Annotated in this window: 54 protein-coding genes and 1 pseudogene (1 of these 55 cut by a window edge); 19 read left to right on the forward strand and 36 right to left on the reverse strand. The window is 64.0% G+C overall.

Annotated elements, in window-relative coordinates; genetic code table 11:
* Positions 1-315 precede the first annotated feature (315 nt).
* Genes C8J39_RS17380 through C8J39_RS17390 form a run of 3 tightly spaced genes read right to left on the reverse strand, consistent with a single transcriptional unit; the run spans position 316 to position 1809 of the window.
* Positions 316-780: a nuclear transport factor 2 family protein gene (locus tag C8J39_RS17380; RefSeq protein ID WP_120301601.1), complete on the reverse strand. Its 465-nt coding sequence runs from the start codon at positions 778-780 to the stop codon at positions 316-318.
* A 13-nt stretch (positions 781-793) separates the two neighbouring features.
* Entirely contained in the window at positions 794-1204 is a 411-nt protein-coding gene (locus C8J39_RS17385; protein ID WP_120301602.1) for a VOC family protein, read from the reverse strand.
* Complete coding sequence (locus C8J39_RS17390; RefSeq protein ID WP_056409489.1) at positions 1201-1809, reverse strand: pyridoxamine 5'-phosphate oxidase family protein; 609 nt, start codon at positions 1807-1809, stop codon at positions 1201-1203. The genes C8J39_RS17385 and C8J39_RS17390 overlap by 4 nt, the downstream gene beginning before the upstream one ends.
* Positions 1810-1885: 76 nt before the next feature.
* Between C8J39_RS17390 and C8J39_RS17395 the strand changes: the two genes are divergently transcribed.
* From C8J39_RS17395 to C8J39_RS17425, 7 genes are all read left to right on the forward strand, one after another.
* A complete protein-coding gene (locus tag C8J39_RS17395) occupies positions 1886-2779 on the forward strand; it encodes a LysR family transcriptional regulator (RefSeq protein WP_056025076.1) in 894 nt (297 codons plus the stop codon).
* A 307-nt stretch (positions 2780-3086) separates the two neighbouring features.
* Positions 3087-4175: a nitronate monooxygenase family protein gene (locus C8J39_RS17400; protein ID WP_120301603.1), complete on the forward strand. Its 1089-nt coding sequence runs from the start codon at positions 3087-3089 to the stop codon at positions 4173-4175.
* Between the two features lie 357 nt (positions 4176-4532).
* Positions 4533-4994: a VOC family protein gene (locus C8J39_RS17405; RefSeq protein ID WP_082441320.1), complete on the forward strand. Its 462-nt coding sequence runs from the start codon at positions 4533-4535 to the stop codon at positions 4992-4994.
* Between the two features lie 488 nt (positions 4995-5482).
* A complete protein-coding gene (locus tag C8J39_RS17410; protein ID WP_120301604.1) occupies positions 5483-5755 on the forward strand; it encodes a PadR family transcriptional regulator in 273 nt (90 codons plus the stop codon).
* A gap of 71 nt (positions 5756-5826) precedes the next feature.
* Positions 5827-6390 carry a hypothetical protein gene (locus C8J39_RS17415; protein WP_120301605.1) on the forward strand — a complete coding sequence of 188 codons (564 nt, stop codon included), beginning with the start codon at positions 5827-5829 and terminating at the stop codon, positions 6388-6390.
* Positions 6391-6581: 191 nt separating this feature from the next.
* A complete protein-coding gene (locus C8J39_RS17420) occupies positions 6582-6974 on the forward strand; it encodes a hypothetical protein (protein ID WP_132833920.1) in 393 nt (130 codons plus the stop codon).
* Between the two features lie 158 nt (positions 6975-7132).
* Complete coding sequence (locus C8J39_RS17425; RefSeq protein WP_120301607.1) at positions 7133-8278, forward strand: alpha/beta fold hydrolase; 1146 nt, start codon at positions 7133-7135, stop codon at positions 8276-8278.
* Between the two features lie 412 nt (positions 8279-8690).
* Here the strand turns inward: C8J39_RS17425 and C8J39_RS17430 are convergent, their stop codons facing one another.
* On the reverse strand, positions 8691-9350 hold the full coding sequence (locus tag C8J39_RS17430) for a hypothetical protein (RefSeq protein ID WP_132833921.1): 660 nt from the start codon (positions 9348-9350) through the stop codon (positions 8691-8693).
* A gap of 1 nt (position 9351) precedes the next feature.
* On the reverse strand, positions 9352-9870 hold the full coding sequence (locus C8J39_RS17435; RefSeq protein ID WP_120301609.1) for a hypothetical protein: 519 nt from the start codon (positions 9868-9870) through the stop codon (positions 9352-9354).
* Positions 9871-10008: 138 nt separating this feature from the next.
* Between C8J39_RS17435 and C8J39_RS18885 the strand changes: the two genes are divergently transcribed.
* Entirely contained in the window at positions 10009-10374 is a 366-nt protein-coding gene (locus C8J39_RS18885) for a hypothetical protein (RefSeq protein WP_132833922.1), read from the forward strand.
* Between the two features lie 264 nt (positions 10375-10638).
* On the opposite strand, the gene C8J39_RS17440 is transcribed toward C8J39_RS18885, so the two are convergent.
* The 10 genes from C8J39_RS17440 to C8J39_RS17485 form a co-directional block, all read right to left on the reverse strand.
* Entirely contained in the window at positions 10639-11163 is a 525-nt protein-coding gene (locus tag C8J39_RS17440) for a hypothetical protein (protein WP_183038031.1), read from the reverse strand.
* A gap of 238 nt (positions 11164-11401) precedes the next feature.
* Positions 11402-11671, reverse strand: a complete 270-nt coding sequence (locus tag C8J39_RS17445; protein ID WP_120301610.1) for a hypothetical protein — start codon at positions 11669-11671, stop codon at positions 11402-11404.
* Entirely contained in the window at positions 11668-12261 is a 594-nt protein-coding gene (locus C8J39_RS17450; protein WP_147420685.1) for a hypothetical protein, read from the reverse strand. Before C8J39_RS17450 ends, C8J39_RS17445 begins: the two co-directional genes overlap by 4 nt.
* A 127-nt stretch (positions 12262-12388) precedes the next feature.
* Entirely contained in the window at positions 12389-12907 is a 519-nt protein-coding gene (locus C8J39_RS17455; RefSeq protein WP_120301612.1) for a hypothetical protein, read from the reverse strand.
* A 178-nt stretch (positions 12908-13085) separates the two neighbouring features.
* Positions 13086-13646, reverse strand: coding sequence for a hypothetical protein (locus C8J39_RS17460; protein WP_120301613.1), 561 nt, complete (start codon positions 13644-13646; stop codon positions 13086-13088).
* A 242-nt stretch (positions 13647-13888) separates the two neighbouring features.
* Complete coding sequence (locus C8J39_RS17465) at positions 13889-16918, reverse strand: MobA/MobL family protein (protein ID WP_165895360.1); 3030 nt, start codon at positions 16916-16918, stop codon at positions 13889-13891.
* Between the two features lie 282 nt (positions 16919-17200).
* Positions 17201-17734, reverse strand: a complete 534-nt coding sequence (locus tag C8J39_RS17470) for a hypothetical protein (RefSeq protein ID WP_120301615.1) — start codon at positions 17732-17734, stop codon at positions 17201-17203.
* Entirely contained in the window at positions 17731-18186 is a 456-nt protein-coding gene (locus C8J39_RS17475) for a hypothetical protein (protein WP_120301616.1), read from the reverse strand. Before C8J39_RS17475 ends, C8J39_RS17470 begins: the two co-directional genes overlap by 4 nt.
* Before the next feature lie 12 nt (positions 18187-18198).
* Positions 18199-18831 carry a hypothetical protein gene (locus C8J39_RS17480; protein WP_132833924.1) on the reverse strand — a complete coding sequence of 211 codons (633 nt, stop codon included), beginning with the start codon at positions 18829-18831 and terminating at the stop codon, positions 18199-18201.
* Between the two features lie 142 nt (positions 18832-18973).
* Complete coding sequence (locus tag C8J39_RS17485) at positions 18974-21250, reverse strand: S8 family serine peptidase (protein ID WP_243650284.1); 2277 nt, start codon at positions 21248-21250, stop codon at positions 18974-18976.
* 539 nt (positions 21251-21789) lie between these two features.
* Between C8J39_RS17485 and C8J39_RS17500 the strand changes: the two genes are divergently transcribed.
* Complete coding sequence (locus C8J39_RS17500; RefSeq protein WP_132833925.1) at positions 21790-23235, forward strand: hypothetical protein; 1446 nt, start codon at positions 21790-21792, stop codon at positions 23233-23235.
* 191 nt (positions 23236-23426) lie between these two features.
* Here the strand turns inward: C8J39_RS17500 and C8J39_RS17505 are convergent, their stop codons facing one another.
* Positions 23427-23933 carry a MucR family transcriptional regulator gene (locus C8J39_RS17505; protein ID WP_120301686.1) on the reverse strand — a complete coding sequence of 169 codons (507 nt, stop codon included), beginning with the start codon at positions 23931-23933 and terminating at the stop codon, positions 23427-23429.
* Between the two features lie 474 nt (positions 23934-24407).
* Between C8J39_RS17505 and C8J39_RS17510 the strand changes: the two genes are divergently transcribed.
* The gene (locus C8J39_RS17510) at positions 24408-25838 is read left to right on the forward strand and encodes an IS1182 family transposase (protein ID WP_120301621.1); all 1431 of its coding nucleotides are present in this window, start codon (positions 24408-24410) and stop codon (positions 25836-25838) included.
* Positions 25839-26161: 323 nt separating this feature from the next.
* Here C8J39_RS17510 and C8J39_RS17515 read toward each other — a convergent pair whose 3' ends face one another.
* Genes C8J39_RS17515 through C8J39_RS17525 form a run of 3 tightly spaced genes read right to left on the reverse strand, consistent with a single transcriptional unit; the run spans position 26162 to position 28917 of the window.
* Positions 26162-26698 (reverse strand): VOC family protein, encoded by a 537-nt coding sequence (locus C8J39_RS17515; RefSeq protein ID WP_165895282.1) that lies wholly within the window; start codon positions 26696-26698, stop codon positions 26162-26164.
* The gene (locus tag C8J39_RS17520) at positions 26695-27672 is read right to left on the reverse strand and encodes an alpha/beta fold hydrolase (protein WP_207896992.1); all 978 of its coding nucleotides are present in this window, start codon (positions 27670-27672) and stop codon (positions 26695-26697) included. The genes C8J39_RS17515 and C8J39_RS17520 overlap by 4 nt, the downstream gene beginning before the upstream one ends.
* Before the next feature lie 30 nt (positions 27673-27702).
* Positions 27703-28917, reverse strand: a complete 1215-nt coding sequence (locus C8J39_RS17525) for an MFS transporter (RefSeq protein WP_120301623.1) — start codon at positions 28915-28917, stop codon at positions 27703-27705.
* Positions 28918-29032: 115 nt separating this feature from the next.
* Here C8J39_RS17525 and C8J39_RS17530 point away from each other — a divergent pair, with 115 nt between their 5' ends.
* Positions 29033-29614, forward strand: a complete 582-nt coding sequence (locus C8J39_RS17530; protein WP_120301624.1) for a TetR/AcrR family transcriptional regulator — start codon at positions 29033-29035, stop codon at positions 29612-29614.
* A 572-nt stretch (positions 29615-30186) separates the two neighbouring features.
* Here the strand turns inward: C8J39_RS17530 and C8J39_RS17535 are convergent.
* Together C8J39_RS17535 and C8J39_RS17540 are read right to left on the reverse strand one after the other, a co-directional pair.
* Complete coding sequence (locus tag C8J39_RS17535; RefSeq protein ID WP_120301625.1) at positions 30187-31119, reverse strand: AEC family transporter; 933 nt, start codon at positions 31117-31119, stop codon at positions 30187-30189.
* A complete protein-coding gene (locus C8J39_RS17540; RefSeq protein WP_120301626.1) occupies positions 31116-32609 on the reverse strand; it encodes an FAD/NAD(P)-binding protein in 1494 nt (497 codons plus the stop codon). The genes C8J39_RS17535 and C8J39_RS17540 overlap by 4 nt, the downstream gene beginning before the upstream one ends.
* A gap of 358 nt (positions 32610-32967) precedes the next feature.
* Here C8J39_RS17540 and C8J39_RS17545 point away from each other — a divergent pair, with 358 nt between their 5' ends.
* From C8J39_RS17545 to C8J39_RS17570, 6 genes are all read left to right on the forward strand, one after another.
* Positions 32968-33366, forward strand: a complete 399-nt coding sequence (locus tag C8J39_RS17545) for a cupin domain-containing protein (RefSeq protein WP_120301627.1) — start codon at positions 32968-32970, stop codon at positions 33364-33366.
* Entirely contained in the window at positions 33356-33841 is a 486-nt protein-coding gene (locus C8J39_RS17550; RefSeq protein WP_120301628.1) for a cupin domain-containing protein, read from the forward strand. Before C8J39_RS17545 ends, C8J39_RS17550 begins: the two co-directional genes overlap by 11 nt.
* Before the next feature lie 32 nt (positions 33842-33873).
* Positions 33874-34779 (forward strand): LysR family transcriptional regulator, encoded by a 906-nt coding sequence (locus tag C8J39_RS17555; protein ID WP_120301629.1) that lies wholly within the window; start codon positions 33874-33876, stop codon positions 34777-34779.
* A gap of 149 nt (positions 34780-34928) precedes the next feature.
* A complete protein-coding gene (locus C8J39_RS17560; protein ID WP_120301630.1) occupies positions 34929-35249 on the forward strand; it encodes a carboxymuconolactone decarboxylase family protein in 321 nt (106 codons plus the stop codon).
* 3 nt (positions 35250-35252) lie between these two features.
* Entirely contained in the window at positions 35253-35495 is a 243-nt protein-coding gene (locus tag C8J39_RS17565; protein WP_120301631.1) for a tautomerase family protein, read from the forward strand.
* Between the two features lie 12 nt (positions 35496-35507).
* Entirely contained in the window at positions 35508-36272 is a 765-nt protein-coding gene (locus tag C8J39_RS17570; protein ID WP_120301632.1) for a carboxymuconolactone decarboxylase family protein, read from the forward strand.
* A gap of 66 nt (positions 36273-36338) precedes the next feature.
* Here C8J39_RS17570 and C8J39_RS17575 read toward each other — a convergent pair whose 3' ends face one another.
* The 6 genes from C8J39_RS17575 to moaA all read right to left on the reverse strand — a co-directional run bounded on the left by C8J39_RS17575 (position 36339) and on the right by moaA (position 43519).
* Positions 36339-37106: a glucose 1-dehydrogenase gene (locus C8J39_RS17575; protein WP_120301633.1), complete on the reverse strand. Its 768-nt coding sequence runs from the start codon at positions 37104-37106 to the stop codon at positions 36339-36341.
* Positions 37107-37157: 51 nt separating this feature from the next.
* The gene (locus C8J39_RS17580) at positions 37158-38417 is read right to left on the reverse strand and encodes a multidrug effflux MFS transporter (protein ID WP_259457576.1); all 1260 of its coding nucleotides are present in this window, start codon (positions 38415-38417) and stop codon (positions 37158-37160) included.
* 106 nt (positions 38418-38523) lie between these two features.
* Entirely contained in the window at positions 38524-39432 is a 909-nt protein-coding gene (locus C8J39_RS17585) for a LysR family transcriptional regulator (RefSeq protein WP_120301635.1), read from the reverse strand.
* 48 nt (positions 39433-39480) lie between these two features.
* Positions 39481-41829 (reverse strand): membrane-bound PQQ-dependent dehydrogenase, glucose/quinate/shikimate family, encoded by a 2349-nt coding sequence (locus C8J39_RS17590; RefSeq protein ID WP_259457574.1) that lies wholly within the window; start codon positions 41827-41829, stop codon positions 39481-39483.
* Between the two features lie 155 nt (positions 41830-41984).
* Positions 41985-42503 (reverse strand): cyclophilin-like fold protein, encoded by a 519-nt coding sequence (locus C8J39_RS17595; RefSeq protein ID WP_132833655.1) that lies wholly within the window; start codon positions 42501-42503, stop codon positions 41985-41987.
* Between the two features lie 2 nt (positions 42504-42505).
* Complete coding sequence (gene moaA, locus C8J39_RS17600) at positions 42506-43519, reverse strand: GTP 3',8-cyclase MoaA (RefSeq protein WP_120301638.1); 1014 nt, start codon at positions 43517-43519, stop codon at positions 42506-42508.
* Positions 43520-43771: 252 nt separating this feature from the next.
* Between moaA and C8J39_RS17605 the strand changes: the two genes are divergently transcribed.
* Positions 43772-44968 (forward strand): MFS transporter, encoded by a 1197-nt coding sequence (locus C8J39_RS17605; RefSeq protein WP_120301639.1) that lies wholly within the window; start codon positions 43772-43774, stop codon positions 44966-44968.
* 5 nt (positions 44969-44973) lie between these two features.
* Here C8J39_RS17605 and C8J39_RS17610 read toward each other — a convergent pair whose 3' ends face one another.
* From C8J39_RS17610 to C8J39_RS17650, 9 genes are all read right to left on the reverse strand, one after another.
* Positions 44974-45924: an SMP-30/gluconolactonase/LRE family protein gene (locus C8J39_RS17610; protein ID WP_310793845.1), complete on the reverse strand. Its 951-nt coding sequence runs from the start codon at positions 45922-45924 to the stop codon at positions 44974-44976.
* Positions 45921-48131: an aldehyde oxidoreductase molybdenum-binding subunit PaoC gene (paoC, locus tag C8J39_RS17615; protein ID WP_120301640.1), complete on the reverse strand. Its 2211-nt coding sequence runs from the start codon at positions 48129-48131 to the stop codon at positions 45921-45923. The genes C8J39_RS17610 and paoC (C8J39_RS17615) overlap by 4 nt, the downstream gene beginning before the upstream one ends.
* Positions 48128-48736, reverse strand: a complete 609-nt coding sequence (locus tag C8J39_RS17620) for a cysteine hydrolase family protein (protein WP_120301689.1) — start codon at positions 48734-48736, stop codon at positions 48128-48130. Before C8J39_RS17620 ends, paoC (C8J39_RS17615) begins: the two co-directional genes overlap by 4 nt.
* A gap of 52 nt (positions 48737-48788) precedes the next feature.
* On the reverse strand, positions 48789-51008 hold the full coding sequence (gene paoC / locus C8J39_RS17625; protein ID WP_120301641.1) for an aldehyde oxidoreductase molybdenum-binding subunit PaoC: 2220 nt from the start codon (positions 51006-51008) through the stop codon (positions 48789-48791).
* A gap of 4 nt (positions 51009-51012) precedes the next feature.
* Positions 51013-51963: a xanthine dehydrogenase family protein subunit M gene (locus tag C8J39_RS17630; RefSeq protein WP_120301642.1), complete on the reverse strand. Its 951-nt coding sequence runs from the start codon at positions 51961-51963 to the stop codon at positions 51013-51015.
* Positions 51960-52598 carry an aldehyde dehydrogenase iron-sulfur subunit PaoA gene (gene paoA / locus C8J39_RS17635; RefSeq protein WP_120301643.1) on the reverse strand — a complete coding sequence of 213 codons (639 nt, stop codon included), beginning with the start codon at positions 52596-52598 and terminating at the stop codon, positions 51960-51962. The genes C8J39_RS17630 and paoA overlap by 4 nt, the downstream gene beginning before the upstream one ends.
* Positions 52582-53700, reverse strand: a complete 1119-nt coding sequence (locus C8J39_RS17640) for an XdhC family protein (RefSeq protein ID WP_120301644.1) — start codon at positions 53698-53700, stop codon at positions 52582-52584. The genes paoA and C8J39_RS17640 overlap by 17 nt, the downstream gene beginning before the upstream one ends.
* The gene (locus tag C8J39_RS17645) at positions 53697-54929 is read right to left on the reverse strand and encodes an MFS transporter (RefSeq protein WP_120301645.1); all 1233 of its coding nucleotides are present in this window, start codon (positions 54927-54929) and stop codon (positions 53697-53699) included. The genes C8J39_RS17640 and C8J39_RS17645 overlap by 4 nt, the downstream gene beginning before the upstream one ends.
* Positions 54930-55140: 211 nt before the next feature.
* Entirely contained in the window at positions 55141-55836 is a 696-nt protein-coding gene (locus tag C8J39_RS17650) for a dihydrofolate reductase family protein (protein ID WP_120301646.1), read from the reverse strand.
* Positions 55837-56015: 179 nt separating this feature from the next.
* On the opposite strand from C8J39_RS17650, the pseudogene C8J39_RS17655 reads away from it, so the two are divergent.
* Positions 56016-56320 (forward strand): annotated as a pseudogene (locus C8J39_RS17655) (glucose 1-dehydrogenase) (it continues 477 nt past the right edge of the window).

The following is a 56320-nucleotide window of genomic DNA, read 5'->3' on the forward strand; positions in this document are numbered from 1 at the left end:
AGACGTCCAGACCCACGAAATGCGTCATCGCTCTCACTCCTTCCCTCGATGCACGAGGTCAGGTCGACCCCGATCCAGGCATCGTACGTGAAGGGGCTGCAAATCTCATCTGCTGTCGAAATGCAGCCGCCGCGATACACCATCTTGTGGGTCCTCCCAGCAACTGAGCGGTCGATGACAGCATTATTCAGCGTCAGCGGCTTCCTGACAGGCGCCGCCTTTCAGTTTTCTGTCGGCCTCTCAGCGTCGGGAACCCACCCACACTCTGGCCGACGGCGCATCAACCAAGACCGGTAGGAAAACAACGGCTTGAAGCTACAGCCCAAGTTCCTCCAGCCCCGGATGATCCTCGGGCCGTGGCCCGAGCGGCCAGTGGAACAGTCGCCCCTTTTCGAAAATCGGAACGTCGTTAATGCTCGCCATCCGGCGCGCCATCAGGCCATCGAGCGTGAATTTCCAATTCTCATTGCCGTAGGAGCGATGCCACGCGCCGGCATCGTCATGCCACTCATAGGCGAAGCGCACGGCAATTCGATCGCCGTCATGCGCCCACAGGCCCTTGATAAGCCGATACTCGTGCTCGCGACGCCACTTTGCGGTTAGGAAGGTGACGATAGAATCCCGCCCCCGAAGGAAATCAGACCGGTTTCGCCACTGGCTGTCCTCGGTATAGGCGAGCGCGACCCGCGCTGGATCGCGGCTGTTCCAGCCGTCCTCGGCGGCGCGGACCTTTAGCGACGCAGTCTCATGGGTGAAGGGAGGGAGGGGCAGTCGTGGCATCGAACGGATCCTTTCAGTCAAAGGGCGTGGCAAACTCCAGACGGATCCCGCCCGGAATGAGGATCAGGAAGTGGCGCGCCGTTGATCCGGGACGGATGGCGCCCGGCGCTGCGTCGACCACGACTTCTGGATGCGCCGTCACGGCGGCCCACGCCGCTGCCAGTGCAGCATCGTCGGCGACCGAGAGCGAGAGATGATGGAGACCGATATTGGCGCGCCGGTCAAAGGCGCGGGCCGTCACGGGGTTGGCCGCGCGCCACAAGGTCAGCAGGATTGTGCCGTCCGATACGAAGATAGCAGGATAGTCGGGCACGCCGCCTACTTCATCGAATCCGAGCGTGTCGCAGAAGAAGGCGCGTGCCTGATCGAGGTTGGGCACGGTTAGCCCGACATGGTGGACGCCGCGTGTGAGTTTGCTGGTCATGATGCTGCCCGTTCAAGTTGAGCGATGTGGGCTCGAAGCACCGCAATCTCGTCAATGAGCGGCTGGGAAGTGCGGCGCACTTCCGCCTCGGTGAAACGCGGCGTGATATGCTGTGGGCAGTTCCAGTCGAACCCGACGACATCGATCAGAAAGCCACGCTCCGGCTCGGCCGCGTAGCCGGACGGCATGAGCGCTGCGATGACGGCGGGGTCTTTGCTCACGTGGGCATGGCCGATGATCTTGAGGCGCCGGCGGTTCGGATAGTCCATTAAGAACAGCGCAACCCGGTCGTCGGCCGCAATATGCGCGACGGAGAGATATTGTCGGTTGCCGCGAAAGTCGGCGAACCCGAAACAATTGCCCCCGAGGTGTCGGACGAAGCCGGTTGCCCCGCCGCGATGCTGGACATAGGGCCAGCCATTTTCGGACGTGCTCGCCAGGTAAAAGCTGTCGCGGGCGGCGATGAACGCAAGTTCTTTGGCCGTAATCCGGTCGACCGTCTCCGCGCCGGCTTCCATGCGTGCGTAGGACGCTCGCGACCCCGCTGCTTCTTGCAGCGCGCGAGCGCGTGGTCCGAAAAGGGTGTGGAGATATGCCTGCGCCATGGCCACGAGGATGGCGAGTTGCCCGCGATGTGATAATTCGCAATTACTGATACGGACTATTGCGATACGGGGAATAATGGACCGCTTCGAGAGCCTTTCCGTCTTTGTCGCGGTGGCAGAGCAGCGCGGCTTCGCGGCTGCGGCGCGCGTCCTCAATCTGTCGCCTCCTGCCGTGACCCGTGCGGTCGCGGCGCTGGAGCGGCATCTGGGCGTGACGCTGTTCCACCGCTCGACGCGAGCGGTGTCCCTGACGGACGACGGGGCAAGCCTGCTCGATCGGGCGCGGCGCATACTCGCGGACATTCGCGAGGCGGAGCAGATCGCCATGGGCGGTCGCTCGGTTCCCCGGGGGCAGCTCTACGTAACTGCGCCGGTCATATTCGGGCGGCTGCATGTGTTGCCGGTCATCAGCGCGCTGCTGGCCAGCCACACCGGCCTCAACGCGCGCATGATGCTGCTCGATCGTAATGTCCGCATCGTCGAGGAGGGTGTCGATGTGGCGGTGCGGATCGGGACGCTGGCGGACAGCACGCTGCGCACCGTGACGATCGGTTCGGTCCGTCAGACCATCGTGGCAAGCCCGGGCTATCTTGCCGAACATGGCTTGCCCATCGATCATGGCGATCTGGCCCAGCATCGGTGTATCATGGGTAGCGGTGTGCGCGCCGGCACCCGATGGTCGTTTGGCGCGCGCGGCGAGAGGCTGTTGGAAATCGTCCCCCGCCTGACCGTCAACGGCATCGATGCGATCCTCGCTGCTGCGGAAGCAGGCGTCGGCCTTGCCAATGTACTGAGTTACCAGTCGGCCGCGCATATCGCGAGCGGGCGACTCATTGAGGTTTTGGCCGATCATGCTCCGTCCGCCATGCCGGTAAGCCTGCTCTATGATCCCGGTCGAGCCGCTATGCCCGCGGTCAGGGTGTTCATCGACGCGATGCGGGAACAGGGGCGGCGGGGCGTGTGGTCCTGACCGGGACCGCCGGACAAGCTATTTCGCGGCGAAGGCTCGGCAGATTTCCATTTCAGCATTCCTCCCGGTGAAGGCTCAAACGCAGGCCGGCGGCGTTCCGGCGGCGTTCGCCCATTGATCGCGGCGTCGCCGGCGCCTGAACGAACTGCAAATGTGTGGATGGGCGAGAGCGGTTCGGCAATGTCGCTTTCTGGGTCGGAGCGGTTGAAGGGCAGACGATCCGCACCTAGCCCACCTGGCGCCATTCACTTAATGCGCTGGCGTAGTCATAAGCGGACAATTGTTCATAACCGGATCCGGCGTAGGTATGTCTCTCATCGATCGGTTTGAACTCTCGGTGCCCTTGATCCAGGCGCCGATGGCAGGCGTCGCCACACCTTCGCTGGCGGCAGCGGTATCCGAGGCGGGAGCCTTGGGATCGATCGGAGTAGGCGCGACCGACGCCGCCGGCGCACGGGCGATGATCGAGGAGGTGCGCAGCAGCACGACCCGCGCGTTCAACGTCAACGTCTTCGTCCACGCTGGCCCAAAGGCCGATCTGTCGCGGGAAGCGCAATGGCTGGATTGGCTTGCCCCGCTGTTCGCCGAGTACAGCGCACAACCCCCGACGGCACTCATGACCATCTACAAGAGCTTCGCAGATGATCCCGACATGGTGGCGGTACTGCTCGACCTCGCGCCGCCAGTGGTTAGCTTCCACTTCGGGTTGCCGTCCGCCGACGTGCTCTCGGCGTTGCGAGCGCGTGGTATCTATCTCATGGCGACCGCAACGAGCCTCAACGAAGCACACGCGATCGAGGCCGCCGGGATCGATGCGGTGGTCGCGCAAGGGATCGAGGCTGGCGGGCATCGGGGTGTCTTCGACCCCATCGCGCCTGACGACGCGCTCGGCGTATTCGCGCTGACCCGGCTCCTGGTGCGCAAGAACAACCTACCAATCATCGCTGCTGGCGGGATAATGGACGGCGCCGGCATCGCCGCGGCGCTCGACCTGGGCGCATCGGCAGCGCAACTGGGAACTGCCTTTGTCGCGTGCCCGGAGTCGGCCGCAGACGATGCATACCGGGCGGCCCTCACCGGTGAGGGCGCTTACCACACCGTCCTCACTTCGCTAATTTCTGGTCGACCCGCGCGTGCGCTGGCCAACCGGTTCACGGCTCTGAGTCAGTCGGTTGATGAACGCCGACCGCCTGATTATCCTATCGCCTATGATGCGGGAAAGGCCTTGCACGCGGCTGCCAAGGCGCAAGGCGAGCACGGTTTCGGAGCGCAATGGGCGGGGCAAGGTGCGCCGCTTTCTCGTGCCATGCCGGCAGCAGCCTTGGTCATGGTGCTGCGAGAGGAATTTGAATTGCGACGGATTAGAGGCTCGGTTGAGCGTTGCGACGTTCCTTGATCGGACTGGCCGTTTCCCCACTAGAAGCCGTATAAGCAGACCTTTCAGCGTACTGAAAGCCTCAAATCATGATGAACCAGCGCCCGAAGTTAAGAAGCAAGGTAAGGGGCGCGGGCGTCCTTTTGTTGGTCTCCACGGCCGCTGGTCGCCTGATCGCTGCATGATCACGCTCGTCTGCTCCCAAGGTCTTTCGCATCCTAGAACTCGCTGCTTTAAAAGGCTCAAAGCCTTTCCGTTTCTCCGTGTCCACCAGCCCATGTTGGGAAAGTGTATGCGGGAAAGGGTTTAGGGAAAGCGGTTTACGATGGTGAACGGTCGCGTGGTAAGCACGGGCGGCATACCAGTGAGAGGGCAGTAATGACGGACGCCACAAACGTAATTGCCGTGGACCACACAGGCTTCGCTGTGTCTTCTTTGGACGAAGCCGTTCGGTTCTGGACGGGAGCGCTCGGTTTCACACTTGAGCGGCAATCGGAGATGGGGGGCGACTTCCTGCATCAGGTGACAGGTGTCGATGATCCGAAAGTGAGAACGGCAATCGTCAAGGCACAAGACGGCTACGTGGTCGAACTGTTGGAATATTCAAACGGGCTCCAGAACGGGACGGTGCCCAGCGGCGCGGGATCGATCGGAGCGGCCCACCTGGCTCTGACCGTAAAGGACATTCATGTCGCCATTGCCCGTGTCGAGGCAGCAGGATGGAAGGCGAAAGGTAATCCGCTGCCGATCCCAGGTGGTCCACGGAAGGGAACGTTGGTGGCCTACGTTTCAGGCCCCGATCATATCACGATAGAGCTTATGCAGCCGACAGCCCGTTAATGGGCCGGCAAAAGCTTTGCCGCCTCATCATCCTTTGAAAGCTGGCGAGTCAGCGTGCAGGGCCGAGGCTCAGCACCTTCTCTGCTGCAATACTGAATGGATGGCAGAAGTTGGGGAGCCAGAAAGAGGCCGCGAATGACCGCAAGTGGGTCTAGCCGGAAGCCGGAAGGCAGCGCGTGTTTCGCCAGCCATCGATCATCCATTAGGTGCTTCCCTGTCCCAACTTCGGCAGTTTGTTCTTTTCGCTTCATGATGGCAGACCGTGATCAAGTTCAGCCATTTGAACGGATCAAATTGGTCGATCCCCGTTGTTACCGCATAGCGCACAGTTTGGCGCTGTGTGACATGCGCGTTCGCTGACCGCCAGCAGGCAGGCACCACCGCCAGAACGGCGGATAGCAGGTCCATACTGCCAGCTCGGCAGTTGACAGATAACTCTACTTAGGTTGAGTAGGAGCATGGGCCGTAATCGTCGACCATCGAAGCAAATGCTGATTTTGTTGGAAGCGCTGGCGGCGCATACGCAGCGGTGGCGCCACGGCTACGATCTGATGAAAGAAACGGGGCTCCTGTCGGGAACGCTGTACCCGCTACTGATCCGCATGACCGACCAGGGGCTTGTCGAGGCCGAGTGGCGCGAACCGGAACAACCCGGCCGTCCTGCTCGACATGCGTACCGTTTGACGAATGCTGGAGTGGCATTTGCGCGGACGGCAACATCCGCCAGCCCAATGACCTTCACCAAGGCCGCCTTCGCGTGACAGCAGCTGTGTCGCGGGCTTTGCTGGCATTGGCCAGTCGGTCTCTCGGCTCGGATCGCCGAACGTGGGCGATGGCCATGGAAGCGGAGTTCGAAGCCGCGGTGGAGGATCGGCGTCCATTCCTGTTCGCCCTCGGCTGCCTGTTCGCAGCGTGGCGCGAAATCGGGAAGCACAGCGAAGGGCGACTAATCGTTGCGACCTACGCGCTCGCCTTGGGAGTACTCATCCCGATGGCAGCTATGCAGTTCCAGCAGGCGGTCGGCTTCCTGTCCTCGGCGGAAGGTACGCCTTTCGGCAACCCAAGCGCCAGCGACGGGCCGAACCTCTATTTGATCTGGTCCCAGAACAGCGCGATCCCGGTCTTGCTGATCACGTGGCTTCTGCTCGGCATGGCGCACCTATCTCTTGCATGGATGCTCGTGGAGGGGGACTGGCCGCGCATCGTGAAGTGCGGCACGCTGATTGGAGCGGCAATGATCACGCTGTCGCTATTTATGGGCGTATTGATGCTCGATTTGTCGTCCTTGAGGGCGCAAGTCGCGGAGCTGGCGATCGAATTTGTGGCCGTGGTATCTATTTCGCGGTGGCACGCGCGAGTTCTTGCAGACGCCTCGCGCGATTTGCTTGCTCGGTAGCTTGTAGGAACCCTTCAACAACTCACGCGACTGACTGGGCCTCTGCAGACCTACTTGACTCATAAATCTACATATGTTGTTGTGTGTCTAGCACCAGCGGCGTGAGGCTCAAAGCGGGGGGGGGGACGAAACGCCGAGGCCGTGTACGGGCCGAGAGGAAAGAGCGTCCGACACGCAAAGGGGAAGCGAAGATGAGACGTGTAATTAGCATAGGTGTCGTTGCAACCGGCACTATCTTGCTTGTTGCTTTATTTCTTTATCTTCGTACGCCTGTTGTTGATGCCAGCGCTAACGGCTTGTTCGCAAACGACTTCTGCGGCACGATAAAGCTCGCCGACGGCGAGATGCTGCTGAACGATCGGCAAACCATATCATACATTGTCGGTAGAGATGCAGAAGGACCGTACATCTTGCCACGCTTTGACGTCGGCGCCGTATCCGATCAAGGGCTCGACGTGGACGGAACGCGCTCGGTGCGCAAGCTGCGGCTCGACAGGCTACCTTCAGCGACAAAGCTTACGCTTCATGAGGGTTTGACACCCTATGTCTTTAAAAGGCTGACGTCTGTTAATTCGCATGAATGATCTGGCCCCAACCAACATAGTTTGACTCTTAAATCTACATATGTTTCGATAGCGCGGAGCGAGGGCTGCCGAATGCCACCAGCGGTAGTTCGGCAGCGAACGGTGGAAAGACTTCGGCATGGCATACCGGCCGTGCTGCACAGTGAGGAGGTGGAGCAATGATGAAAGCCATGACTGATATGTTCTGGGGGTCCACCATACGGCTATTAACAGCCCTGCTTTTGCTTCCCGCGACAGGCATCGCGGGCGGCATAGACGCGCAGTCACAGGCAGCTGTCGGCAAACCTTCGCCGAACGGCGTTGGCTTGGCTGTGCCCGGACCGATGGCCGCCGATGTTCGCATTTCATCCGAACCGGATGTTGTTCTGGCGGGAACGCTGTACCTACCGGCAGGCCACGGGAAAGGTCCTTATCCCTTGGCCGTGATGATTCAGGGGAATGGACCCAATAAACGTGGCGGCTTCTCCGAGCTAATCAAGCGACTGTCGGCCGACGGTATAGCTGCTCTGGAATATGACAAGCGCGGGGTTGGGCAGTCGACCGGCACCTATGAGGAGGATCCCGAGCGGCTGACCGCAGACGCTGCCGCCGCTGTTGCGGCGATGCGCCATCGCTCAGATATCGCTGGCGGCCGCATTGCGTTGGTCGGCCATAGCGGGGGCGGTGTAATCGCGCCCGCGGCTGCGGCTGCCGATCCAAACATTGCGGCCGTGGTGACGCTGGCGGGCAATGTTGGCGACGGTCTGCCTTACGTCAGGAAGGGGCTTTACAGGCAGATGATGAAGATGGTTGTCGGCGGCCGTGACACCCTCGTCGGCCCGGCGGCGGATGCGGCTATGACTTTGCTCCAGGCTCGCGTGGACAGCAGAGATGCGACAACGATCTCACGTCTTCGCGCAAACGCTGTCGACCGGTTCGAGGCAGCGGGGTTCCCGCGGGCGCAGGCGGAACAAGCGCTCACGATGATCGACGTTCCAGACGCCTGGAAAGGGAGCAAATTACGCTCGGCCTCGGATCTCAAGGCCCTGCATATACCCGTTCTAGCGGTCTACGGGACCAAGGATACGGTGGTGGATGACGCACCTGCGGCACGTGCCGCTTTGGCGAGCAACCACCTCGCGCGAGTTGTGATGCTGGACGGACTCGGGCACTCGTTCCAGGAAGGCGCAGTCACCGGTGCGCCGGATGAGGCGTCGAAGTTGGGCCCGTACCTCGGATCGCCTCGCCTTGTGGCACTCGTTGGCGACTGGCTTCGAGACACGCTGTTGTCGAAAACTGGCAGGGGGATGGGACAAGTGCGGTAACGTACATTATCGCCGCTCGACGACTAATTAATCCGCTGCTGCTTCTGGGCGCCGGTTCTCAAACTCTAACCGGCGTTTGACGGCGCTAAGTCGCCGTCCGCTCCACATGCACGATCATCGGCCCTGCGCCTGTTCCAACTGCAGAAGCAGGCATTCCTAACTTTTCTACCATAACGACATTCGCGAGCGGATAACTGGGCTTCGAAATCGGTCGTTCTTAAATATGAACCAGCGTCCGAAGTTGTGAAGCGAGGGAAGGGGCCGAGCGTCCGGATGTGGGTCCATGCGGCCGACAGTTGCGGCAAGGTTTGCAATCCACCGACCCGTTAGTCGATTGGCATGCCGCCCCCCAACACCCCCGGCGAGACTATGCTCGCCAGGGGTGAAGGTCGCGATGGAAGCAGAGTGACGATCAGGCGTTTGCGGCAAGCCAGTCGGACCACAGCTTGGCGGCATTCGCCTTCGCGTCGGCACCAAGGAGGTCGGTGACGAAGTCGGCACAATTCGAGCCAAGGATACGCCGCGACGAGGCGATCAGGTGAACGTGGGGCTTGAGCTTTCGGCCTGCGACCTGAGGCACATGCATCGCCGCGACGACCGGCGTATCCCGCTCGGTGGCGAGGCACTGAAGCGCGAAGCCGCGCGCCAGTTCCCAGCCGCGGTGCAGCAGGGCGTGATGCTCGAAGCGCAGCGTGATCAGGATCGCGAGATCCTGCTGGTCGGGCATGCGCTGCGCATCGATCAACCGTGCCAGCACTAGCGGATCATAACACGCGTCAGGCGCATGCGGCGGCAGGATCACGTCGAAGCGGGTGCAGGTCGGCGCCAAGGGCTCGACCATCGGTCGACCGAACTGGACCAGGCGGCGGTGGACGACATCGACCATGCGGTTGGGCCTGCACTTGAAGGTGCACGGGATGATCCCGAAGCTGCCGTCGAGGTCGCCAGCGAATGGTCCCTGGCTGGCATAGTCGCGGGTTGCGGCCGGAACACTTGCGCCGGGTGCGGCAGGAACCGCCGTTCCGGCGTCTGATGCCGCGGGTTTCGCGGCGTTCGTTGCTTTGCGGGGCATCTCAGGCGTCCCGCGCGACACGGCGGAGCATGCGGTCGGCTCGTGCAAATCCCTCGCGACGTTCGGCCTCGCTGAGGCGCGCAGCCTTCGCCCGCACCAGGGTGGTGCCAACCACCCGCCACACCGGCCGACCCGGCTGGTCCGGAAGCAGGGCGCTGTCACCGTCGGCGGCGAGCCACAGCCGATAGCCGCTACGGCGCTTGATCTGCCCGCTGCGACGCGTGACGATGTCGAAGACCGGCCGCGCGAGGCGGCGGTGCGGTACCGACGATGCGATGAGGATATGGCCGCGGCCGTCGCCCAGGGTCTGATGAACCGTCTCGTCGTCGACCGGGATATAGGAGGTCGAGATCGCCAGCTGAACGTGGCCGACGTTCTTGATGATGCTGTAGTGATAGACCGGTTCGGCGTCGCGCTGCTGCACCTGCCGCAACAGGTTATCGTGCGCTGCGCGCGTGTCGCGGACAAGCGAAGGGGCGACGCGCGCGATGGTGTCCGCCGTCTGGTTCGTGGTGTTCATTGATAGGGTGCCTTTTTTTGGAGTTCGTCTCGCTCTCCAGCCTTCATTTCATCCGGCTCTCAGGAGACGTCCTTCCATTCCCAACTCCCCCGGCAGGGGCGGCCCGTCGCCGGTCCTGCGCTACCGGCCTTACCGCCCGTGACGGGCGGCCAGCATCCGCTGGTAGGCGAGATCGGCGTCATTCCGCCCGTCTCGCCTCGTCGCTGTCGTCACGTGTGTGCTGCCGCAGTTGGCGTCATCTCCGTCGTGCTAGCGCGCGGCGGGCGGCGGGCGGCGGGCGGCGGGCGGCGGACGGGTGACGAGGGCAATATTCTCGTCTCGAAGCTGCAAGGTGCACGAGCCAGCCTCAGCATTCGGAACTTATGCCTGTTCGCTACCCTGCCAATCCGGATCGCCGGGGCAAGGCGGTACACCGTGACCCAGTCGAGACTAGGTCACCAAGGCGTCGCAGTGCTGCCCGATCAATCGCGTGGGCGCCTGCTGCCACGCTTGCACGCTTCGTGAACCCGGCTGCGGTCGGGCAGATCGTTCGAGCGACGGCGAACGCGATCCGCGTACCGCCGCCGCCCCGCTGATCGTGCCACCTGACGCCCAGGCTTGCGGAAACGATAAGCGCGACGACGACGAGGATCATCATCCGCCGCATCAGCGGCGGCATAGCGCCGACCGCCTTGCCCCTTGACCGGCGCGTGCGTCGTGGGAGCGTCAGCCACAAGCGATCCAGACGCTGACGTCCCGTTCGGGGGCCGGCGCCGCTTTTGCCGACCATCAGTTCGTTTTCGACGGATAGAGCAAGGCGGCGAGCTCGCTGGCGGAGCGGTAGAGGCCGTCGGCGCGCTCGACGTGCGTTTCATAGGGCGGTACCAGGCACAGCTCGGCACCGCCGTGCCCGAGCCGGATCGCGCCGCCAAAGGCTTCCGGAACCAGCCAGAGCGTGCGATCACGGTGACGGTAGAGGCTGAGGTCATGCATGTCGAAGGGGGCAAGGCCGCCGCCTGCCAGCGTGACATCGGCCGTGACCGGCAGGATGTCACCGGGCGTCAGGCAACACCGCAGCAGGATGACATCGATTGCCGAGTCGCAAGCGAGGTCATGAACCTTGTTCCGGAACATGGGGCCGGTCACGCAGGTGAAGGACAGGATCACGCGGGCTGCCGGCAGGATGACGGTGTCAGCGGGCATCCCTCCGCCTGGCCATGAGGTGATGATCGACAGGTTCTTGAGGAGTTCGGCGGCAACATAATAGTGCAGCGCGCCCGGCGGCGTGTTCGCCGGCTTGAGCAGGGGGATCATAGGTCTGGATTTTCCGGAGCTGAGCGTCGCGAACCGGCTGGTTCGGACAAGCACCTTCGGGTCTGCTTATTTCATCGACCTTCGGGGCTCGACGTGCCCATCTCCCCCCTATCCCAGTTCTTTGCGGCCTTACCGGCGCGGCGCCAGCGCCGGACTATTCGTAACGTCTAAACGATCGCCGTGACGTCGATATCACCCGGTCGGTAAGCTGGGATCATGAAGTAGCCGACCGGCAGGATCATCGGTTCGCGCCATCGCGCGGATCGTCTGCCCGCTCGCTATCGGCCTGGGCGCGTTCGTCCAGCATGTCCTGAATAAAAAAGCGCACGTCTTCGTGCGGATCGGAGGTCAGGTCCGGATCAGCATCGACGGACAGGGCGGGTGGCAAACCCACCCGCAGTCGTGCTCGGTTGATTTCCTGGCGCAAATCATCGAGGTCGATTTCCTCGCCCTCGAGAAAGTCATCCAGTCGCCGCAACTGTGTCAGTTCGTTGGTCGGGGTGGTCACGGTACGCTCCTGTTCACGGCGGCGCCCGCCAGCTTGCGCTTCAATTGCTTGCGCAGCGAGGCGAGGCCCTTTGCATCGACCTTCAACCGCGTCCGCAGATCGGTGCCTTTGGCACCGTCGAGGACGGCGTTCAGCAATGCGACCAGCTTCGGATCGGACCCGATCGTTTCGAAGACTGCGGCGATGGTGCGCCGATAGTGCAGCGCATCATGGCCGACCTGCTCGGGGGATGGGGCGGCCGATGCCATCGACAGCATATCGATGCCGACTTCGCGAGGGCCGTCGCGGTCCGCCTCGCGTTCCTGCGATGTCAGGCTGCGCATGATACCAATCAGGAAATTGACGATATCATAGCTTCGCCGGCACCGGCGGCGGCCGTCGAGCGAGCGAACGAACGCTTCCTGCCGCAGGTCGGCGGCAAGGATGCGGTGTCCCTGCGCAAGATAATGGGACGACCGCAACAGCCGTCTCCAGTCCGGTTCGGTCAGGGCGTCCAGCATCTGGCTGACCTCGGCGACGCAGTAGAAGTCGTCGCGGTCGTGAACCACAGGCGGTGTCGGTGCGATGGCTGAGATGATAGCCTTCCTCACTCTATAAAGCGGACGGATCGACCTTTTCGGACACGCAGATGAAAATTTCATGTCCGGTGTCCGAATTTGCCATGTCCTGCGCTTTATAGAATGAAGGCCCCCTTTTGGCTCGTCGCCGGTCGTACCGTCAGATCGACTGAGCTGTGCCGTAGCAGGCTGCATGCGCGTAGGTGTTGATCTCGGCGCGACCAACGACGCTCACCCCTCTCGCCACCAGTTTGGCGAGCCGTGCGCTCGCTCGTGCGATGCCGTCCTCGGCGTCGGCCGGTTTGCGGTCGATATGCAGCAACTCGCCGGGCGACAGGCGGAAGAGCCCGCGGACATGGGCCTGCGGCAGGATCATCGCCCGCGCGCCAGCCTTCGGCAGGTACAGGCGGCAGTCCGTCTGGCCCAGACAGATGCCGTCCCGCGCAACGACGATCGAGATGTTGGTCAGGCCGTAGCCTTCGGCCGTGTCGCCAAAATGCAGGTAGACCAGATCGTGGCCGCTGACGTTCGCCTGGTGGGCGAGGGCGAGGCGCCCTTCGATCCCGAGCGCATCGCCGGCGATGATCGCGGCGCCGGGCTTCATGGTGCGGTTGCAGAGCAACATCTGCGTGACGGCGGCGACGTGACGACGGACGGTTTCGATTTTGTGGATGCTCATAGCCTGTTCCTGATTTTCATCCCCGGTTCGGGGACCATACTCCCTCTCGACCATGGCCCCCGGCAGGCTGGGGGGAACCGCGCGGGTTCCCGCCGTCACGCGGCATGCGTCCGCCGATAGTGCTTATGATGCTGGTATGCCGCCTGCGAACTCTTGACCGATCCGGCAGGCGGCTTGGTCAGCGTTGGCTCCACACGGCCGCGATATAGGCATCGCCGCGCGCCAGTCCGGACGCGAAGTTGCGACCGGCACCGGCACCGGCACCGGCACCGGCACCGGTAGCGGGCAGACGGGCAGGGACCATGGGACGCAGGCGGCTGCCGGTCAGGCGGAACACGGCGTCACTTTCCTCGGGCTCGTCCGGATCGGGGACCAGCCACGCTTCGTTGCGGCTCGACAGCCACAGCCGGCGGGCATGGTGCCACAGGGTGCCGTGGCGCTGCCATTCGCCAACCGCGCAGTACAACGTGTTGTTACCTTCGCTCGACGCTTTCACGACCAGCGCGTCGCACCGCGCGATGCGGGTACCGCGCTCGACCGTATCGAGATCGCCGCGCGACGGTTCGATCGAGGGTACCAGCAGCAGCTCGGCCGTGGCGATGTGGAGATAGTTCCGAAACGGCATCGGCAGGATCGGCACCGAGCGGTCGATCTGCCAGCCGGCAAGATCGGCGATGGCCAGCGCGCCGGACAGGGCGCGCGCCCGGGCAAGCTCGCGCTCGCGCGTTACGATATACATAGCAGTTCCTCATTGCGCGGAAGTGGCGGACTGCTCGCAAACCCCGCACCATCATTTCGCCTTCACGGCACAGCCGCCAGGCACCTTCCAAACCATCTCCGGCCGGGCAGGCCGCGCTATCTTCGCCTTCCTCAACGAAGGCGCGCCCGCATTAAGGCGGCGCAAGCCCCGGACCTTGGGCGCTTGATCAACGCAGGCGGTTAGCTGTTTCCGGGCTGTTCCGCCGCCGGAAGCGGCGTCAACTACCGTTCCTGCGGCCCCTTGCCACGCTGATCGAAAACCACCTGCTTCGAGGGGCCTTTTGCTTTTCCGTCGCCCGGGAATGGCGCAAGCGTTTGCGCTTGCTTTTCGATAGTGCTGACGTCGCCAATATGCCTCGGCCGGTTTGGCTTCGCCGTCGTCACGTCAGCAACTGACCCGGCGTGATGGGTTTCAAGCAAATCCCGCGGGGTGATACCGGCGTTTGCCTCTGGAACCATGGCTCTCGCGGCCCGTAACGTCGGGGCATTGGCGAGGCGCTTGGCGCTGCGCAGACCGACGGCCGCTCGCATCTGTGCAGGCGGTCCGGAAGGGAAGACATCCTGATGTCGCGCCGCCATCGCCGCCCAGGCCTTTCGGGCCACCGATGAAATGACGTGCGGCGGCAAAACAGGTCGCTCGCGCTCTTGCTTGGCATGCAGTTCGCGCAACCGGCTTTGCAGTTCCTTGTCGTAACCAAGACGCATTAATGCCAGCCGTTCCGGATCTGAAAGGCCTGTCAGGTCGATCGCGTATCGACCGCCATCGAAGGTGATCGCCGCCCTTTTCCTGAATAAATGTGCCCATGCCTCTTTCAGAGACGCTTCATTACGGCTGCGCCCAGCTTCAGCCAGAATCTTTCGACGGGCGATCTTCGCTTCTTCGCGCGCCGTAGTAATCTCGACCGCCGGCCGATCTGGCAGATGGGGGCCGGGCGAGGGCGGCACGTCGTTTACAGAGCTCTCGTCAGCTAACCATATCGGCGCCTGTCCCGTTGACGATATCGTCCCCTCAAGTGTCGGTTCCGGGACGAACGGTTGAACCCTCCATTCTACGACCGGGATCATAATCGGAGACGCTGTCGTCGAGATTGTCTCGACCGGCTGCTTTTTACGGACCCTTTTCGCAATATCAGCCTGACGGCGCACACGCTCGCGCAAGAGTAACTGTTGAACAGGACGGCTACCGGCAAATTGGCGCATCAGTGTGTCGATTGCCAGCGGCGCCGACCGACCCAATCGTATCTCGTCACCCTCAATCAATATGAGAGCCGGGTCGCTCGCGTGCTTTTCAAGCCAGGCGCTCAGGCGGTTGCGTTTCTGGTCGTCGTACCGCGACGGCGCGGTGGCAGGAGGTGCTTGTGCGCGATCCCGTGCCCGGTACTCTATCACAGGCTCATGGGCCCCATTCTGCGGCGACTGCCCTGTAGCTGCCTGAACGATGTTCCACTCGGCGTTGGCACGCGTCTGCGTTCTGGCCAGTTCACGGCGTTCGGCATCACGCTCCGCTTGTGACGGGCTATGACGTTCGACCTCGGCGAGATGATCTCGCGCCGCGGCGAGCAGATCGGCGTCACCGGCTTTCGCCTTGATCGAGCGACCGGGTTCGGTAGTCAGCGCGCGGATCACGGCGTCGGCCCGCGACCTGGCCATGGCAACGACGACGTCAGCAAGTTCAGCCTGCAACCGCCGTCGGATGAGCCGACGTTCCAGCGCCTCGTAAGCTTCGAGCGCAGTGAGCGCGTCGCGGTTTTGTGCCAGTATCGATCGGGTCAACGCGAGTTCATGGCTCAACGCCGCTTCGGCGGCGGTCGCCCGCGCCTCGCAAGCAGCGGCCTCGTCGGCGACGATCTTGCGCGCGTTGCGCGATCCGACTTCGGTGACGATCCCGCGGCGCTCCAGCCCGGCGGCTCGGTTGCCCATATGCTCAAGCGGCGTCAGCGCGACGTTGTTGTCGGCATAGGTACCGTGCAGATAACGAACGATGTCGGGCTGATCACCGACCACCTCGTTGACGATCGTAATGAAGCGGTGACGCATCATGGCCGCGATGTTCGGCTTTCCCGAGCTGTCCGTGCCGATGGCCGCATCGTACCGCACCTTGTTCTGGGCGAAGGGCCGGACGAGCTTTCCGTTGCGGCGCTCGGTATAGTCGAAATCCCACTGACCTTCCTTGTCCAGCCACCGCGCTGGCCGGTCATACCCATCGACATGGATGTGGAAGTTGCGGCGGTCGTTATGCTGATCGGGTTGGTGGATCGCGCCGACCACCATCCAGCCGTCGGCATCGAGCGTGCCGCAGAACCGCGTCAGGATCTCGTGACGATCCCTTGCCGACAGGCCGTCAGGCAGTTCGCCGACGAAGCGATGCTGTACGCGGCCAGTGCGGCCCTGTTTCCATCTAAACAAGCCCGGGATGGCGGGAAATTCGTCGAGCCAGGCAAGGCGTTCATAGGCCTCCTGTTCCGTCACGTCGGCAACCGCGACTTCGCAATGCCTGAACGTCTTGGGCGCTTTGGCTGCCTTGCGTTCCAGTTCGTCACGCTTCTCGCGCAGGCGTCTGGTCATCGCACGCAGCCAACCCGGTGCCCTGCCCATTCGCTCGAACATTACGAAGCCCTCGACACTCGCTGTCGACGCCATCAGCTGATGCGTTCGGGGCGAGGACTCGTAACGTTCTGCCGCTTCGAACAGGCTGCGCTGGCGTGTCAGGCCACCGGGTATGTTGCTGAAGATGGCGAGCCGGTTCTTCTCGTTTCGCAAATCCTGCTCGTCAAGCATGTCGAGCACGAGATCGTCCGCGGGGTCCTGCAGTCCGGTCTCGCGGCGGATATAGTCGATATGCGTGCCGATGCCGATCTTCGCGCCGTTGGTGACATAGTCGAAATGCGCAGCCGCCGTCATCGCCGCACCTTCGTGACCGCGACGGACGTGACCACCGGCGCTCGTTGGCGCGTAGGTCCGGGTGATCGGTTTCATGTCGAAGTGCGGCACCCGGAAGCCGCCGGACTGGCGATCGCGGCCGGTCAGCGGACTGGCGGTGAACAAGTCGACCACGCGCTCGTGGGCCTGTGCCTTGCCACCCCGCCTGGTTGGACTGGCGGTCTGCCCGTCTGCGCCCTGAACCTGGAAGCGCGCGCGGCCTAACGTCGCGCCGATCGCATCGCGGTCGTCCTTCTGCTGCCGACGCAGAAGCGCCTGCACATGATGGGCGAATACCGCGCGTTCCTCGCCATTGATATCCGGGTCCGCCATGGTAAACATTGTCCCGGACCGGCCTCAAAAGGGCAATACCCCCGACGAACAGTCGTCTTCGCCTTCCGGAATGCCGTCAGGCTGGAGGACACCGCCGGCAGCCCGAATTGAGGGCTTCGGCGGCGCACGGCAGATTGGGACCCGCCAATCTGCATTGTTGCGCCTGAACCTTCTACCCTGCGGACTTCTCCTTCTCGCCCGGGCTCTTTCTGGCTTTCCTGCTTTCCTCTTTCATGGTCGCGAAGCGGCCGTCCCCCTGTTTTCGAGCGGTTCGCCAAGGCTTCACGATCCGCAGATGAGCGACCCGTGCAGGCGGCTCGTCGTACCTGCGCGGCTGACGATCAGCAGCGCGCCGGTGGTGACGGTCTCGTAGCCCATTGCCTTGATGCGGGCGCTATCGACGACCCGGATCGTCAGGTCGCCGGACTGCCAGGCATCGTAGGTGAACGGGAATAGATCCCGTGCGCCTTGGCGCGGTTTGAGGATGACGACGCGACCGTTGACCCTGGTCATCGCCTTGCCGCCGGCTGCGACGAAGTGGATCGGACCGCCTTGGCGCGGCGACCAGTAGCAGCCGGTCCCGTCAAGGCCGGCAGCGCGCCAGTCGGTCATCGTGGTCGCCTGCAGCGCTACCGGCCGACGTGCCGCGTTCAGGCCGGCACCGGTAGTCGGCAGCGCCACTGGCCGAGGTGCAGCGTTCGCGCCAGCACCGGTAATGCGCTCCGCCTCCAGCCGAGGTGCAGCGTCCGCGGTAGCGACGACCGCTGGCACCGCCAGGCATGCCGCGATGATCCGCCGCGCCAACCGACCGCTCATGTGCCTACCGCGATGAAGCTGCGGTCACCCATGATCCGGTGCGACCGGGCGACCTGCGCGCCGAGCGCCCGCTGCACCAGCCAGAACAGCGCGGCGGTCGCCGCCTGCGGCCACTCCGTGCTCAGCCACCTGTCGATACGGAAGCCGGCTGCGGCGAGGCCGATGATGAAGGCGAGACCCGCCCACCACATCGAGAGCCGCGCAGAGAGGTACACGCCGTCGACGATCCACAGCCGCAACCGCGACGCCGCCGGATGCCAGATCGCCCAACCGAACATGCCGAGCGGTGCCGCGGCCGCAGCGCCGTACGCCAGCCCGGGATCGAGGTTCGCCGCCACCGGGCGGTAGGCGAGGAACCCGACCCCACCCAGCAGCAGCGCGGCACCGGCCGCGCGGAACACCCCGATCCGGCCGAGCACGTCGCCCAGGATCATACCGAAGAGGTAGGCCATCCGCCGTTCTCCTCAGAACGACTTGCCGACGCTGCCGACCCTGGCGGTCACCGCCCGGTCGATCACCGCGCGCGCCTCGCTGGCCGCGGCAGCGGCGGGCATCAACGTCAGGTGCATGCCCGTGCTGTCCACCTCGAGCGACAGGGTTTCACCGTCCTTGCCGCGGGGCGCGATCAATACGGCCTGACGGGGCCCATAGATCGACGGACCGTAGCGCCCGATCACCTCGGTGCGGATCTGGGCGTAGGTACGGCCCGCTTGCGGTGCGCGGTACTGGACCAGCCCGACCCGACCGCCATCCGGTGTCGGGTCGATGTTGAACGAGAGGGTCTCTTCGCCCTTGGTGGCGCTGTAGCTGTAGACGCCGGTCCGTTTCGAGGTGGCGGGCAGTTTCTGCAGGCGTTGCGCGACCGCCTGCTCGACCGTTTCCGCCCAGCTGTCGCCGGGATTGGCGCGAACCGCCCAGCCGCCCTGCTTGACGAGCGCCAGCGCGTCGGTGGTCTTCATGCCCGGGCGGATGCCGGCGATGTCGAGCGGCTTTGTCGTGGCCGCAGCCGTCTTCGCCTGCGCATCCTCGCTCGCCACGGTCGCAGAGCCGCATGCCGCGAGCAGCATCATCGTGGGAATCGCCATCGTCCTGATCATCTTGCATTGTCCTTTGTTGCTGACGCGCGACATCGTTCGCCGGGAAGCCGTCCCGGCGTCGCAGGTCCTGGTCGTGATCGGCTTGGCCGTGCTCGGCGCAGGCGTCAGCCGGCGGGCGGTGCGCGGGCGGCGCGATGACAGCTCACCTGAGCACCAGCGTCATGAACCCGGCCGTATCGGTGGCGCCCGCGACGTGTCCGGCGTCGAACGCGCGGGCGACGCCCAGGCGCAGCGACGAGGTCGGCGACAGCGCGGCCGACCAGCCAAGTTCGATATCCAGCTCGCGTGCCGATGGCGCCAGATCGACCGAGGCGGTGCGCGTCGCCAGCGTGCCCGTCATCAGGTTATAGGCGACCGGCATCAGCATCGTCGCACGCGCGCGCTCGACCCGCAGCGGCGAGGACAGGCCGAATGTCGCGATACCGCCCAGCAGGCCGCGGGCGCCCTCGAACGCAAACGCGGTGCCGAGCACCGGCTGCGCGAAGCGCATCAGGTCGGATCCTCCGCGTACCCGCGTCGTGGCGGCGCTCGCTCGCGCCGACCATGCGACGCCGGCCAGCGTCCGGCGCATCGTCAGCGTCGCCATCGTCGTCGCGGCACTGGTCAGCCCGAACGCGGGGCCGGCGTTCATGCCGAGGATGCGGCCGCGCTCGCTGAGGTCGGCCAGTTCCACTCCGACCCCCAGTGGCGTCGCCAGTGCAAGCGTGCGCTGCGCCGTGCGACGATCGCGCGATGTGCCGGAGGCAAACGACGCGGACCAGCCGGCGCCGGTCCAGGCGGACGACATCCCGACCGGCGTCGCGCCGATCCCGCGGAGCGGCGATCCGGCGAGACTGCTGCCCTGACCAATCGCGACGTTCGCCCCGAACGTGACGGTCTGCCCACGCGCCGGCGAGAAGGATGCAACCGCCGGCCGGTTCGAGCGTGCACCTTGCAGATACCCGGTCGTCGTCACGGGCGAGGCGAAGCCGAAGCGCGCGTCGCTGGCGCCTGCCGTCATCCAGGGCGGATCGATCGGCGTCAGCATCGCACCCGCCAGCAGTCCGGAGCCCTGCGCGCGGATGCCGGACGCGCCCGTCATGCGGAAGTCGCGCCCATAGCGGTCGAGCACCGTCATGCTGCCGACCTTGTCGTTCAGCGCTGCAGCGCCAGCCGCCCCGCCGAACGGCGCCGACAGCGTCAGCGACGCATAGCGCGCTAGCACGGCCTGCGCGGCGGTGAACGACGCGGCGGGGGCCTGCGCCTGCATCGCCTTTTCGACGTTGAGCAGGCCGGCCCCGAACTTGTCGTCGACCCCGGCTGCACCGAGGTCGGTGGCGGTGTCGAGCAGGATGCGGCTGATTTCCCTGCCGCCCAGTTGCGGCCAATATTGCTTCAGGAGTGCAGCCGCCCCGGCGATCGCGGGCGCTGCGAAGCTGTTGCCGGTGATGGTGACCGCTTCACCATCCTTGCCGACCGTCTGGACATCGACCGCAACGACGGCGAGCATCCGGTCCGCCAGCGGCCCAGGCAGCCCGTTGCCGGATGGAGCCTGCAGGGACTTGTCGACGCGGATACCGAACAGGAACCAGTCCTTGTTCGCCAGATCCGTACCGACAAGGTTCTGCGAGATCTGCCCGGTGAAGCTGTTCTCGTCGACGAAGTTGGAGACGGACTGGACGAACAACCGGTTCTGCGTGCGCACCAGATCCATCGCCGTGCGCTGGTCGACCGCGAATTGACCGGCGGACGTGCCGTTCAGGCTCATCGAGATGACGAAGGCCCCCTTGGTCACGGCATGGGTGATGGCCTGCGCGATCAGTGCCGGGTTCGGCCCTTCGCTCTCGGGCACCGGCCCCGAGGTCGGGCTGACGTTCGACAGGTTTGGCCCTGAGATCTTGAGCGCGAGCAGCGTCGCGTCGGGTGCGACGCCCTGCATGCCGCGACCGTCGCGCGCGGCAAGCGCGATCGCAGCCGTCTGCGTGCCGTGGCCCTGGATGTCCTTCAGGTCGTAGCGGACGGTCTCGCTGACGCAGGTCGCGCAGCGGGCGATCTTCTGGTCGAAGCTGGTGCTGTCGGCCGAGATGCGCCCTGCGAACTCGGCCCCACTCGTATCGATGCCGGTATCGATGACCGCGATCGTCACGCCCTTGCCGGTTATGCCCCGGTCATACGCATAGGCGGCCTTCATGGCTGCGGCGCTTGCCGAGGCTTTGTACTCGGCGCTGTCTGCGGCGGTCGGCGTTGGCGTCGGAGTGGGCGCGGGGGAGGGTGTCGGCGCTGGGGCGGGCGTTGGCGTCGGCGTTCCAGGTGGCGGCCCGTTGCTGCCGGACGAATTGACACCGCCGCCGCCACCGCAGGCGGCCAGCAACATCGGTGCCGTTACGACCGCGATAGTCTTGATGATGGTGAGCCGTTTGCTACGGCCATTGTCGCACATACCCACACCGAACCCCCGTTCGTGTCGGTACCGGTCGGCTAACCCAGCCGGCGGCACCGCCCCAAAAAGTTACGAGGCGGTGCCGGCCCGTGAGCCGGAAGTTGATAACTCGCTCTTAGACGAGCGCGGACGCCTTTAGGCCCGGAGGCCCTGGACATACGCGTCCGCCTCCCGGCCGAAACTGGTTCGGGCCGGGCGTTCGGCAACTAAGAGCGAGGTTATCACGCCTCGGTCCGCCTGCTGGCGAACGCTACGGCTGTACGCCGAGCGGGTTAACAATCTCAAGCGCTCATCGTCCGGCCAGCGCCTACTTCGTGCGATTGGGTATTGGCCGGTCTGCTCGTCCAGGCGCGGCAACGCCCGCGCGTGATGCGATCCGACAAGGACCCGAGTCGCCCGAAAGGCCGGGGCACGATCGAAGGACGCGCTCAAAATCGCCTTGTTCCCGAAGTCGTGATCCTCCGACCTTCGCAACACGGCATAAAATCGTAAGCAAGATTATGCTTCATGTGATGCGAAGCGGGGAAGGCGGGTTGAGCATGGCGGCGGAGAAGAACCTCGTCCGGTTACTATCGGTCAATTTCGTGCGCCTTGCGCGTGAGGTCTTGGTCGCGCTCGCAAAGACCGGGTTCGATATTGACCAGACGGTCGGTCAGCTGCGGGACAGTATTTTCGGCAACGACCTGACGCCCGAACAGATGCGGACGCTGCTGTTCGGGCCAAAGGGATGGGACGATCTGCAAATGGCCGTGCTGACGGCCCGTTACCTCGAGCTGCCCGCCGATCGTCTGCCCGAGACACGCGAGGATCTCGAAGCCTTGTGTCGATGGCTGATGGCACGCGAGGGCAACGAGACGCTGATCGACACCTGTGTACGCGGTTGGGCGGGCGGGGACACGCCGCTCAATGCCCTGACGGGGTTTGTCGACGAGCTATGGGCTGCCCGGCGTACGGATCCCAAATTCTTTGCCGCGGCCGTACGCGGCCAGCATGCGCTTGCGTTGGCGATGATCGCGGAACGCCGGGTGTCGCCGGTGCTCGACGATGAGGGCGCGATCCGCATTCTGACCCGAATGGCGCTGATCTGGGCGGCGTTCGACTGCCAGGCGACCGCTGCGCGCGCTCGGCGGACGATGACGAATCCCATGGGCTGGCTGGTCAACGGCGCCGCCGCGCGGATGCGGGCATCGACGCTGGTTTCGGTGTTTCGACCGATCGATCGCGCGCTGCGTCAGTTCGTCGACGCCTACCGTACCAGTGGGGATGGGGGGGGCGCACAAACCAGGCCGAAAAGCCGTCTTTCCGCGGTTCAGGATATTCGTGCGAGAGCGGCAGATCAGGCCAGCCATTTTCACGCGACCGATGGGCCGTTTGCGCTCGATACCGTGGTCCGGGAAGCTCGCGTTCGCAGCAGTCAAACCGCCAACCCGTTTCTCGAACAGGTTCGGCAGGACAAGACGGACGGCGCCTTCGGCAATAAGCAGATGAGCCAGTTCTGGTATGCCGACCTGCTGCCGCTTCATATCGTCGGATTGGCGGCGATGCGATTGGCGCAGATGGAACAGCAGCTTGAGACGTTGCTGCGCGGTGCCATAGCGCACGCCCGGAAGGCTGATGCCCAGCCGCAAGTATCGGTGCCGGACTTTCATGACTGCACCCTGCGGCCGAGCTGGAAGGGGCGTTCTCGTGCCTTGGTGGACGCGCTTCGTAGCGCGGTCCTTCAGGACGCCGACCACTATTCCGTTCGGAAATCGCGTGCTCGCGCTTCTGGCGCAGGGGAGACATCGGAACACCCCGGGCATGATGATCAGTTCATCGATGCCGTTTCTTTGTTTCTGACCAAGGCGGGCCGGTCCGGGCCGGTTGATGACACGCCGGCCTGGATGATGCGGCGCCGGGTGTTCGAACACCTTGATGTGGCGGTCGGTAAGCGGTTCGTCGCGGTACCGGAAACGCTCGGGTCTGGCTGCATAGCTCAGCAGTGATTCGCCGTTTTGCCCTGTTCAAAGAGCTAATATGGGAAAGACCCGATGGGGGACGGGTTCTGAGACAATTCGCGTCATCGCACGGCAAGGTCACGATATAGATATCAACGTTGATTGGCACTGTTCGGTCAGCGGTAAAGGGTACGTAGTCATGGGCTAGCTCCCTGTTTCGAGGAAGCTAGCCCCATAAATTACTCTGCTGCTGCTTCTTCGGTCTTGCGCTTGCGCGAAGCCGGAGCAGGCTTGGCATCTGCTTTGGCTGCATTCGTCTGGCCAGGCTTGCGACCCAGGCCGATGCTCTTGGCCATTGTGCGACGTGCTTCCGAATAAGTAGGAGCGACCATCGGGTAATCAGCCTTCAGGCCATAACGCTCGCGATACTCCACAGGCGTCATGCCGTTAGTAGCGAGGTGGCGGCGCAGCGTCTTGTACGGCTTGCCATCGATCATGCTGATGATGTGATCAGGGCTGGCGAGCGACTTACGTGCCGTCACCGCTGGGGTATACTCCTGGGCGGGTGCTTCGGGTTCAGCGGCTGTCGCGTTTCCGTCTACCAGCGTCGAAACAGTTTCGTACATCTTGTTCAGGAAGGCCGGAACGTCGTCAGCATTGGTGCGCGTGTTGGGGTTGGCTAACCAGGCGATTGTCAATTCCGTGGCGAGTTCGACCGGGTTCAGATCGAGGGTAGTGTCAGACATATCAGGGCTCCATTTCTGAACGCGCATCTAGGTATTGGATTGGTCTCTGGCAATCTCAGACTGCGTGCGATGTTATCTGAGACGTTGTCCAAATCGACCCTCCCGCCGGCGCCGATGCTAGCGTCCATTTTAATATCGGCAGATGTGCCGCAAAATCCTGATCGGCAACGATTGATCTCATCCGCGGATCGGTCACCACTCTAAACATCCGGCGCTCGGCCTACGCTTTAATAGCGCGACCCATGTGACGCAAAACACCTGTTTGTCGCACAATGGTGATTACGACCGGGTTTTCTGCACATCGGGCCGCTGAATGCCGACAATGGAAAGGAAAGCTGCCCGTCTGATTATTAGCAAGGCACATGGCCTATTGCACGTTGTCTGATGCTGCGGCCTTTCTCGAAAAGGATCGCAGACCGTGCGAAAACTCGCTGGGTGATTCCACAAGGTTGCTGACGGGCGTATGCTGTAATCATGGCATATATCGAGGGTCATGCGCGCGACCAGGCGCTGCTGCTGCCGGCATCGGTAGAGGATTATGTGGCAGCGGGTAGTCCGGTTCGGTTCATCGACGCGTTCGTTGATGACCTCGATCTGGGCGAGTCCGGTTTTCATCGGTCGCGGCCGAAGGCGACGGGGCGGCCAGGCTATGACCCGGGCGACATGCTCAAGCTGTACCTGTACGGCTATCTCAACCGGGTGCGGTCGAGCCGACGGCTGGAAGCCGAGGCGGCACGCAACCTCGAGCTGATCTGGCTGCTGCGTGGGCTTCGGCCAGACTACAAGACCATCGCTGACTTTCGCCGCGACAACCGGAGTGCCTTCAAGGCAGTGTTCCGCGCCTTCGTCGTCCTATGCCGCAAGCTCGACCTGTTCGGGCGCGAGCTGCTGGCGGTGGACGGCACGCGGCTGAAGGCGGTGAACAACCCGGCACGCAACTTCTCCCGTGACAAGCTGGCCAGGTATATTGCCGCGGCCGACGAGCGGCTTGAGGGGTATCTTGCCGAGATGGACGCCATCGACCGCGGCGAGGATGGCCATGGGCCTGGCCGCAGCGGGGCACTGGCCGCAAAGATCGCCAGCGTGCGCGAGCGGCGTCAGGCCCAGGAGGCGATGCTGCACGAGCTGAACGCCAGCGGCGAGAGCCAGATATCGCTAACCGACCCCGATGCGCGCGCGATGGTCACGGGTCGAAAGACCACGGTCGGCTACAACGCGCAGGTAGCGGTGGATGCGAAACACAAGCTGATCGTCGAGCAGCACGTTACCAACGCCGGCACCGACATGGGTCTGCTGGCACCCACTGCTGGGGCGGCGAAAGACGCGCTAGGCGTCGAGCAGATCGATGTGGTCGCCGACATGGGCTATTACAAAGGCGAGGACATCGAAGCATGCGAGGCGAATGGTATTACACCCTTCGTTGCCCGGCCGAGACGGGGCAGCGCCATCGCCAATGGCCGTTTTTCTAAGGATCTCTTTCGCTACGATGCCGAGGCGGACGCGTACCACTGCCCGGGTGGCCGGACCCTCGACATCAGCTATCGCGCGGTGACGCGCGGCCACGCCAACATCCAATATTCCAACCCCGCCGCCTGTTCGGACTGCGCAATCAAGGTGAACTGTACCAGCAGTCGCTGGCGGCGCATCAACCGTTGGGAAAACGAGGCGGTGCTGGACCGCATGGCGGCGCGCTTGGTTGCGCGCCCTGATATTCTTGCCGTTCGCCGCGAGACGGTCGAACACCCGTTCGGCTCGATCAAGCAATGGATGAACCAGGGCGCATTCCTGATGCGCGGGCTGGAGAAGGTTCGCGCCGAGTTCAGTCTGACCGCGCTCGCCTACAATCTAAGAAGAGCCATTACCCTCATCGGCGTGCCGGGGTTGATCAGGGCCGTACAGGCCTGATCAAGCGCGCCAAATCTGCTGCGCAGCGCTCAATGGCTTCCCCTTGAAGCCACCACAGCGCCACCAAAGCGCCACCACGGCAGTAACTCAAAAATATTTGCGCCCAGCTCCACCGTTTAACAAAAGACGTCCGTGCCCATGTGACGGCGAGTTCTCGCACGGTCTGGATCGAATTTCGGGAATGCCAAAGCCTTCCCGAAATTTGGACTAAGGGAACTATGTCTTCGCAGCGAACTGCCGGTGCAGTGTCTCATGATCCTCAATATGCCGTTCTCGACGATCCATCTGTCAGCAGGCTGCGCGGCACTCCGAAGAGACGAGTTCTAGCTCCGGGTAGGCTGCCAGCGGTTCATCTCGCGTCCTGGTGCGGTGCCGGCCGGAGTGGAAATCAACTCGATCAATGTACCCCATGGTGCCCGAACATAATGCATTGCATTGCCGGGCCCTTCTTCCGCCCCAAACAATGGGTTCGGCCCGCGAAGCTGCGTACCTCCCGCCGCCAATACTCGACGAAGCACCTCTGCAATGTCGTCACAGTAGACGGCGAAGTGCTGGAGCCCGAGCGCACCGATCCCGTGGACCCCGGGCACGGTATCCTTGATCTCGAACAGTTCAATGTTGGCGCTGTCGCCAAGGCGAACGATGCGGGTCGCAATGACACGTTGAGTTTGGTTCAGCGCGACCGTCGCGGCGAGATCCTCGGGTGACCGGCGCGGTAGACCATTAGCTACCGTATCGTAGACGACGGTTGCGTTGAATGCCTGACTTAGGAACCGGGTCGCCGCTTCCACGTCAGGCACCGTAATCCCAATGTGATCGATCCCGCGTACATTGCCGGCCATGCTGGCATCGGGTGTCATGGTCGAGCCAGGAACGAGGTGATTAGTGGGTCCAGCGCCGGCGCGCATTCCTCGGGAACCCAGTGACCGCACCCGGGCAGCACGTGCGCCTTGACGTTGGTGGCGTAGCGTCGGATGTTTTCCGGCTGACTGACGCCGAAACCGCCATTGCCACCCCCGCCAACGGCAAGAACCGGCATGGTCAGCTTACTCGCTGCCAGTGCCTGATTTTGCACGATAGATCGGGGTAACGCACGGTAATATTCGAACGCGTGATGGAACGTCTGCGGCTTTGCATAGGAGCGAACGTAGCGATCGATCAGCCCATCGGTGAACACCGCCTGGTTGCTCGCATGATGGCGAATGAAGTGCGTCAGGAACAGCCGCTCATTGCCTTTCACCATCGCGTCCGCCAACTGATCGTCGGCTGCGAAAAAGCTATGATGCCAACCCGCTGCCTCACCGGTCGCGACGAACGCGGGTAGCGAATAGAGCGTGTCGTCGGGTACGGTCGCTTCTATGAAAGCTGCCTTGACGATGTCGGCGGGGTGACGCGCGACCATTGGATAGCTGTTCCAGATGCCGATATCGTGCGCGACGAGAAAGAAGGGTTTGTCCGGGCTGAAACGCTTGGCGAATTTGTACAGATAGTCGGAAATGTCGACGCCGGTGTAGGACGTGCGGGGTGCTTCCGACAGGCCAAGACCCGGCAACTCGACCGCCACCACCGTATAGCGCCCGGCAAGTTTCGGCATGAGGCGGTTCCACTCATACCATGTCTGCCCAAAACCGTGGACGAGGAGCACGAGCGGGCCTCGACCGCCGCGCACGAAATGCAGCTTCACGCCGTCAATGGTTTCGTAACCGCCGCTAAATCCATCAGGAATCGGAAATTCCTCATGCGCGGCGGGTAGAACCGCACGCGGCGCGGCTTGGATCGGCGTCGCTGTCATAGCGAATGCAGCAAGCGCAAAGGAGATGCTGTAGGGCTTCATGTCTGAACCTCGTTCTCAAAAAAGGAGCGGTCAGCGGCCTGACGGCGCGCGGTGACCGGGTGGAAAGGCGAAACGGCGTGCGGCCAGCGCGATGAGAAAGGCTATCAGGGCCAGCGCCGCGACAGCGGGCGGCAACAGCGAGGTCCCTCCCGTCGTGAGCAGCGCACCGCCGAGCGCACCGCCGACCGCGATCGCCAGGTTCCACGCCGTGGTCACCATCGCCTGCGCCAGATCGACGCCATCACCGGCCGCGTCTGCCGACGCCGTCTGCATCATCGCTCCGGCACCGCCAAAGCCGAGGCCCCAGATGACGGCCGCCGCATAGACGGCGATGCCCTGTCCGCCGGCAATCGTGAGGAGCACCGCGACCGCCGCGAACGATCCGATCGCAAGCAGTACCAGCACACGGAGCATCCGATCTACCAGTCGCCCTACGGTCCAGATGCCGGCGAGCGAACTGACACCGAATGCAAGCAGCACGAGATCGACCCGAACGGCCGCAGCCGTCGCGAACGGCGCAATGTAGGTGTACAGGATGTTGTGCGCCGTCATCCAGGTTAGGATGACGAGCAGAATCGGCACGACTCCCGGCGTAGCTATGACCCGGCGTAGCGACGGACGATCATCGCCCGTCCGGCCAGGCGCATCGGGCACTTTTGCGATGATCCAGCCGATCAGCACGACGCTGAGCGCGGAGAGGACCAGAAACGACCGGCGCCAACCAACCAGACCACCCAGGAAGGTCCCCAAGGGCACCCCTAGCGAGAGCGCCAGCGGCACGCCGACCATGGCAAGCGCCATGGCCGGGCCGGTCTGGTCCGGACGTACGATGCTGCGCGCGTAACCCGCGAGAATCCCCCAGGCGAGCCCCGCTGCGCACCCGGCGACGAACCGCGCGACCAGCACGAGGCTGATAGACCCTGCCCATGCCGTCAGCGTGTTCCCGACAACGAAGCAGATGATGGTACCGAGCAATAACGGACGGCGGGGAAGGCCTTGGGTCAAGCTGGTAAGCGGAATCGCCGCGAGCAAGGACCCCAGAGCATAGACCGCAACAAGTTGTCCCGCGATTGCTTCAGAGATTCGCAGGCCAGAGGCAATTTGCGGCAGCAAGCCAGCGGGAAGCGTCTCGGTAACGATGCACAGGAAGCCACTGGCGGCGAGGCCTGACAGTGCTGCGGTAGGGAGTGCGGTACGCGGCACCGCCCCGGTTTCGACGAGGCCTAGCGAGGGGGAAGGCGGCATGATTGTCCTTATTCGACAGTTCGTGCCTGGTCTCAGACCTCAACGATCCGGGGCATGGCTATTTCACTTAATGACCGCTATACAAATATGATCCAGCGATGCAACGGATTATGTAATGATGGTTAACGAAAATAAGCGGCAGCGGGGACGGCCGCGCGGGTTCGTGCTCGACGCAGCGGTCGAGGTCGGACAACATCTCTTTCACGAGCACGGCTATGAGAACGTCAGCGTCGCCGCGCTGACCGAGGCGATCGGGATTACCCCGCCGAGCTTCTACGCGGCGTTCGGCAGCAAGACCGCCTTCTTCAAGGATACGTTGCGGCTCTATTCGGCCACCGTCGTGCCGCTGGATCGCTTTCTGGTTCCAAGTATCGCCCCCACGACGGCGCTCTGCGATATGCTACGCGCTGCGGCGCGTGCGTATGCCGCCCATCCGCAGCGGCGTGGTTGCCTTATCCTCGAACATGCCAAGGCCGGGACAACAGATTGGGGCATCGCGGCTGCACAGATCGCAACCGAAAATCGCGAACGAGTGCGAATGTTTCTTAAAGCGTCCGACAGCGAAGCGCCTGAGCGTATCGCGGATTACGTTGCCACGACCATGCTCGGCCTGTCGGCCGCTGCGCGGGAGGGATGGAAGGAGGCAAGGCTACTTGCTGTCACGGAGACGGCAGCGAAGGCGCTAAATTATTGCTAGCCACATGATAGATAGCCAAGGCCCACCTGAAACGGTTTTCCCAATTAGAAACGTCAGGCGGGAGTCTCGCCGCTTCGATCGCGCTGACGGATGCCTGCGGGTTTCACTTTCCCAAAATCTGTTCCCGATTGCTCTTTCCCGAAATGGCCAATCGGAGACGGAGAAACGGGAAAGATCGCGCTTAACGAATGGCCGTTATTGGACGCCCGGATCGTCAGCGTGAACGTCCGAGTGTGGGCGAAATCACCCGGCCGCCTTGAGCACCTACTGCCCGCCGCGCGCTGTCGGGAAACACACGATAGTCGCCAATCGGGGTTGGCGACTGCGTATTACGACGATCTAGAGCCTGCTGTTCGAAAAACACCTGTTTGTCGGGCATTTAAGAAAGCGACAGGGTTTTCCGCCATTCGCTTAGGTATTTATGCTGCAGGCGAAGGCGCAGTTCGACTGCGCGACTTTCGCTACTTGGCAACACCCGCCGCTTAATTCGCAGCGGGGTCTTGGCGCGACATACCAATACGCTGTTTAGGCGTTTCCTCTCACAAGCCGGGGTTGAGCTTCCCCCGCCAAGACTAACTCGCCGGCATGGCCGAGTGAAAGAGGCACACAACCAGCAGAACAAGGACGAGGGATACGGCGCTCGACATCGCGACAAGGACCGCTGCCTCTTTGCGATTTGTGTCGAGGAGGGTCGCGAACAGGGTCACGTTGCTGGCGATCGGGAACAGGGCGACGAGCCCGACGATCACGCGGTCGCGCGGGCTTAGCACGCCGACGAATGCCGCTTCGAGTGCGAGCGCTGCGCCGAGCAGTATCAGCCCGGCGACTTGCCTGACCGCGAGGATGCGCGTCATCAGCTTTGGCCGCCAGTCCTCGCGGCCGGTTTCGGCAAGGTTGAGGCCGATCACCGCCATGCCGAGGACCGACACCAGCGTGCCGGCGATCGAGACGATCGGCGCTGCCGCTTCAGGCATTGTCACGCCGCCCCATTTCGCGATGATCGAGCCGATGACGACATAGACGAGCGGCACCCGCAACGCCTTGGTCGCGGCGGTGCGCGTACCCTCCTTGGTCCGGGCGATGAGGAAATACCCGATCGTGTTGCCGTACAGCGCGCTGCCGATATACGCGCAGATCACCGTCGATACGCCGACTTCGCCGAACAACGCCTGGCTGACGGGCACCCCGAAGAACGCGACGTTGAAGAATGAGAAGGACGCCGACAGCAGTTTGGGGTCGAAGTCGTCGCCCAGCCGCTGGGCCAACCGGTATGCGGGGATGCTCATCAGGGCCGAGACGACGAACATCAGCGGTGGGATCACGAACAGCTGTCGTGGTTCCGCGCTGAGCACCTTGTCGATGACCAGCAACGGGATGAGGCCGAAGACGAGGACCTTTGAACACAGCTTCGCCGCCCAGGGCACGCGGGCGCCGACGGCCCATGCGAGCAGGATTACGCCGTAGAGCGGCAGCAGCGCCGCCGCGATATTACCGAGCGCGCTCATTGCTGGCGCAGGATATCGTCGATCGCACGACCGGCGCATTCGACGTTGAACCAGACCGCGTTGGTGTCGCGCAACTCGCCATTCAGCAATTGGCCGAGCGCGTACAACCGAGGTGCGTCGCGCGTGGCGGATATGATCCGACACGTTGCCCGGTGCGCGATGGCCCCGCCGACCGGATGCGGTTGCAGCCAGTCCTTCGCGAGCAGGTCCTTGATAAGTGGCTCCTTCATCTCGTCGAGCGTGGTGGCCTGACCCGTGGCGTTGACGACGATCGGCGTGTCGAGCGTGTCGCCATTCTCGAACCGGACCGTGAAGCCCGTACCGCTCTCGTGGGCAACGGTCTCGTTGATCCGTCCGCGTACGCTGAGCAACCCGCGGGTCATTGCATCCGTCAATCGCCGTGCATTCGCCATCGGCGTGACGAAGCGCGCCGCGGCAAAATGCGGCGCCAGCCATCGCCCGAATCGTTTCTGGTCCGCGGGTCGCAACAGATTCCAGATCGCCGTCGAATCATGTCGCGCGGCGGTGAGAATGCGCTGGAACGGTTCATCTTCCGCTTCCGCTGCAGCAATGTCGTGCAGCAAGGCGGCCTCGGCGTCACCGTCGTAGCGGTCCTCCGCCTGCCAGTCGATCGCGCGTCCGGCAGCAGTCTCGGCTTCAAGACGAAAGAGGCGGAACAGGTCGACCACCGAGAAGGCGCTGCCCCGCTCGCGGATCAGCCGATGGACGTTTCCGAGTGTAAGGTGCTGACGGTCATAGCCTGTCTCGGGCGCCGGAATTTCGACGCGCGGCAGCATTCCCTCCTTCGATATCAGATGGATGTGACCGCGATGCCCATCGTCGAGCAGGGTCATCACTGCGTCGATGGCACTCAGGCCGCTGCCGAGGATGACGACGGACTGATCTCGCTCGATCCCCTCGGTCATGCGGTGGGCGGGATAGGGCGAGTCGAAATAGCCGGACATACCGTTTAGATCGCCGAACCGATCCGGATCGGGCGTGCCGATCGTCAACAGGACGACGTCCGTCCCGATCGTCGACCCGTTGGCGAGCCGAACCGTCGCCGCGGCATGATCGCCCTCAAGGGCGATAGCTTCCTCGCGGTGGACGTGGACATCGATCCCGGTGGTCCGTGCCTGATCAAGCGCGCGGTTGAGAACCTCTTGCATGTAGACGCGGTATTCGCGGCGCTGCGGGTATTCGACGCCATCGGGATCGAGCGGGGAGCCGGATGCCGCGCGCCGCGCTTCCAGCCAGGTCCGGAAATGGCCCGGCTCCCGGTCGTAGAGCCCCATGAGGCGGGATTCCGTGTTCAGGAGATGCCCGGGTTGCTCCGTGCCGAACGCCAATCCCCGCGCAAGCTCATCGTCACGTTCGATCAGGTGGATCATCCAACCTTCGCCCGGATCGTAGCTAAGCCGCGTTACAGCTTCGGCGAATGCGGCAACGCCGCAAGCGCCCATGCCGATAATAGTGAGTGTTTTCGGCATGATATCCCGTTCTATGGAGAACGGCGACAACGCTCAGGCGCTCGTCAGTGCCACGGGAAATATGAAATAATTTTCATGTAAGGCTAGTAGTAATCGTCGGAGGTCGCTCGCGAGTCCAATTAGTAAGTTTCCCTCGTCTCCGAAGTTTGTAACCGCCGCTTTCTGGCCAACGATGCCGACTCCGCATGGCGTATCGGCAATGCCGTAAAATCGAATAACCCAGCGTATTCTGGGTCCGGTGTGGATGGCCGCTCCGAAATTCTCTGGAGCATTCAATGCTGCAATGAATGACGCTCATTGATCCCTTCGTCTGACTGAACGTTGTATCGATGCGTCATATGGCCATCAGGAGATAGCTATGAAGATCACACGTAACGCATCGACGCCGTCGATGCCGGGTCAAAATCCCACGAATTTTTGCGGCATTGTTCGCATCGACAACATGGCTCAACCCAATCCGCCGGGTCGGGCGTCCACCGCGGTCGTGACGTTCGCTCCTGGCGCGCGGACTGTGTGGCACACGCACCCAGCTGGCCAGACGATCATCATCACCGCTGGCAAGGGGTGGGTTCAGCGCGAAGGCGAACCGCGCGAAGACGTCGGCCCAGGTGACACTGTGTATTTCGATGCTGGCGAACGGCATTGGCATGGCGCCACGGCAACGACCGGGATGAGCCATATCGCGATCACGGAGGCCGTCGACGGTAAGAATGTCGATTGGCTCGAACCGGTAACGGACGAGCAATATGCGAACTGATTGGTTGAGGGTGCTGCGGTCGCTGCCGATCGCGGTCACACTGCTGGTCGGGGCATCGGTTGGACAGGCCCAGAATGTCGTAGGGCGCAATTCCGTCGAGGCCAAACCAGGCCCGGCCAAGACCTTTACGGGTCGCGTGACAGTGCGAAGGCTGACGAGCCCCGCACCTCCCGGACAAGCCGGAACTGCGCTGGTCGCCTTCTCACCCGGCGCGCGGAGCAACTGGCATACGCATACGGCGGGCCAGACGCTCTATGTCACGCAAGGGTGCGGCTGGACGCAGGAAGCAGGTGGGCCGGTCGCCCGTATATGCCAGGGTGACACCGCGTACGTGAAACCGGGCGTGCGCCACTGGCACGGGGCAACCGCGACGACGGGCATGAGCCACCTCGCGATCAGCGAAACGCTTGCGGGCAAGAACGTCACTTGGCTTGAGGCAGTCACGGACGCGCAGTTTAAAGGGCCGCAAAGCTGAACGGGTCCGACGGTTGGCAGATCGGACAGACGATGTTGCCCAACAGGGCGGATCTTGCCGATTTCGCCTATGTACTCGCGATCGCCCGGCACCGCAATTTCCGACTTGCCGGGCTGGAGATGGGCGTGAGTGCGTCCGCGCTCAGCCATTCTCTTAAGGCCCTCGAGGGGCGCCTCGGCGTACGCTTGTTCAACCGTACGAACCGATCGGTCACGTTGACCGCCGCCGGGGAGGAACTGCTCGCGGCGATCAACGCGCCGTTCGCAGCCATCGGTCAGGCTGTCGAAAACCTTGCCCGATTCCGAGACAAGCCGGCGGGGCACATCCGCCTCAACGTCGTAGCGGACGCGGCCACGCTGCTGCTCGGGCCCGTGATGCCGGTGTTTCTCGATCGCTATCCCGATATCGCTGTGGACATCGTTGCCAGCAACCGTCTGGTCGATGTCATCGGGGAGGGGTTCGATGCCGGGATCCGGTATGGTGGCACGGTACCCGAGGACATGATCGTGCAGCGACTGTCGCCGGACCTCCGCTGGGTCGTCGCTCCGTCCCCCGGCTATCTCGCTCGGTTCGGCGAACCAGCGCGGCCGGAGGACCTGCTCGATCATCGCTGCATCGGCGTTCGGCTGGGGGATGACCGCATCTATCAGTGGGAGTTCGAAGGCCCCGAAGGAGAATTCGCGGTCGCGCTACCCAGCCGCGTCACGGTGAACGAAACGCCGACGATGCAGGCGATGGCGATTAACGGCGCAGGCATGATGTACGGGATCGAACCCGCCTTCGCCCCCCACATCGCACAGGGCAGCCTGCGGCTCGTGCTGGAGGATTGGTCGACGACCGGCCCCGGATTCCATCTTTACTATTCCAGTCGCCGGCAGGTGCCGGTCCCGCTCCGGCTGCTTCTCGACCTGATCCGGGAACTACGGCCGCTCGGCTGACGACCCCGACGTTCAATGAGCCAGCTTCATCGGAGCATGTACGCGAGGGCCGGTAATCGGGGGCATGCGGTGGCATTATCTGACGGTCGACAGCGCGTCGTGTTTCGACCGCTCGCTGACTTCAGCAACTGTAAACAGGAGAAGACCACATGGCGGACGAACCGACCAACGCACGTGACACCTTCGGCGATATCGCACCGAAGCTCGCGGAAATTACCGACAAGGTCCTGTTTGGCGACGTCTGGGCGGACGACACGCTGTCGCCGCGCGACCGCAGCCTCGTCACGATCGTCAATCTGGCGGCGCTGTACCGGCACAACGAGCTTGGCTTCCATCTCAAGAAGGGGATCGAGAACGGCCTGACGCAGGACGAGATCATTGCTGCGATCACCCACACCGCCTTCTATGCGGGCTGGCCGACCGCGATGACCGCGATCCAGGCAGCGCGCGACGTCTTCAAGGACAACTGAGCCATGCCGCATGTCCTGGTAAGCGTGGTGGCGGGGCATCCCCTCGGCGCCCGGCGGGCGCTCGCGGCACGGATCGTCGCTGCCGTTACCGACACGCTCGATAGCGAGGTGGACGAGGTATCGGTGGCGATCCGGGAAGTTCCGGCGAACGACTGGATGGCCGCGGTCTATGCGCCGGAGATCGTGGCCCACGAAGATCTGCTGTTCAAGCGGCCGGGCTATGGCCCGCTCGCGCAACAATCGTAGAAGGAGAAACGCATGCGGATCGCCGTACTCGCCCTGGTTGCCACGATGGCCCAGACCCCCGCAACTGCGCAGACAGCGCGTGCGGCACAGCCGAAGGTTCCGGAAACGATGCGCCGGGTCGCGCCGGCGCTGGCCGAGTATACCGACCGGCTGTTGTTCGGCGACGTCTGGAAACGGGCTGCGCTGTCGGCGCGCGATCACAGTCTTGTGACGATCAGCGTGCTCATAGCGACCGGCAAGACCGAACAGTTGGCGAGCCACCTGGAGCTGGGACTCGACAACGGGCTGACGCCGGTCGAGATCGGCGGGCTGATTACCCATCTGGCCTTCTATACGGGCTGGCCGAACGCGGTGTCGGCGTGCGAGGTCGCGGATCGGGTGTTCGCCAAACGCGGCATCGCGGCAACCGCGCTTCAGCCGGCGCGCACTGCGTTGCTGCCGGTCCCGGATAGCGATGCGGCGCGCGCGGCAACCGTGACCGATACCGTGACGCCGATATCGCCATCGCTGGCGCAGTTGACCAACGGGCCGCTGTTTCAGGATCTCTGGCGGCGGACCGACCTGCGTCCGCGCGACCGGAGTTTCGTGACGATCGTGGCATTGACCGCGAACGGCGATGCCGACCAGCTTGGCTTTCATCTCACGCACGGGATCGAGAATGGGCTGACCCGCGCCCAGCTCGGCGAAGCGATGGCGCATATGGCGTTCTATGCCGGTTGGCCGAAGGCGTTCTCGGGCGTTACTGCGCTGCGCAAGCTGGACGCGCCCGGCAGCTAGATCGCAGCAGCACGCGTACCGGAACGTCCATCCCGCCGTTTCGGAACGCGGGATGGACCGTCCGTGTCAGTTGGCCGTGAAGCCGCCATCCACCGGCAGTGCGACGCCGTGAACGAAGCTGGCACCGGGGCTCGCCAGCCAGAGCACAGCCGCAGCGACTTCCTCGGCACGGCCGAGACGACCGATCACCTGGAGACGGAAGATTTCCTCCATTGCTTCCGGCTGAGTGGTCTTCATGTCCGCCACCATCGGCGTGTCGATCGCACTGGGGCAGACGCAGTTGATCCGCACGCCGCGAGCGGCATAGCGCAGCGCGGCGCTCTTGGTCAGGCCGACGATGCCGAACTTGGTGGCGTTGTATGCCGCCAGATCGGCCTGCGCGACGAGACCGCCGGCCGACGCGTTGTTGACGATCGCACCGTGCCCTTGCGTCCGCATCTGTCGCAGCTCGTGCTTCATGCACGCCCAGGTGCCGCGCAGATTGATCGCCGCGACCTGATCGAAATCGTCCGCCGACTGATCCGCGAGGTCGACCGCGGGCGCCTGGATGCCTGCGTTGTTGAAGGCCATGTCGAGCCTGCCATAGGTTTTGACCGTGCGCGCGATCGCCGCCGCGACCTGATCCTCGTCCGTCACGTCGCAGGCAAAACCGATCGCACGACCGCCTGCCGCGACGATGCCGGCGGCCGCAGCCTCGGCGGTGTCGGCGCGGACGTCGGTCAATACGACCGCCGCGCCGGCCGCGGCGAAAGCCTCAGCGGTGGCGCGGCCCATGCCCTGGCCTGCACCGGTGACGAACGCGACCCGTTCGGTAAAATCATAACGGGGGTTCATGCTGTCTCTCCTGATGTCCAGGCACGAGATGGGCAGCGACCTCGTCCGCGATTAGACCGGTGTCGCTTGATGCGGCTGTGAAGCCGCCTCAATGATGTCGCCTGAACCGCGCCGTTGCCCGATCGTGCGCAGCGTGACGATGAAGCTCGCGGTGCCCAGCACCGCGATCACGAGACCCATAGGTCGAGGCGTGCCATCGGCGAACCAGCCGACCAGCGCCGAACCGAAGATGCCGCTGCCGAACTGGATCGCCCCGACGAACGCGGATATCGCCCCAGAGCGGTCCGGATTGACGGCCAGTGCGCCGGCCATCGCGTTGGCGACGAACAGGCCGTTTGCAGATAGGAAGAAGAACAGCGGCAGGACCAAGCCCCACAGACCGCCGACGCCGGTCGTCGCCGCAACACCCGCCCAGATTCCTGAGACACCGACCAGCGCCGCACCCCAGCGCAGCATGTAATCGCTTCCCATCCGGACGACAAAGCGCGTGTTGAGAAGATTGAGCAGCATCTGGCCGATGATGCCAAGGCCGAACAGCAAGCCATAGGCCTGCGGCACCACGTGATAATAGCTGATATACGCGGTCGGCGTGCCGGCGAGATAGGCGTAGATACCACCGTAATAGCAGCCGCTGGCGATCGCATAGCCCATGATCGTGCGGCTTTTCGCCATCAGCCAGTAATTGCCGAGCACCGCGCCCAGGCCGATCGTCGAGCGTCGTTCGCGCGGCAGGCTTTCCGGCAGCCGCAGCACGGCTGCGAAGATCGCGATGCCGAGCACAACCAACAGCCAGAAGATCAGCCGCCACGATCCGATCAGCAGCACCTGGCCTCCGATCAGCGGGCCGAGCAACGGGGCGATGCCCATGATCAGCATCAAGGTGGACAGCAATTGTGCGGCCCGGTCGCGTCCATACAGGTCGCGCGCCATCGCGCGGGCGAGGACGGGCCCGGCACAGGCGCCCGCCGCCTGCACGATCCGCCACACGATCAGTTGCCCGACGCTGCCCGCGAGCGCGCAGCCGGCCGAGCCGATCATGAACAGGACGAGCCCGAACAGGATGGGTGCGCGGCGTCCGTAGCGATCGCCGATCGGTCCCCAGAAGAGCTGTCCCAGGCTGAAGCCGATCAGAAAGCTCGACAGCGTCAGTTCGACGCTGCCCTGGCTGCCGCCAAGCGCCTGGCCCAGCGTGGGCATGGCCGGCAGATACAGATCCGTGGAGATCGATGCGAATGCCATCAGCGCACTGAGGATGGCTACGGTTTTTGCAAACGAGGGCGGGGTCGCGCGGTCCGGCGTTGCCTTGTCGATGGACGGTGATGTTGAGGCCATCATTCTATTTAAAGGCGGGCTCGCCTCATGCGACGGGCGTCATGCTCATTGCCGCGTGAAACAGCCCTCACCGTCGGAGCCGGTGCTAAAGCCCCAGAGGACGCATCTCCCGGATGAGTTCGATCAACAGCCTGAGACCCGTCGGCAATTGGCGACGGCTCGAATAATAGACGTGGTAGCCGGGGCCCATTGTCGCCCAGTCCTCAAGCACCAGCCGCAACTCGCCCCGGGCGAGATGGGGGGCGAACGATGCCTCCATCCCGTACATGAGGCCGGTCCCTGCCAGCGCCATGGCGAGCATTGCCCGCCCGCCGTTGACGAGGATCTTGCTCGGCACGGGGACGGAGAACTCGCCTTCGGGGCCTTCGAACTCCCACCGATAGATATGCGCGTTACCGAGGCGAACTCCGAGACAATGATGGTGTTCCAAATCCGAAGGATGCTGCGGAATACCGAACTTCTCGAGATAGGCGGGCGATGCGACGACCACCCAGCGAAGCTCGCCCGACAGGCGCTGCGCCACCATATCCTCGGGCACAGTTCCGCCGTACCGGATCCCGGCGTCGAAGCCGTCGTCGATCACGTCGGTCATCTGGTCGCTGGCGGCGATGTCGATCTCGATATCGGGATACCGCTCGATGAAGACCGGCATGATCGGCGCGAGCAACAACGGTGCGGCCTCCGCGGCCACGTTGAGACGAACCCGCCCGGTCGGCGCGTCCCTATAGCGGTTGAGGCCCTCGATCGCCTGATCGATCGTGCCGAACGGTTCGGCTACCTTGTCGCGCAACTCCTCGCCGGCCGCGGTCAGCGTGACGCTTCGGTTGGTCCGATGCAGCAGGCGGACGCCGAGCCGGGCCTCGAGCCCCTTCAACGCGTGGCTGAGAGCCGATGCGCTGACCCCCAGTTCGAGCCCGGCAAGCCTGAAGCTTCGATGCCGGGAGATCGCGAGGAAATAGGTAAGGTCGGCAAGATCGGATCGACTGGTCGGCATAGGATATCCTGCGCTCTGGAGCGTCGCCTCGCAAGCGAACTAGGGAGGTCAGCGCGGCGGGAGCGCAAAGGCAACGATCTTGTTCGCGAGCTTCGTCTTGAGCGCCTTGTTGCCGCCGGCTGCGATCACCACGAACTGACGACCGCTTCTCGGACTCGTGTACGTCATGGGAACCGCATTAGCGCCACCCGGCAGACGCGCCTGCCACAGCTCGCGGCCGGTCCGAACGTCTAGCGCGCGGAGCGTGTTCTCCGCGGCCGCGCCGACGAACACCAGCCCGCCGCGAGTCGTGACCGATCCGCCGGTGAGCGGCGTGCCGATCGTGATCGGCAGCATCGAGGGGATGCCGAGCGGTCCGGTATCGCGCGCCGAGCCCAATGGCTTCGACCAGATCAGCTTGCCGCTCGTCAGGTCGACCGCGCCGATGAAACCCCAGGGAGGCGTCGTGCACGGTACGCCCAGCGGTGAAAGGAACGGCGTTCCATAGGCCCCATAGGGCGTGTTGAGCATCGGACGCTGCGCATCGCCGCCGGGGGTCTTGCCGTCGTTGAGCTTGAACTTGCGGCGTTCGGCTTCGCCGCGGGTCACGACCTCTACTCGATCGGCCGTCCGCATCCACGTCACCACCATGATCCCGTGATCGACGTCGATCGATACGCCGCCCCAGTTGATGCCGCCCGACGATCCCGGATCGAACAGCGTCGGCCTGTCGAGCGCGGATGGCGTCATGTGGCCGGCATAGCGCGAACGGCGTAACTGGATCCGGCACAACATCTGGTCGATCGGCGTCGTGCCCCACATGTCCTTCTCGCGGAACGCACCGCCGCGGAAGGCGGGAAGGCCGGGCGAGAAGGGCTGCGTCGCGGACAGCCGGTCGCCCGGCGTGACGCTGTCCTGTGGCACGGGGCGTTCCACAACCGGCAGGATCGGCCGCCCGGTGCGCCGATCGAGCACGAACACCTCGCCGCGCTTGGTCGCCTGGATAAGCGCCGGCCGGGTGCCGCCTGCGATCGGCAGGTTCACCAGCGTCGGCTGCGCGGGGACGTCATAGTCCCAGATGTCGTGATGTGTCGTCTGGAAACGCCAGCGCAGCCGACCGGTTTCCGCGTCTAGCGCCACGACGGCATCGCCCAGCGCGTCGTCGAATGGCCGACGCTGGCCGCCGTAATTATCGGGCGTCGATCCGCCCATCGGCAGGTAGACCAGACCGAGCGTCTCGTCCGCGCTGATCGGTGCCCAGCTGTTTGGCGACGACGGCGTGTAAGTCTGGCCGGCGGGCGGAGCGCCGATGCGGTTCGGATGACCGGGATCGAACGCCCAGGCAAGTTGGCCGGTGACCGCGTCGTACGCGCGGATCACGCCAGACGGACCATGCCAGAACTGGTTGTCCGGAATGCCGCCCCCGACGACCACTTTGCCGCGGATGATCTGCGGCGCGGAGCTGACATAATATTGCCCCTTGGGATAGCGGCTGATGTTGGCATTGAGGTCGATCGCGCCGGCCGTGCCGAACCCGGGGCAGATGCGGCCGGTGCGCGCATCGACCGCGACGAGCGTCGGCACTTGGCTCGCGCCGTAGATCCGTTCCGCGCACAGCCCGGTCGCTCCGGGCACGCGGTAATAGGATACGCCGCGGCAGGGCTTGCCGGCGGACGGGATGCCGGGCGCCATGTCGTGGACCCAGCGCGTGCGGCCATCCTCCGCGTCGTAGGCGAGAATCCGGTTGTTGCCGCTGCACGCGTACAGCGTGTCGCCGATCATGATCGGTACGGTTTCCAGACCGTTCTTCGGTCCCGGACCGACCGGCCCCGCATCGACGGTCCAGGCGACCTTCAGATCGCGTACGTTGGCCGGGTTGATCTGGGCCAGTGGACTGAAACGGGTACCGCCCTGGTCGTTGCCGAACGCGGTCCAGTCACCGCCACCGATGCTTGCGAGCGGGCTGGCGAGAAGTCCGGGCGCAGACGGCTGGACGCCGCGCCGCAGCCATCCGGGCCGGGGATCGTCCGGTCCCATCGCATGCAGAGCGAGACCCGCGACGATCGCGAGTGCAAAGGCAGCTCCGGCGATCAACAGGGTGCGACGCGCGCTGCGGTGACCTGTCCGCGATCCGCGAACGGGAGGCAGGAACAGGAGCAGTCCGAGAACCAGCGGCGCGAGCAACCGGGGCACGAGCTGCCAGCCATCAATGCCGACTTCCCACAGGCTCCAGGCCAACGTCCCGGCGATGAGCACGCCGTAGACGATGCGCGCGCGACGATCGCGTAGGAATGCCAACCACCCGGTTGCCAGCAACGCCAGTCCGGCGATCGGGTAATAGAACGAGCCATGATCGGCAACGAGGATGATGCCGCCGACGAGCAGAGCCAGTCCGGCGATGCCGAAGGCCGCCGTCACCCCGTATCGTATCGATCGGGCGATCAGGCCTTGCTTGTGCTCCGTCGTCGCCATCGTGCTGAAACTCCCCCGCCCATCGCAGACATAAGGCCCTAACGCCTTGATTAGGCGCGATATGCATTACCTGGGTGCAACGAAGAGGTGAGGAACGTTCATCACTCGGGCGCGCGGCTTGCCGGAGGCGGAGCGTTGTGCCGTCGGATCGTGACCTTCACGGCACCCGGCGTGGCGAGGTCGGCATAGGGCTTGTCGATCCGACCGAGGATCACCAGGCCTGGCGAGTGCGGGCCATCCTTGTGATACAACGCGATGTTGCCCCAGGGCGCGTAATAGCCGATTTCTCCAGCACGCGGGGTGACCGCGGCCGGCGGGCCGTCACGGGTCAGCGGGCGGGGCAGGGTGGCGATTTTTTCCGTCGCCGCATAATCGGTCAGCGTCAGGTCGAGCGGAAGTTGCGCGAGGAAGTCGCGGGCCGAGGGGTTGTCCGCGATCTGCGCGGTCCACTTGCGGGTCCCGGCATTGATCTCGATCGTCGTCATTGTTCGTACCTCGCTCGCGCTGGCTTTGCTGGAGTCCACCGTGTTGGTCGCCGTGGCGGTCGCGGCGGGTTGGCCGCATGCCGCCAGCAGTGCTAACAGACAAAGAAAAGGCCGTCCGGCCACGATAGTGGCCATCGTCATCCTCCCGTTACGCTCATGTGGCGCGTTGTCGCTGGAGCATCGCCTGCGTTGATCCGGAAATCGTGGCGGCGCGGCTTGGTGGCCAGCGCACCGGCGATCGCCGCATCGAGCGCCGGGATCCCCCCGTCGCGCAGCGCTGTCTTGAGATCATGGGCATCGTCGTGGCCTAGACACGTGAAGAGCTTGCCCTCGGTGGTCAGCCGGACGCGGTTGCAGCCGTCGCAGAAGTTCGCGGTCAACGGAGAGATGAAGCCAATCCGCGTGGTGCTGCCGTCGACCCGCCAGTAGCGCGCGGGACCGCCGGTCCCGACCGGATCGCGTTCGAGCTGGAAGCGCGCGTTCAACTGAGTCTGTACGCCCGTCAGCGGCAGGAACCGGTCGGTACGATCCTCGCCGACGTCGCCCAGCGGCATGGTTTCGATCAGCGTCAGGTCATGGCCCTCCGCGATGCACCATTCGAGCATCGGCGCGATCTCGTCCTCGTTGAAGCCCTTGAGCGCGACCATGTTGATCTTGACCGCCAGACCTGCGGTGCGGGCGGCAGCGATACCCGCCATCACGCGCCGCAGATCGCCGGTCCGCGTGATGAAGCGGAAGCGTTCGGGATCGCGGGTGTCGAGGCTGATGTTGATGCGGCGAATGCCGGCTGCGGACAAGTCGGCGGCATGCACGTCGAGCCGGGTCCCGTTGGTAGTCATCGTCAGTTCGTCGAGCGCACTACCGACTTGACGCCCCAGACGGTGGATCAGATCGATCACGTCGCGCCGAACGAGCGGCTCGCCGCCCGAAAGCCGCACTTTCCGCACGCCGCGTGCAATGAAGCGCTCCGTGATGATGGCAAGCTCGTCCAGCGTCGCGAGCTTCGACCGCGGCAGGAAGGTCATCTGTTCCGCCATGCAATAGCGACAGCGCAGGTCGCAGCGGTCGGTTACCGAGACGCGGAGATACCGGATCGTGCGGCCATGACCGTCGATCAGCGGCGGGTCTGCGAGCGTGTTCGTGGCGGCCATAATCAGCCGGTCGCCAGTTGTGTCGCATGATGCGTCATGATGGTGTCCTTGCCAGGCATCTGTGCCGATCATCGAAATAATCGCTGATCCGCGCGTGGACAACGCGGCTGCACGTTGATGATGTGATGAGCGGCGTTCATCTTGTGCTCTGCTCATCCGGGCATTGAGCAACCGCCATGACACGATCGTGCGACCGGTTCGTACTATAGTTGTCCCTGGCGATCGCTCGGCGGCCGCAACGAAGGTATATTCTTGCATAGCGAACCCCATGCACAAGCTGAGAGCGATACGCTCCCCGTCGGCGCGCTCATTCTGCTGGCCCTGACCGGGTTCGCCGCGATCGTGACCGAGACGCTGCCGGCTGGCCTCCTGCCACAGGTCGCCGAAGACCTGTCCATTTCGCCTGCGCTCGCAGGCCAGATGGTGACGGTGTACGCTGTAGGATCGGTGGTGGCAGCCATCCCGCTCGTCAGTTTTACGCAGAGCTATGCGCGCAAACCGCTTTTGCTTGCGGCGATCGTCGGTCTGCTGGTGTTCGATGTCGTGACAGCCTTGTCGCACAGCTATGTGGTAACGCTCGTCGCACGGTTTGCGGCGGGCGTTGCGGCCGGGCTCGGTTGGGGCATTCTCGGGGGCTATGCCCGTCGGCTCGTGGTCGATCGGTTGAAGGGCCGGGCGCTTGCGCTGGCGATGATCGGCACGCCGCTGGCGCTGTCGGTCGGCGTTCCGCTCGGCACGTTCGCGGGCGGTGCGATCGGCTGGCGAACCGCGTTCCTCGTGCTGGCCGCGCTGGCGCTGTGCCTCGCCGGCGCAGTCGCGTGGAAAATGCCGGACAGCGCCGGTCAGCCGCCCGAGCGCAAGCTATCGAACTTTGCCGTCCTGCAGATGCCGGGCGTCGCGATGATCCTGGCCACCGCGTTTGCGTGGGTGACGGCGCATTACATTCTCTACACCTACGTAGCGCCGTATGCTGAGTGGGCGGGTGACGGTGACCGGGTCAGCCTGCTGCTGCTGGTGTTCGGCTGTGCCGCGCTGGCGGGGATATGGATCGCCGGTGCCGCGGTGGACCGCCATTTGCGCCTCCACGTCCTCGCCAGTCTCGCGGTGTTCGCCAGCGCGACGGTGGTGCTTGGGTTCCTACCTCACAGCGACGGTGTGATCCTGATCGGTGTCGTGCTCTGGGGCCTGACCTTCGGGGGTGCTGCTACATCGATCCAGACGGCCGCATCCGACGCGGCGGGCGACGGGGTCGATATCGTCGGCGCGATGCTGACCACGATCTGGAACGTGAGCATCGCGTGCGGCGGGGCGATCGGTGCACTGATCTATCGCAGCGCGGGAATTCAGGCGTTCTTCCCGGCGATGCTGGTTCTCCTGGGTGTCGCCTTCGTGGTCGCCTACGCCGCGTCGGCCAGCGGCTTCAGGCCGGGTGCTCGCACCGAACGTTGAGGGGTTTAGCGCTCTATCGCGCGAGCGTGAAAGACGGTTGCGTTGCCGCCTCGTGTACCGTCGCTCGTCACGATTGCCATCTCGCGCGTGCCGGGCCGAATCGCCATACTCGTCAGGTTCAGATTACGCCCAGCATCGCGGCCGGGCAGCAGGATCTGCCCGATCGGAAGCCCGGATGGCGAGAAGACCAGAATGCGACCCTGACCATACATCGCCACGTAAAGCTGGCCGGATGCATCGACGCGCATCGAGTCCGGCGCCGGTCCGGTGAAGTGATAGACGGTCGTTGCGCCGAAGGGGGCCGGCGTCGTCGCATCCTTCAGCGTGATCCGGTACAGGCGACCTAGCGCGAACTCGCCGACCCACAAATGCTTCCCGTCGGGGCTCAGCGCGATGCCGTTTGCGACGGCCAGATTGCGGACGACCGGTTTCGGCGGTGTGCCGTCGGGCCCGACATACCAGACGCCGCCGGTGGCCTCGCCGATCGATCCGCGCGCATCGCTGAAATAGAAGCCGCCCTTCGCATCGAAGGTAACGTCGTTGGGCGCGAACCCGGCGCTTTCCGGCACGATCGTGCGCTGTTCCGTGCCATCCAACCGGACCGAGATCACAGCACCGCCGCCCGTTGCATCGGCGGCAGCGATATAAAGTCGGCCATCAGGGCCAAGTGCCATCCCGCCAGGGTTGAGCCCCTCGAGCCGGAATACCTCCGCGATACGACCGCGAGCGTCCCGCCGCATAACGCGGCTTCCTTGCACGTCGGAGAATAGGAGATCGCCGCCAGGCAGGAATACCGGCCCCTCCAGATCTTTCTTGGCACCAGGAATGAGCAGCGGGCGATCAGCAACAATTGCCTGAAGGTCTCGCTCGCTGGGCGGGATCGGCACCACGCTACCGGCCGATCCAGCCAACACGGCTATTATCGCCGCCGCGCCGTTTAAGAAGACAGGCATCATGCTATCTCAGGCAGGCCAGCAAAGTGTTTTTCCAGCGTCACCGGATACTCGCGTACCCGCACGCCGGTCGCGTTGTAGACCGCGTTGGCGATCGCCGGTGCGACGCCAGTGAGACCTAGTTCGCCGACGCCCTTTGCCTTCAGCGGCGACATGGTCGCGTCGACCTCGTTGATGAAGTGTGCTTCGAGATGCGGCACGTCGGCGTGAACCGGCACTTCGTACCCGGCCAGATCGTGGTTGACGAAGAAGCCGAAGCGGGTGTCGACCGCCATCTCCTCCATCAGTGCGGCGCCGATGCCCATCGTCATGCCGCCGATCACCTGGCTGCGCGCGGTGGTCGGGTTGAGGATCCGCCCGGCGGCGCAAACCGCGAGCATCCGGCGGACGCGAACCGCGCCGGTATAGGCGTCCACCGCGACCTCGGCGAAATGGGCGCCGACGGTCTGCTGGGCATATTGCTTGCTCAGGTCGCCATATTCCATGGCATCTTCGGCGACGATCTCGCCATCTTTGGCGGCATCGGCGAGCGCGACCGAACGCCCCGCCGAACTGACGCGGCCGTCCGCGAAGGTCACGTCGGTCGTATTGAAGCCCATCCGCTGCGCTACCAGGTCGCGCAGCTTGGCGCAGGCAGCGTAGACGCCGGCCGTGGTAGACGCCGCGCCTGCCTGACCGCCCGAGCCGGGTGTCTCGGGGAAGGTCGAGTCCCCGAGCTTCGCGGTCACGTGGTCGAGGGGCACGCCCATCATCTCGGCCGCGGTCTGCGCGACGATCGTGTAGCTGCCCTGGCCGATGTCGGTCATGTCGGTCTCGACGGTGACGCGACCGTCCTTGCCGAGCCGCACGCGCGCGCCGGCCTTCATGATCGGCGCACCGCGGATCGCGCTGGCCATGCCCATGCCGATCAGCCATTTCCCGTCGCGCCGGTTACCGGGTTTCGCGACCCGGGCTTTCCAGCCGAACCGCTCTGCGCCCTCTTGCAAGCACTGCACGAACGGTCGGGTCGAAAAACGCCGCTCGGGCTTTTCGGGATCGACCTGCGTGTCGTTTGCGATCCGCAGCGCGACGGGATCCATGCCGAGCTTCTCGGCCAGTTCGTCCATCGCGATTTCGAGTGCCATCATTCCGGGAGCCTCGCCGGGCGCGCGCATGGCGTTGCCCTCGGCCAGATCGAGGGGCGCGAGATAGCGACGCAGCAGTCGGTTCTCGCCAGCGTACATCAGGCGCGTGGGCAGGGTGGTAGGCTCGGTACGGCCACCTGCCAGATTGCCCGACCAGCTGTCGTGACCGATCGCGACCAGCTTGCCGTTCTTTGCAGCCCCCAGCCGGACCCGTTGAATCGTCTTCGGCCGGTGGATGGTATTGTTGAACATCAGCGGGCGTTGCAGCACCACTTTGACCGGGCGGCCCGATACGCGGGCAGCGAGTGCAGCCAGTGCCAGATCGCTCTGCGTCGTACCCTTTCCGCCAAAGCCGCCACCAATGAAGGCAGAGTGCAGGCGGATATTCTCCTTCGGCGTGCCGATGATCAGGCCCAAATCACGGCAGCCCCAGTTCATCGCCTGGATCGAGGTCCAGCAGGTCAGCTTGTCGCCATCCCACCGCGCGATGGATGCGTGGGGCTCCATCATCGCATGCGCCTGATCGGGGACAGTGTAGGTCTCGTCGACCTTGACCGGGGCACCGGCGAACGCGGTCGCGAAGGCTCCGACCGACAGCTCGCTCGGGCCGCCGAACGCTTCCTTCGGCGCGATAGGGGAGGAAGGCTTCTGCGCGGCCAAGTCGAAGCGACCGTTGCCGCGAGCATAGGACACCCGGATCAGCCCTGCCGCAGCGCGCGCCTGTTCGAACGTGTCGGCGACGACGACTGCGACTGCTTGATGATAATGATCGACCATCGGTCCGGCCAGGATGCGCTGCGTGTAGAACTCGCCCTTGCCGATCGGACCAGAGTTTTCATGCGTGACGACCGCGCTAACGCCGGGCGCAGCGCGCGCGGCGGTCGTGTCGATCCGATCGATCCGGCCTTTGCCGATCGCCGCGCCGAGGATGTAGCCATAGGCGACACCCGGGGCGACGTCGTGATGCTCGGCCGCATAGCGCGCGGTGCCGGTGGTTTTCAGCGGACCTTCAACGCGAGGATGGGCGCGCCCGACGACCTTCAACTGGTCGATCGGCGTCGTGCCTGCGAGCGTGTCGAATTTCATGCAGGTGTCTCCAGATCGGCAAGGAACCGGTCGTGCGTCATCGGGATCGAAAACATCGGGAAGGTCTTCGAGACCGCCGCCTCTTGTTCCTCGGGGCTCAGCGTTGCTGTGCAATCGGTCAGCGTGACCACGCGGAAGCCGCGCTCATAGGCCGAGCGCATGGTCGATTCGACGCAGCAATTGGTCAGGAAGCCGGCGATCGCCAGATCGGTGATGCCGCGCTGGCGCAGGATGAAGTCGATGTTGGTGCTGGCGAAACAGTCGAGGCCGCGTTTGCCCTCGATCACGATGTCGCCATCGACTGGCGCCATCGCATCGGCGATCGCTGCGCCCCAACTGCCCTTGCGGAAAGCCTGCGCCTGCTTGATGCCGGCCAGAATGCCGTACGGGTCGGACGGCATTTCGGGGTAGCCGTCTGCAAAACTGATCTGCGCGTGCATCACGGTCGCGCCGCGTGCGCGTGCAGCCTCCGCGACGGCCCGGCTGTGCGCCAGCATGTCGGTGTCGGCCATCACGGCCTTTACCGCATCGTGCTGCGCCCCGCCTTCACTCACGAAGTCGTTCTGGTACTCGATCAGTAACAGGGCGGTCTTTTCGGGTATCATCGTCTGGTCTCCCATTCGCGCCGTACATGGCAGCCGCCCTGCACGACGTATCTCACGCCACCGTCGGCAGCCGGTCGAAATGCTTGTCGAGTGTCAGCGGATAATCGCGAAGGCGGACGCCGGTCGCGTTGTACATGGCGTTCGCGACCGCCGCGCCGACGCCGCAAAGGCCGAGTTCACCTACGCCTTTGGCCTTCATCGGATTGGCCTTGTCGTCGGCTTCATCAAGGAAGATCACCTCCTGATGCGGGATATCTGCGTGAACCGGCACCTCGTACGTCGCAAGGTCATGGTTGATGAAGAGACCGAAGCGTTTATCGACTGCCAATTCCTCCATCAGCGCTGATCCAACGCCCATCGTCATCGCGCCGATGACCTGGCTTCTCGCGGACTTGGGATTGATGATGCGACCCGCAGCGCAAACCGCCAGCATGCGGCGAATGCGCGTAGCGCCTGTGTAGGTATCGACGCCCACTTCAACGAAATGCGCTCCGAAGGTCGAAATTTGCCAGGTCTTGTCAAGCGCACCGAACTCGATCTTGTCTTCCGCGACCAACTCGCCGGCAGTCGTGGCCTGTCGCAGGTCCGCCGTACGATTTCCGCTGGTCACCTTGCCGCTTTCGAACACGGCGTCGGCAGAGTTGAAGCCAAGTCGCTGCGCGACTGTTTCACGAAGCTTGACGCAGGCGGCATACACCCCGGCGGTTGAATTGGCGGCGCCAAATTGTCCGCCGGAGCCGGCAGAAACGGGAAACGCCGAGTTGCCCAGTTTCACGACCACGGCTTCGACCGGGACTCCCATCATCTCGGAGGCTGTCTGTGCAAGGATAGTGTAGCTGCCTGTGCCGATATCGGTCATGTCCGTTTCGATCGTGACCACGCCTTCTCGGCTCAGCCGGACGCGTGCGCCCGACGGCATGTTCATGTGGTTGCGGAACGACGATGCTACACCCATTCCAACCAACCAGCGGCCGTCGCGGACCTGTCCAGGCCGGGGGTTGCGACGCGACCAACCGAACTGCTGTGCGCCTTCGGTCAGGCAGCGAACCAACTGACGCTGGGAGAAGCGCCTCTTGGCGTCCTTGGGATCGACCTGGGTGTCGTTCTTCACGCGAAAAGCGATAGGATCCATGCCCAGAGTTTCGGCCATCTCGTCCATGGCGACTTCAAGCGCCATCATGCCGGGCGCTTCGCCCGGAGCCCGCATGGCGTTGCCTTCGGGAAGATCCATGACCGCCAGACGAAGCGATGTCAGCCGGTTGGGCCCCGCATACAAAAGCTCGGTTTGATTCACTGCCGTTTCAGGGCTGCCCCCGGGAAGATCTCCTGAACCGCTCTCATGAGCGATTGCGGTGATAGTGCCGTCGCGCGTCGCGCCGATCCGGATACGCTGGCGGGTGGCCGGACGATGCGTCGTGTTGTTGGCGATGATCGGGCGCTGCAGCGCCAGCTTGACCGGCCGTTTTGCGGCGCGCGCACCCAACGCCGCCAACACGGCATCGGTACGGAGGAACAGCTTGCCGCCAAAACCGCCACCAACATAGGGAGAGAGAAAGGTTACCTTCTCCTTCGGAATGCCGAGCGTGGTCGCCAGATCCGTGCGGCCCCAATCGATCATCTGGTTGGACGTCCATACCGTCAGCTCGTCGCCGTTCCAGGAGGCGATCGAAGCGAATGGCTCCATCATAGCGTGGCTGTGATCCGGCGTGGTGTAGCGCTGATCGAGCTTAACCGGTGATGCAGCGAACGCGGATTCGAACTTGCCGACATGGTGCTCTGGCGGCGACTCGCTTCCTTCGCCGCTGTTGCCACCGGTGAGGGGCGCAGTCTTGATCTCTTCGTCGATGTCGAACCGGCCGGTCGCTCGCTGATAATCGACCCTGATCAACCCCGCAGCAGCTCGCGCCTGTTCGAACGTCTCGGCGACGACCACTGCAATTGCCTGATGATAATGCTCGATGTCCGGACCAGCGAACAGCTTGGCAGTATTGTATTTGCCTTTGCCGAGCTTTCCGGCGTTGGCCGCGGTGACAATCGCCAGGACACCCGGTGCAGCCTTTGCTTCCTCGAGGTTCATCGAGCGAATGCGCCCCTTGGCGACCCCTGAACCCAGGACATGACCATATGCAGCGTTTGGAACCTCGCGATGGAACTCGTAAGCGTACGGCGCCTGTCCCGTCGTCTTGAGCGGGCCATCGATGCGGTCATGCGCCCGCCCGACGACCTTCATCCGGTCGATCGGGTTGGTGGCGGCGGGTGTCTCGAATTTCATAGGATTATGCCTTCGCTTCAGCGATGACGGATGCCAATGCGCGAGTGGCAAGCGGCAGCTTGAACGCGTTGTCCTTGGTTGGTGTAGCGCCCTGGAAGGCCCGTGCGGTCACCGCAGCCGCACCACGTGGCAACAACGCATCCGCGGCTTCGACACGCCAGGGGCGGGGGGCCACGCCGCCGAACGCAACGCGCCCAGTACCGTCCGGCTGGATCACCGCGGCAACCGACACCAATGCATAGGCGTAGGACGCACGATCGCGCACCTTCTCGTAGTAATGCTTGCCGCCAAGCGGTTTGGGCAGCGTAACCGCGGTGATTAGCTCGCCTTGCTTCAGCACGGTATCCTGCTGGGGCGTATCACCCCACAGCCGGTGGAAGTCGGCGATGGGGATCGAACGGCGCTGCCCGGTCGCATCGACCGTCTCGACCACCGCGTCGAGCACGCGCATCGCCACAGCCATGTCGCCCGGGAACGTTGCGATGCAGCTGTCGCTGACGCCGATCACACCCAACTGGCGCGAATATCCGCCGATTGCCGCGCAACCCGAACCCGGCTTGCGCTTGTTGCACGCCATGTTGGTGTCGTAGAAATATGGGCACCGCGTACGCTGGAGCAGATTGCCTGCGGTCGACGCCTTGTTGCGCAATTGGCCCGACGCACCGGCGACGATAGCGCGGGTCAGCACGCCATAATCGCGGCGGACGCGCTCGTCCGCAGCGAGATTTGTGTTGGTCACCAGTGCACCAATGCGCAGGCCTCCGTCACGCGTCGCCTCGATCTTGTCGAAGCCGAGATCCTGCACGTCGACGAGATGAGTCGGCGTTTCGACCTCGATCTTCATCAGGTCGAGCAGGTTGGTCCCGCCCGCGATGAACTTGGCGGCCGGGTTTGCGGCAACGGCACGCGCCGCGCCGCTCGCGTCCTTGGCGCGCTCATAAGTGAAAGCTCTCATGCTTTTGCTCCCGCGACTTCGGCCATGGCCTCGGCGATGTTGGAATAGGCACCGCAGCGGCAAATGTTGCCGCTCATGCGCTCGCGCATCTCGACGTTCGACGCGGTCGGCTTGGTCATCAAGTCGCCCTGCGCGTGGCTCGGAACCCCACGCTTGATCTCGTCAAGGACCGCGACCGCCGAGCAAATTTGCCCCGGCGTGCAGTAGCCGCACTGATAGCCGTCATGCTTGATGAAGGCCGCCTGCATCGGATGCAGCTTGTCGGGCGTGCCGAGGCCCTCGATCGTCGTGATCTCGTCACCTTCGTGCATTACTGCGAGGCTCAGGCAGGAATTGATCCGGACCCCGTCGACCATCACGGTGCAGGCGCCGCACTGGCCGTGATCGCAGCCCTTCTTCGTACCCGTAAGGTGCAGGTGTTCGCGCAACGCATCGAGCAGTGTCGTCCGCGGATCGAGGCTGAGCTCACGCTTCTCGCCATTGACCTTGAAGCGTACTGGCATGGTTGGCGCGGCTTCCGCCTTGGGCGGCGTCGTTGCGACGGCACCGGCTGGTGATGCGACGATCACCGCGGTCGCTGCGCTTCCCGCTAGCAGCCCGCGTCGCGAAAACTCTACCTCAGATACGCTGGGCATGGGCTTCTTCTTCCTTCCTGTCGAACCGCGCGTCCGCGGTAAGGGTCTGATCTACATCAAAGATTGTCGAGGACTGTAACGCACCACCGCCTGGATCGGAGCGTGCATGTTGTTCAATGAAACCATGAGGATGGCTCATGGACCAACGGGCCGAGGAAGGGTGGTCGGATGCCGTTTCCAAGCCGTAGGCCTGGACCACCTGCGCCATGATCGAGAGCGCCAATGTTTGCGGGTCGCGTGTTGCCTTGATCAAGCCAACGGGCCCGGTGACGCGCGCGATGTCGCCCGTATCTGCCCCTGCGTCCAGCAGGCGCCGCTGGCGTTCGAGATGTGTACGCATGCTGCCCATCGCGCCAACAAAGAACGGGCGCTGTTCCAGCACTTGTAGCAGGAGCGGCGTTTCCCAATCGTGATCGTGGAACAACGTGATAACGGCGGTCCAGGGATCGACCATCAATCCTTCGACGCGGCCGACGAAGCGGAGAAGCTCGGCCGGCATGCCCTTCTCCCGTGCGTCCTCCACCAGCAAATTCTGCGGGCTCAAGAGCACGACCTCGGCGCCATAGGCACGGGCGATGTCGAGCATAGCGGCGGGTTCCGCACCATGCCCCATGACGACCAACCGCAGCACCGGTTCGTGCCGCACGATGAACGCCGTATCGTGCCATTGCGTGCGATCGTCTTCATCCGAACGAGCGGCAGTCATATCGCCGACAAGGGTGAGCCGAAGCGTGAGCGGCTCGCGCCGTTCCAGAACGGCGATGGCGCAATCGATCTGCTGGCGATCCGCTGCTGGCGTGAAAAGCAGGTCGATGCCCCCGCCGCAGGGCAAGCGAATGTCGATATAACGCGAGCCGTCTCCATAGCGCACGTGTCGCGCACGCCCTTCGGCAAGCACCTCCTGCGCCTCAGCGATCACCGCGGCTTCCACGCACCCGCCCGAAAACGACCCGAGCGACCGTCCGCTTTCGGCGACCGCCATGTGCTCGCCCGGCGCGCGCGCGGCACTGCCGGTGACGTCGGTCAGCGTCACCAGCGCGGCCCGTTCTCCGCGCTTGGCACAGTCGCGCAGGAAGCGCAGGATGGCCAGCGCCTGCTTCATGCAGTCGCTGCCTGCGCATGCCCAGCCATGCCGCGGTGTGCGCGGCCGATCGCCAAGGCGGCGACTGCTGCCACCGCGAGAAGGCCGGCGCTGGTGAGGAACTCGGCGCGCGGTCCGGCCGCATCGAAGACGATGCCGCCCATCGTCGCGCCCAGCGTAATCGCAAGCTGCACGATCGCCACCATCAGTCCGCCGCCAGCCTCAGCCTCGTCAGGCACGGTTCGCGCCAGCCAGGTCCACCATGCCACCGGAGCCGACGTGCCCGCAAAACCCCAGACCGCGAGCAGGATTCCGACCGCGACGACCGACGTGCCAACGACCGTCAGCGCCACCGCCGTAGCCGCCATCAAAGCGGGCAACACAGCGATCGTGAGGAACAGCCCCCCGTTCAGCACACGGCCGATCAGGACCGTGCCGATGAACCCGGATACGCCAAGGATCAGCAGCATGATCGACAGCATCGCCGGCGAGACGTGCGTTACCTGCTCGAGGAACGGGCGGAGATAGGTGAACAGCGCGAACTGTCCGACGAACAGCATGGCGACGGTCAGCAGGCCGAACACCACGGGCGGCCGGCGAAGCAGCGCGAACATGCTGCGGGCGCTCTGCCGTTCGGCCACGGGGAGGCTCGGCAGCGTGACGGCCTGCCAGATCACCGCGGCGAGCGCGACGGGTACCACGCAGAAGAATGCCCCGCGCCACCCGATCAGGTTGCCGACAAAGCTGCCCAGTGGCGCCGCGAGAACGGTAGCCAGCGCATTGCCGCCACTGATGACCGCAAGCGCCTTCGGGACTGACTGGCTCGGCACCAGTCGCATCGTGACCGCGGCGGACATCGACCAGAACCCGCCGATCGCGACGCCAAGAAGGGCTCGCCCGGCCATGAACACCAGATACGTGGGCGCGAAAGCAACGATGGCACCGGACAGCATCAGCATGCTGGTCAGCACGAGCAGCACGATCCGGCGGTCCATCCTGCCCAGCACGGCGGACAGCGAGAGGCTAGTGATGACCGCGAACAGGCCGGATACGGCGATCGCCTGTCCGGCCTTGCCCTCGCTGAGGTTCAGCGTCTGCGCGATCGGGCTGAGCAGGCTGACCGGCATGAACTCGGATGCGATGAGTACGAAGCTGCACAGCGCCATTGCGTATACCGCACCCCAGCGGGCGGGCCGATCATCGATGCGCGCGGCATCGGTTTCCGCAACCGCGGCGATGGGACTTGCCATGATGGCTCTCCTGAGTGTGTCAAATGCGCCCGGACCCGTCGGTGAGGAGGGATCACGACAGATCCGGACGCTCGCGCCTTGCCGGTTCGGGAACGAACGGTAGGCAGCGACGAACCGTAATTTAGGGGAAGACGAGCCGACCGACAATTCGGCCTGACGTTGATGCCTTGGTGAGCGTTGCTCATGCACGCACCCCGAAAACCCGAAGGCGTCAGGCGGCAGTGACCCGATAGCGAAGCCAGACGATCCCGCCGTCCATGACCTCATGGCTCATCAAAGCCAGATCATCGATCGGCAACCGAGCCGGCTCCGACGCGCCGGAGCCATCGAAAACGGCCGGAGCGCCTGATGCGCCATCGATTGCGGGAACGAGCATCAGGCTGATCTCGTCGACAAGGCCGGCACGGAGAAAGCCGCCATTGAGGTGACCACCCCCTTCGAGGAGCAGGCGGTCGATCCCGAGTTCGGCAGCGAGGATCGCTACAACCTCGTGCGGGTCGAGGTCGGTCTCACCGGCAAAGACGTAGCCGACGCCGTCCTCGCGCAATCCCGCGAGATGCGCGTCGGATACCGCCTTGGTCAGGACGACGACGATCGGATCGCCGCCGACGTCGCTGCGTCCCCAAGCGATCTTGCCCTGTGCATCGAGCACAACGCCATACGCCTCGGCATCGGCGTTCGGCAGCCACGCCTCTCGGGGCAACTTCGCTTTGGGGCGATCAGGATACGCTTTTGCCTTGGCGAATTCCTGGCCGGTGATACGCCCGACGAGCCACGATCCGCCGCCAAGCCGACCATGCAGTTCCTCGTACATATTATGTGAATGCACGCCGCTCGGCGTCCATCGTTCGGGCAGGATTTTGCCGTCGATGCTGCTGGCCATGTGACAGATGATATGGGGCTTCATGTACGGGAGTCCTGGAAATGGCTTTGAATCTACCTACAAAGAACGACCGCAGCGGCCTGTTGGCCCAATGAGGGTGCTGCATCGGATCGGTGAGGGGATTTCATGGAAGCGGCATCGACTGACTTCGTTCTTGATCGTGTCCGCGGCGACCAAGCCGCCTCAGCGTCAAGGAATTCGAGATGGCCGACCAGAACCAGAACTACGCAGGCAAGATTGCCTTCATCACCGGCGCCGCCAACGGCATCGGGCGCACCACCGCCATCGCCTTTGCCAAGGCCGGTGCCCATGTCGCCGTCGTCGATCTGAACGAAGACGGCGTTGCCGAAGTCGTCGCAGCGATCGAGGCCGCAGGGGCAGCGCCGTCGGCATCACCTGCGACGTCTCGAAGAGCGAGGACGTCCGCACCACGCTCGACAAGACCGTCGAGGCCTTCGGCGGTATCGACATCGCCTTCAACAATGCGGGCATCGAGCAGCAGCAGATC

The sequence above is a fragment of the Sphingomonas sp. PP-CC-1A-547 genome (genome assembly GCF_003610375.1).
In the GTDB taxonomy this organism is placed as follows: Bacteria; Pseudomonadota; Alphaproteobacteria; order Sphingomonadales; family Sphingomonadaceae; genus Sphingomonas.

What these genes read in the sequence shown, in the direction of transcription:
- C8J39_RS17380 (WP_120301601.1), bottom strand. Translation starts at nt 780, where the DNA reads ATGCCACGACTGCCCCTCCCTCCCTTCACCCATGAGACTGCGTCGCTA.
- C8J39_RS17385 (WP_120301602.1), bottom strand. Translation starts at nt 1,204, where the DNA reads ATGACCAGCAAACTCACACGCGGCGTCCACCATGTCGGGCTAACCGTG.
- C8J39_RS17390 (WP_056409489.1), bottom strand. Translation starts at nt 1,809, where the DNA reads ATGGCGCAGGCATATCTCCACACCCTTTTCGGACCACGCGCTCGCGCG.
- C8J39_RS17395 (WP_056025076.1), top strand. Translation starts at nt 1,886, where the DNA reads ATGGACCGCTTCGAGAGCCTTTCCGTCTTTGTCGCGGTGGCAGAGCAG.
- C8J39_RS17400 (WP_120301603.1), top strand. Translation starts at nt 3,087, where the DNA reads ATGTCTCTCATCGATCGGTTTGAACTCTCGGTGCCCTTGATCCAGGCG.
- C8J39_RS17405 (WP_082441320.1), top strand. Translation starts at nt 4,533, where the DNA reads ATGACGGACGCCACAAACGTAATTGCCGTGGACCACACAGGCTTCGCT.
- C8J39_RS17410 (WP_120301604.1), top strand. Translation starts at nt 5,483, where the DNA reads ATGCTGATTTTGTTGGAAGCGCTGGCGGCGCATACGCAGCGGTGGCGC.
- C8J39_RS17415 (WP_120301605.1), top strand. Translation starts at nt 5,827, where the DNA reads ATGGCCATGGAAGCGGAGTTCGAAGCCGCGGTGGAGGATCGGCGTCCA.
- C8J39_RS17420 (WP_132833920.1), top strand. Translation starts at nt 6,582, where the DNA reads ATGAGACGTGTAATTAGCATAGGTGTCGTTGCAACCGGCACTATCTTG.
- C8J39_RS17425 (WP_120301607.1), top strand. Translation starts at nt 7,133, where the DNA reads ATGATGAAAGCCATGACTGATATGTTCTGGGGGTCCACCATACGGCTA.
- C8J39_RS17430 (WP_132833921.1), bottom strand. Translation starts at nt 9,350, where the DNA reads ATGCCCCGCAAAGCAACGAACGCCGCGAAACCCGCGGCATCAGACGCC.
- C8J39_RS17435 (WP_120301609.1), bottom strand. Translation starts at nt 9,870, where the DNA reads ATGAACACCACGAACCAGACGGCGGACACCATCGCGCGCGTCGCCCCT.
- C8J39_RS17440 (WP_183038031.1), bottom strand. Translation starts at nt 11,163, where the DNA reads ATGATCCCCCTGCTCAAGCCGGCGAACACGCCGCCGGGCGCGCTGCAC.
- C8J39_RS17455 (WP_120301612.1), bottom strand. Translation starts at nt 12,907, where the DNA reads ATGAGCATCCACAAAATCGAAACCGTCCGTCGTCACGTCGCCGCCGTC.
- C8J39_RS17460 (WP_120301613.1), bottom strand. Translation starts at nt 13,646, where the DNA reads ATGTATATCGTAACGCGCGAGCGCGAGCTTGCCCGGGCGCGCGCCCTG.
- C8J39_RS17465 (WP_165895360.1), bottom strand. Translation starts at nt 16,918, where the DNA reads ATGGCGGACCCGGATATCAATGGCGAGGAACGCGCGGTATTCGCCCAT.
- C8J39_RS17470 (WP_120301615.1), bottom strand. Translation starts at nt 17,734, where the DNA reads ATGAGCGGTCGGTTGGCGCGGCGGATCATCGCGGCATGCCTGGCGGTG.
- C8J39_RS17475 (WP_120301616.1), bottom strand. Translation starts at nt 18,186, where the DNA reads ATGGCCTACCTCTTCGGTATGATCCTGGGCGACGTGCTCGGCCGGATC.
- C8J39_RS17480 (WP_132833924.1), bottom strand. Translation starts at nt 18,831, where the DNA reads ATGATCAGGACGATGGCGATTCCCACGATGATGCTGCTCGCGGCATGC.
- C8J39_RS17485 (WP_243650284.1), bottom strand. Translation starts at nt 21,250, where the DNA reads ATGTGCGACAATGGCCGTAGCAAACGGCTCACCATCATCAAGACTATC.
- C8J39_RS17500 (WP_132833925.1), top strand. Translation starts at nt 21,790, where the DNA reads ATGGCGGCGGAGAAGAACCTCGTCCGGTTACTATCGGTCAATTTCGTG.
- C8J39_RS17505 (WP_120301686.1), bottom strand. Translation starts at nt 23,933, where the DNA reads ATGTCTGACACTACCCTCGATCTGAACCCGGTCGAACTCGCCACGGAA.
- C8J39_RS17510 (WP_120301621.1), top strand. Translation starts at nt 24,408, where the DNA reads ATGGCATATATCGAGGGTCATGCGCGCGACCAGGCGCTGCTGCTGCCG.
- C8J39_RS17515 (WP_165895282.1), bottom strand. Translation starts at nt 26,698, where the DNA reads ATGACACCCGATGCCAGCATGGCCGGCAATGTACGCGGGATCGATCAC.
- C8J39_RS17520 (WP_207896992.1), bottom strand. Translation starts at nt 27,672, where the DNA reads ATGAAGCCCTACAGCATCTCCTTTGCGCTTGCTGCATTCGCTATGACA.
- C8J39_RS17525 (WP_120301623.1), bottom strand. Translation starts at nt 28,917, where the DNA reads ATGCCGCCTTCCCCCTCGCTAGGCCTCGTCGAAACCGGGGCGGTGCCG.
- C8J39_RS17530 (WP_120301624.1), top strand. Translation starts at nt 29,033, where the DNA reads ATGATGGTTAACGAAAATAAGCGGCAGCGGGGACGGCCGCGCGGGTTC.
- C8J39_RS17535 (WP_120301625.1), bottom strand. Translation starts at nt 31,119, where the DNA reads ATGAGCGCGCTCGGTAATATCGCGGCGGCGCTGCTGCCGCTCTACGGC.
- C8J39_RS17540 (WP_120301626.1), bottom strand. Translation starts at nt 32,609, where the DNA reads ATGCCGAAAACACTCACTATTATCGGCATGGGCGCTTGCGGCGTTGCC.
- C8J39_RS17545 (WP_120301627.1), top strand. Translation starts at nt 32,968, where the DNA reads ATGAAGATCACACGTAACGCATCGACGCCGTCGATGCCGGGTCAAAAT.
- C8J39_RS17550 (WP_120301628.1), top strand. Translation starts at nt 33,356, where the DNA reads ATGCGAACTGATTGGTTGAGGGTGCTGCGGTCGCTGCCGATCGCGGTC.
- C8J39_RS17555 (WP_120301629.1), top strand. Translation starts at nt 33,874, where the DNA reads ATGTTGCCCAACAGGGCGGATCTTGCCGATTTCGCCTATGTACTCGCG.
- C8J39_RS17560 (WP_120301630.1), top strand. Translation starts at nt 34,929, where the DNA reads ATGGCGGACGAACCGACCAACGCACGTGACACCTTCGGCGATATCGCA.
- C8J39_RS17565 (WP_120301631.1), top strand. Translation starts at nt 35,253, where the DNA reads ATGCCGCATGTCCTGGTAAGCGTGGTGGCGGGGCATCCCCTCGGCGCC.
- C8J39_RS17570 (WP_120301632.1), top strand. Translation starts at nt 35,508, where the DNA reads ATGCGGATCGCCGTACTCGCCCTGGTTGCCACGATGGCCCAGACCCCC.
- C8J39_RS17575 (WP_120301633.1), bottom strand. Translation starts at nt 37,106, where the DNA reads ATGAACCCCCGTTATGATTTTACCGAACGGGTCGCGTTCGTCACCGGT.
- C8J39_RS17585 (WP_120301635.1), bottom strand. Translation starts at nt 39,432, where the DNA reads ATGCCGACCAGTCGATCCGATCTTGCCGACCTTACCTATTTCCTCGCG.
- C8J39_RS17595 (WP_132833655.1), bottom strand. Translation starts at nt 42,503, where the DNA reads ATGGCCACTATCGTGGCCGGACGGCCTTTTCTTTGTCTGTTAGCACTG.
- moaA (WP_120301638.1), bottom strand. Translation starts at nt 43,519, where the DNA reads ATGGCCGCCACGAACACGCTCGCAGACCCGCCGCTGATCGACGGTCAT.
- C8J39_RS17610 (WP_310793845.1), bottom strand. Translation starts at nt 45,924, where the DNA reads ATGATGCCTGTCTTCTTAAACGGCGCGGCGGCGATAATAGCCGTGTTG.
- paoC (WP_120301640.1), bottom strand. Translation starts at nt 48,131, where the DNA reads ATGAAATTCGACACGCTCGCAGGCACGACGCCGATCGACCAGTTGAAG.
- C8J39_RS17620 (WP_120301689.1), bottom strand. Translation starts at nt 48,736, where the DNA reads ATGATACCCGAAAAGACCGCCCTGTTACTGATCGAGTACCAGAACGAC.
- paoC (WP_120301641.1), bottom strand. Translation starts at nt 51,008, where the DNA reads ATGAAATTCGAGACACCCGCCGCCACCAACCCGATCGACCGGATGAAG.
- C8J39_RS17630 (WP_120301642.1), bottom strand. Translation starts at nt 51,963, where the DNA reads ATGAGAGCTTTCACTTATGAGCGCGCCAAGGACGCGAGCGGCGCGGCG.
- paoA (WP_120301643.1), bottom strand. Translation starts at nt 52,598, where the DNA reads ATGCCCAGCGTATCTGAGGTAGAGTTTTCGCGACGCGGGCTGCTAGCG.
- C8J39_RS17640 (WP_120301644.1), bottom strand. Translation starts at nt 53,700, where the DNA reads ATGAAGCAGGCGCTGGCCATCCTGCGCTTCCTGCGCGACTGTGCCAAG.
- C8J39_RS17645 (WP_120301645.1), bottom strand. Translation starts at nt 54,929, where the DNA reads ATGGCAAGTCCCATCGCCGCGGTTGCGGAAACCGATGCCGCGCGCATC.
- C8J39_RS17650 (WP_120301646.1), bottom strand. Translation starts at nt 55,836, where the DNA reads ATGAAGCCCCATATCATCTGTCACATGGCCAGCAGCATCGACGGCAAA.